This window comes from Dietzia sp. JS16-p6b, assembly GCF_003052165.1.
GTDB lineage: Bacteria > Actinomycetota > Actinomycetes > Mycobacteriales > Mycobacteriaceae > Dietzia.
The window spans coordinates 1,990,115-2,046,971 of sequence record NZ_CP024869.1 but is presented as its reverse complement, the minus strand read 5'-3'; the positions used below and the strand labels follow the sequence as shown (position 1 = coordinate 2,046,971).

Annotated in this window: 53 protein-coding genes, 1 tRNA gene and 1 pseudogene (2 of these 55 cut by a window edge); 40 read left to right on the top strand and 15 right to left on the bottom strand. The window is 71.0% G+C overall.

Annotated features, from left to right (window positions below):
* Together CT688_RS09345 and CT688_RS09340 are read right to left on the bottom strand one after the other, a co-directional pair.
* Window positions 1–1,372: the 5' portion of an MDR family MFS transporter gene (locus CT688_RS09345; protein ID WP_107756679.1), read on the bottom strand. The gene continues 206 nt to the left of window position 1, outside the view; the window shows 1,372 of its 1,578 coding nt (coding positions 1–1,372); its start codon is at window positions 1,370–1,372; its stop codon lies off the left edge, out of view.
* Complete coding sequence (locus CT688_RS09340) at window positions 1,369–2,076, bottom strand: TetR/AcrR family transcriptional regulator (RefSeq protein WP_107756678.1); 708 nt, start codon at window positions 2,074–2,076, stop codon at window positions 1,369–1,371. The genes CT688_RS09345 and CT688_RS09340 overlap by 4 nt, the downstream gene beginning before the upstream one ends.
* A 113-nt stretch (window positions 2,077–2,189) precedes the next feature.
* Between CT688_RS09340 and CT688_RS09335 the strand changes: the two genes are divergently transcribed.
* Both CT688_RS09335 and CT688_RS09330 read left to right on the top strand, forming a co-directional pair.
* Window positions 2,190–2,262 (top strand) — tRNA-Glu (locus CT688_RS09335).
* A 79-nt stretch (window positions 2,263–2,341) separates the two neighbouring features.
* Complete coding sequence (locus CT688_RS09330) at window positions 2,342–3,190, top strand: ABC transporter substrate-binding protein (protein WP_107758114.1); 849 nt, start codon at window positions 2,342–2,344, stop codon at window positions 3,188–3,190.
* Between the two features lie 28 nt (window positions 3,191–3,218).
* Here CT688_RS09330 and CT688_RS09325 read toward each other — a convergent pair whose 3' ends face one another.
* Window positions 3,219–3,920, bottom strand: coding sequence for an IclR family transcriptional regulator (locus CT688_RS09325; RefSeq protein WP_197431399.1), 702 nt, complete (start codon window positions 3,918–3,920; stop codon window positions 3,219–3,221).
* Window positions 3,921–3,990: 70 nt separating this feature from the next.
* Here CT688_RS09325 and leuC point away from each other — a divergent pair, with 70 nt between their 5' ends.
* From leuC to CT688_RS09310, 3 genes are all read left to right on the top strand, one after another.
* Window positions 3,991–5,457, top strand: a complete 1,467-nt coding sequence (gene leuC / locus CT688_RS09320; protein ID WP_107756676.1) for a 3-isopropylmalate dehydratase large subunit — start codon at window positions 3,991–3,993, stop codon at window positions 5,455–5,457.
* A 5-nt stretch (window positions 5,458–5,462) separates the two neighbouring features.
* Window positions 5,463–6,068, top strand: coding sequence for a 3-isopropylmalate dehydratase small subunit (leuD, locus tag CT688_RS09315; protein ID WP_107756675.1), 606 nt, complete (start codon window positions 5,463–5,465; stop codon window positions 6,066–6,068).
* A 119-nt stretch (window positions 6,069–6,187) separates the two neighbouring features.
* Window positions 6,188–6,568, top strand: coding sequence for an HU family DNA-binding protein (locus CT688_RS09310; RefSeq protein ID WP_107756674.1), 381 nt, complete (start codon window positions 6,188–6,190; stop codon window positions 6,566–6,568).
* A 9-nt stretch (window positions 6,569–6,577) separates the two neighbouring features.
* On the opposite strand, the gene CT688_RS09305 is transcribed toward CT688_RS09310, so the two are convergent.
* From CT688_RS09305 to cofC, 3 genes are read right to left on the bottom strand one after another with little or no spacing between them, the layout of a single operon-like run.
* Window positions 6,578–7,495 carry an NUDIX hydrolase gene (locus CT688_RS09305; protein ID WP_107756673.1) on the bottom strand — a complete coding sequence of 306 codons (918 nt, stop codon included), beginning with the start codon at window positions 7,493–7,495 and terminating at the stop codon, window positions 6,578–6,580.
* Window positions 7,492–9,633 carry an RNA degradosome polyphosphate kinase gene (locus tag CT688_RS09300; RefSeq protein ID WP_228548856.1) on the bottom strand — a complete coding sequence of 714 codons (2,142 nt, stop codon included), beginning with the start codon at window positions 9,631–9,633 and terminating at the stop codon, window positions 7,492–7,494. The genes CT688_RS09305 and CT688_RS09300 overlap by 4 nt, the downstream gene beginning before the upstream one ends.
* Window positions 9,585–10,304 (bottom strand): 2-phospho-L-lactate guanylyltransferase, encoded by a 720-nt coding sequence (gene cofC / locus CT688_RS09295; protein ID WP_107756671.1) that lies wholly within the window; start codon window positions 10,302–10,304, stop codon window positions 9,585–9,587. Before cofC ends, CT688_RS09300 begins: the two co-directional genes overlap by 49 nt.
* Before the next feature lie 108 nt (window positions 10,305–10,412).
* Here cofC and CT688_RS09290 point away from each other — a divergent pair, with 108 nt between their 5' ends.
* Together CT688_RS09290 and CT688_RS09285 are read left to right on the top strand one after the other, a co-directional pair.
* Window positions 10,413–11,411, top strand: coding sequence for an NAD(P)H-dependent glycerol-3-phosphate dehydrogenase (locus CT688_RS09290; RefSeq protein WP_107756670.1), 999 nt, complete (start codon window positions 10,413–10,415; stop codon window positions 11,409–11,411).
* Window positions 11,412–11,421: 10 nt separating this feature from the next.
* Entirely contained in the window at window positions 11,422–12,528 is a 1,107-nt protein-coding gene (locus tag CT688_RS09285) for a D-alanine--D-alanine ligase family protein (protein WP_107756669.1), read from the top strand.
* A gap of 9 nt (window positions 12,529–12,537) precedes the next feature.
* Here the strand turns inward: CT688_RS09285 and CT688_RS09280 are convergent, their stop codons facing one another.
* On the bottom strand, window positions 12,538–13,185 hold the full coding sequence (locus CT688_RS09280) for a DUF3515 domain-containing protein (protein ID WP_107756668.1): 648 nt from the start codon (window positions 13,183–13,185) through the stop codon (window positions 12,538–12,540).
* Between the two features lie 111 nt (window positions 13,186–13,296).
* On the opposite strand from CT688_RS09280, the gene thiL reads away from it, so the two are divergent.
* The 3 genes and pseudogenes from thiL to CT688_RS09265 all read left to right on the top strand — a co-directional run bounded on the left by thiL (window position 13,297) and on the right by CT688_RS09265 (window position 15,528).
* A complete protein-coding gene (thiL, locus tag CT688_RS09275; RefSeq protein WP_107756667.1) occupies window positions 13,297–14,283 on the top strand; it encodes a thiamine-phosphate kinase in 987 nt (328 codons plus the stop codon).
* Between the two features lie 9 nt (window positions 14,284–14,292).
* Window positions 14,293–14,814, top strand: a complete 522-nt coding sequence (locus CT688_RS09270) for a gamma carbonic anhydrase family protein (RefSeq protein WP_107756666.1) — start codon at window positions 14,293–14,295, stop codon at window positions 14,812–14,814.
* Window positions 14,815–14,818: 4 nt separating this feature from the next.
* Window positions 14,819–15,528: pseudogene (locus tag CT688_RS09265) on the top strand (uracil-DNA glycosylase).
* A 36-nt stretch (window positions 15,529–15,564) separates the two neighbouring features.
* Here CT688_RS09265 and CT688_RS09260 read toward each other — a convergent pair.
* The gene (locus tag CT688_RS09260; RefSeq protein WP_107756665.1) at window positions 15,565–16,359 is read right to left on the bottom strand and encodes an enoyl-CoA hydratase-related protein; all 795 of its coding nucleotides are present in this window, start codon (window positions 16,357–16,359) and stop codon (window positions 15,565–15,567) included.
* A gap of 129 nt (window positions 16,360–16,488) precedes the next feature.
* On the opposite strand from CT688_RS09260, the gene CT688_RS09255 reads away from it, so the two are divergent.
* The 12 genes from CT688_RS09255 to smc all read left to right on the top strand — a co-directional run bounded on the left by CT688_RS09255 (window position 16,489) and on the right by smc (window position 31,890).
* Complete coding sequence (locus tag CT688_RS09255) at window positions 16,489–18,204, top strand: DAK2 domain-containing protein (RefSeq protein WP_107756664.1); 1,716 nt, start codon at window positions 16,489–16,491, stop codon at window positions 18,202–18,204.
* Window positions 18,201–20,474, top strand: coding sequence for an ATP-dependent DNA helicase RecG (gene recG, locus CT688_RS09250; RefSeq protein ID WP_107756663.1), 2,274 nt, complete (start codon window positions 18,201–18,203; stop codon window positions 20,472–20,474). The genes CT688_RS09255 and recG overlap by 4 nt, the downstream gene beginning before the upstream one ends.
* A gap of 29 nt (window positions 20,475–20,503) precedes the next feature.
* The gene (gene rsmD / locus CT688_RS09245) at window positions 20,504–21,091 is read left to right on the top strand and encodes a 16S rRNA (guanine(966)-N(2))-methyltransferase RsmD (protein WP_107756662.1); all 588 of its coding nucleotides are present in this window, start codon (window positions 20,504–20,506) and stop codon (window positions 21,089–21,091) included.
* A complete protein-coding gene (coaD, locus tag CT688_RS09240; RefSeq protein WP_107756661.1) occupies window positions 21,088–21,561 on the top strand; it encodes a pantetheine-phosphate adenylyltransferase in 474 nt (157 codons plus the stop codon). Before rsmD ends, coaD begins: the two co-directional genes overlap by 4 nt.
* A 145-nt stretch (window positions 21,562–21,706) precedes the next feature.
* The gene (locus CT688_RS09235; RefSeq protein WP_197431398.1) at window positions 21,707–22,498 is read left to right on the top strand and encodes a DivIVA domain-containing protein; all 792 of its coding nucleotides are present in this window, start codon (window positions 21,707–21,709) and stop codon (window positions 22,496–22,498) included.
* A 24-nt stretch (window positions 22,499–22,522) separates the two neighbouring features.
* Window positions 22,523–23,113, top strand: a complete 591-nt coding sequence (locus tag CT688_RS09230; protein WP_107756659.1) for a DUF177 domain-containing protein — start codon at window positions 22,523–22,525, stop codon at window positions 23,111–23,113.
* Entirely contained in the window at window positions 23,110–23,808 is a 699-nt protein-coding gene (gene rnc, locus CT688_RS09225; RefSeq protein WP_182613338.1) for a ribonuclease III, read from the top strand. Before CT688_RS09230 ends, rnc begins: the two co-directional genes overlap by 4 nt.
* 1 nt (window position 23,809) lies before the next feature.
* Window positions 23,810–24,718, top strand: coding sequence for a bifunctional DNA-formamidopyrimidine glycosylase/DNA-(apurinic or apyrimidinic site) lyase (gene mutM / locus CT688_RS09220; protein ID WP_107756657.1), 909 nt, complete (start codon window positions 23,810–23,812; stop codon window positions 24,716–24,718).
* Window positions 24,719–24,723: 5 nt separating this feature from the next.
* On the top strand, window positions 24,724–25,203 hold the full coding sequence (locus CT688_RS09215) for an OsmC family protein (RefSeq protein ID WP_107758113.1): 480 nt from the start codon (window positions 24,724–24,726) through the stop codon (window positions 25,201–25,203).
* Window positions 25,200–25,490, top strand: coding sequence for an acylphosphatase (locus CT688_RS09210; RefSeq protein ID WP_107756656.1), 291 nt, complete (start codon window positions 25,200–25,202; stop codon window positions 25,488–25,490). Before CT688_RS09215 ends, CT688_RS09210 begins: the two co-directional genes overlap by 4 nt.
* 89 nt (window positions 25,491–25,579) lie before the next feature.
* On the top strand, window positions 25,580–28,300 hold the full coding sequence (locus CT688_RS09205) for an HAD-IC family P-type ATPase (protein WP_107756655.1): 2,721 nt from the start codon (window positions 25,580–25,582) through the stop codon (window positions 28,298–28,300).
* A gap of 26 nt (window positions 28,301–28,326) precedes the next feature.
* Window positions 28,327–31,890 (top strand): chromosome segregation protein SMC, encoded by a 3,564-nt coding sequence (gene smc / locus CT688_RS09200; protein ID WP_107756654.1) that lies wholly within the window; start codon window positions 28,327–28,329, stop codon window positions 31,888–31,890.
* Window positions 31,891–31,918: 28 nt separating this feature from the next.
* Here smc and CT688_RS09195 read toward each other — a convergent pair whose 3' ends face one another.
* From CT688_RS09195 to CT688_RS09185, 3 genes are read right to left on the bottom strand one after another with little or no spacing between them, the layout of a single operon-like run.
* Complete coding sequence (locus CT688_RS09195) at window positions 31,919–32,662, bottom strand: succinate dehydrogenase/fumarate reductase iron-sulfur subunit (RefSeq protein ID WP_107756653.1); 744 nt, start codon at window positions 32,660–32,662, stop codon at window positions 31,919–31,921.
* Between the two features lie 34 nt (window positions 32,663–32,696).
* Window positions 32,697–34,712: a fumarate reductase/succinate dehydrogenase flavoprotein subunit gene (locus CT688_RS09190; RefSeq protein ID WP_234414824.1), complete on the bottom strand. Its 2,016-nt coding sequence runs from the start codon at window positions 34,710–34,712 to the stop codon at window positions 32,697–32,699.
* Entirely contained in the window at window positions 34,700–35,329 is a 630-nt protein-coding gene (locus CT688_RS09185) for a succinate dehydrogenase (protein ID WP_231750270.1), read from the bottom strand. Before CT688_RS09185 ends, CT688_RS09190 begins: the two co-directional genes overlap by 13 nt.
* A 200-nt stretch (window positions 35,330–35,529) precedes the next feature.
* Here CT688_RS09185 and ftsY point away from each other — a divergent pair, with 200 nt between their 5' ends.
* The 16 genes from ftsY to dprA all read left to right on the top strand — a co-directional run bounded on the left by ftsY (window position 35,530) and on the right by dprA (window position 51,073).
* Window positions 35,530–36,999 (top strand): signal recognition particle-docking protein FtsY, encoded by a 1,470-nt coding sequence (ftsY, locus tag CT688_RS09180; RefSeq protein WP_107756651.1) that lies wholly within the window; start codon window positions 35,530–35,532, stop codon window positions 36,997–36,999.
* Window positions 37,000–37,245: 246 nt separating this feature from the next.
* A complete protein-coding gene (locus CT688_RS09175; protein ID WP_107758111.1) occupies window positions 37,246–38,541 on the top strand; it encodes an ammonium transporter in 1,296 nt (431 codons plus the stop codon).
* A gap of 28 nt (window positions 38,542–38,569) precedes the next feature.
* A complete protein-coding gene (locus CT688_RS09170; protein WP_017836986.1) occupies window positions 38,570–38,908 on the top strand; it encodes a P-II family nitrogen regulator in 339 nt (112 codons plus the stop codon).
* 189 nt (window positions 38,909–39,097) lie between these two features.
* Window positions 39,098–41,473, top strand: coding sequence for a [protein-PII] uridylyltransferase (locus tag CT688_RS09165; protein WP_107756650.1), 2,376 nt, complete (start codon window positions 39,098–39,100; stop codon window positions 41,471–41,473).
* Between the two features lie 64 nt (window positions 41,474–41,537).
* A complete protein-coding gene (ffh, locus tag CT688_RS09160) occupies window positions 41,538–43,112 on the top strand; it encodes a signal recognition particle protein (protein ID WP_107756649.1) in 1,575 nt (524 codons plus the stop codon).
* Between the two features lie 246 nt (window positions 43,113–43,358).
* On the top strand, window positions 43,359–43,856 hold the full coding sequence (rpsP, locus tag CT688_RS09155; RefSeq protein WP_107756648.1) for a 30S ribosomal protein S16: 498 nt from the start codon (window positions 43,359–43,361) through the stop codon (window positions 43,854–43,856).
* Window positions 43,857–43,861: 5 nt separating this feature from the next.
* On the top strand, window positions 43,862–44,104 hold the full coding sequence (locus CT688_RS09150) for an RNA-binding protein (RefSeq protein ID WP_017836982.1): 243 nt from the start codon (window positions 43,862–43,864) through the stop codon (window positions 44,102–44,104).
* Window positions 44,105–44,138: 34 nt separating this feature from the next.
* Window positions 44,139–44,672 carry a ribosome maturation factor RimM gene (gene rimM, locus CT688_RS09145; protein WP_107756647.1) on the top strand — a complete coding sequence of 178 codons (534 nt, stop codon included), beginning with the start codon at window positions 44,139–44,141 and terminating at the stop codon, window positions 44,670–44,672.
* A gap of 32 nt (window positions 44,673–44,704) precedes the next feature.
* On the top strand, window positions 44,705–45,469 hold the full coding sequence (gene trmD, locus CT688_RS09140; RefSeq protein WP_107758110.1) for a tRNA (guanosine(37)-N1)-methyltransferase TrmD: 765 nt from the start codon (window positions 44,705–44,707) through the stop codon (window positions 45,467–45,469).
* Window positions 45,470–45,632: 163 nt separating this feature from the next.
* The gene (gene rplS / locus CT688_RS09135) at window positions 45,633–45,974 is read left to right on the top strand and encodes a 50S ribosomal protein L19 (RefSeq protein WP_017836979.1); all 342 of its coding nucleotides are present in this window, start codon (window positions 45,633–45,635) and stop codon (window positions 45,972–45,974) included.
* A gap of 62 nt (window positions 45,975–46,036) precedes the next feature.
* Window positions 46,037–46,831: a signal peptidase I gene (gene lepB, locus CT688_RS09130; RefSeq protein ID WP_370446297.1), complete on the top strand. Its 795-nt coding sequence runs from the start codon at window positions 46,037–46,039 to the stop codon at window positions 46,829–46,831.
* Window positions 46,828–47,505 carry a ribonuclease HII gene (locus CT688_RS09125; protein WP_107756645.1) on the top strand — a complete coding sequence of 226 codons (678 nt, stop codon included), beginning with the start codon at window positions 46,828–46,830 and terminating at the stop codon, window positions 47,503–47,505. Before lepB ends, CT688_RS09125 begins: the two co-directional genes overlap by 4 nt.
* Window positions 47,502–47,807: a DUF2469 domain-containing protein gene (locus CT688_RS09120; protein ID WP_007632861.1), complete on the top strand. Its 306-nt coding sequence runs from the start codon at window positions 47,502–47,504 to the stop codon at window positions 47,805–47,807. Before CT688_RS09125 ends, CT688_RS09120 begins: the two co-directional genes overlap by 4 nt.
* 146 nt (window positions 47,808–47,953) lie before the next feature.
* On the top strand, window positions 47,954–48,355 hold the full coding sequence (locus CT688_RS09115) for a YraN family protein (RefSeq protein ID WP_107756644.1): 402 nt from the start codon (window positions 47,954–47,956) through the stop codon (window positions 48,353–48,355).
* Window position 48,356: 1 nt separating this feature from the next.
* Window positions 48,357–49,874: a YifB family Mg chelatase-like AAA ATPase gene (locus CT688_RS09110; RefSeq protein WP_107756643.1), complete on the top strand. Its 1,518-nt coding sequence runs from the start codon at window positions 48,357–48,359 to the stop codon at window positions 49,872–49,874.
* Complete coding sequence (dprA, locus tag CT688_RS09105) at window positions 49,874–51,073, top strand: DNA-processing protein DprA (protein ID WP_107756642.1); 1,200 nt, start codon at window positions 49,874–49,876, stop codon at window positions 51,071–51,073. Before CT688_RS09110 ends, dprA begins: the two co-directional genes overlap by 1 nt.
* Before the next feature lie 20 nt (window positions 51,074–51,093).
* Here the strand turns inward: dprA and madM are convergent, their stop codons facing one another.
* The 4 genes from madM to CT688_RS09085 are packed head-to-tail and all read right to left on the bottom strand — an operon-like array spanning window position 51,094 to window position 55,102.
* Window positions 51,094–51,852, bottom strand: a complete 759-nt coding sequence (gene madM / locus CT688_RS09100; RefSeq protein WP_107756641.1) for a malonate transporter subunit MadM — start codon at window positions 51,850–51,852, stop codon at window positions 51,094–51,096.
* A gap of 1 nt (window position 51,853) precedes the next feature.
* Complete coding sequence (madL, locus tag CT688_RS09095) at window positions 51,854–52,261, bottom strand: malonate transporter subunit MadL (RefSeq protein WP_107756640.1); 408 nt, start codon at window positions 52,259–52,261, stop codon at window positions 51,854–51,856.
* A gap of 22 nt (window positions 52,262–52,283) precedes the next feature.
* Entirely contained in the window at window positions 52,284–53,804 is a 1,521-nt protein-coding gene (locus CT688_RS09090) for an AMP-binding protein (protein WP_107756639.1), read from the bottom strand.
* Window positions 53,801–55,102, bottom strand: coding sequence for a malonyl-CoA decarboxylase domain-containing protein (locus CT688_RS09085; protein ID WP_107756638.1), 1,302 nt, complete (start codon window positions 55,100–55,102; stop codon window positions 53,801–53,803). Before CT688_RS09085 ends, CT688_RS09090 begins: the two co-directional genes overlap by 4 nt.
* Window positions 55,103–55,244: 142 nt before the next feature.
* Here CT688_RS09085 and CT688_RS09080 point away from each other — a divergent pair, with 142 nt between their 5' ends.
* Together CT688_RS09080 and CT688_RS09075 are read left to right on the top strand one after the other, a co-directional pair.
* Entirely contained in the window at window positions 55,245–55,907 is a 663-nt protein-coding gene (locus CT688_RS09080) for a GntR family transcriptional regulator (protein WP_107756637.1), read from the top strand.
* Window positions 55,908–55,967: 60 nt separating this feature from the next.
* Window positions 55,968–56,857, top strand: partial view of a tyrosine recombinase XerC gene (locus CT688_RS09075; RefSeq protein ID WP_107756636.1) — the 5' portion only. The gene runs 79 nt beyond the window's last position; the window shows 890 of its 969 coding nt (coding positions 1–890); it begins with the start codon at window positions 55,968–55,970; its stop codon lies beyond the right edge, outside the window.

The window sequence follows — 56,857 nt, the reverse complement described above, 5'->3', positions numbered from 1 at the left end:
TGGCCATCTCGGCCCCTTCCGGTCCCATCGCCGCCGCCGCGGCCGGGATGCGAACTCCCATGAGATCGGAAAGACGACTGACGAAGAGCGACCCCACGATGGCCGATCCCAGGGTTCCGCCGATCTGGCGGAAGAAGTTGTTGGACGCCGTGGCGGTGCCGACCATCGACACGGGGAACGAGTTCTGGACGATCAGCACGAGCAGCTGCATGCACAGGCCGAGACCGAAACCGAAGACGAAGAGCACGACCCCGAGGTGGAGCAGGGTGTCCGTCTCCTCGAGCGAGCTGATGAGAAACAGTCCCACGGCCATGATGATGCTGCCCACGACGGGATACCACTTGTACCGGCCGGTGCGGCTCACGATGTTGCCCACGATGATGGAGGTGCCCATCATCCCCGCCATCATCGGGGTCATCATGAGGCCGGCGTGGGTGGGTCCGAGTCCGTGGACCATCTGGATGTAGGTGGGAAGGTAGGTGATGGTCCCGAACATGGCGATACCGATGATGAGCCCGGCGGCGGTGGAGAGCGCGAAGTTGCGCTCGGCGAACAGGGTCATGGGGATCAGGGGGTGTGGTGACCGCAGTTCGACCCGGACGAACGCGGCTGCGCAGACCAGGAAGAGGGCGGCGAGGCCGAGGATGACCGGGTCGGTCCAGGAGTAGCGGTTGCCGGCCCACGAGCAGACGAGGATGAGCGCCGTGGTGCCCGTGACCATGAGCACGGTCCCCGGCCAGTCGGTCCTCCGACCGGTGCCGCGAGCGGGCAGTCTCAGGTAGAGAACCGCGACCGCGAGTGTGAGCAGGCAGATCGGCAGGTTGAACCACAGTGCCCAGCGCCAGCCCGGGCCCTCTGTGAAGAACCCGCCCAGGAGCGGACCGAGGATCGACGAGAGCCCGAACACGGCCCCCATCACTCCCATGTACCGGCCTCTCTGACGGGCGGGGACGACGTCGGCGACGATGGCCTGGGACAGCACCATCAGACCTCCGCCCCCCAGGCCCTGGATGGCGCGGGAGACGATGAGGACGTCGATGCTCCACGACAGGGCTCCGAGTACGGACCCGCCGAGGAACAGCAGGATCGCCGCGACGAAGAGCGGTTTGCGTCCGATCTGGTCGCCGAGCTTGCCGTACACGGGCAGGCCGATGGTCATGGTGAGGAGATAGACGGTGATGACCCAGCTCATCTTGTCGACCCCGCCGAGGTCCGCGACGATCGTGGGGAGCGCGGTCGCGAAGATCATCTGCCCCAGGGACACGATGAGCATCCCGAGCAGGAGCGAGGTGAACACCAGCGGCACGTTGTGGGACGGCGCGCGCTCGGCGGTCTCGTGACCGGCCGTCGCGAGGGTGCTGGTATCGCTCATGACGTGGATCCCGTCTTCTCGGAAGAGGTCGTCTGCGCCGACGCCGTGTCGGTGGGGGAACTGACGAGGAGGGCGAGCTGTCGCAGGGCGAGGGCGCACTCGGAGTCGAGATCGTCGAAGGTCGAGGCCCGCCGCGTCAGCCAGCTCGACAGGCCCAGGTTGGCCGAGGCGGCCACGAGGGCGACGCAGGCGCGCGCTTCGGCCTCCGCTGCGACCCCCTCGAGGCGGCGGAGACCCGGCTGACGCTCGAAGTGCTCGGTCACCAGGTCCACCAGGCGGAGTTGGAAGCGTGAGGACGCGGTCACGCGGGCCACGCCGAGGTCCGGTTCCGCCCGGAAGATCGCGCCTCGACGGTGGGCGAGTCTCGCCGTCTGGGCGTCGTCCCCGATTCGCGCGTCGGCGAAAGCCGCGAGGAACAGTCGGAGGAGTGCCCCGGGCACGTCCGGGTCGGCGGCGTCGAGGAACTCTCGGCGCCGTGCCGGGGGGACGTCACGGGGAGGTGAACCGATGACGGCGGCCTCCTTCGACGGGACGTAGTTGAAGAACGTGCGCTTGGAGACGTGGGCCGCGGCGCAGATCTGGTCCACCGTCACGCAGTCGTACCCGTGCTCCAGGACGAGGGAGGTCGCGGCGTCCTCTATGGCCAGCAGCGTGGCGCGACGTTTCCTCTCGCGGAGGGAGTCCTGGTCTGGGGGGGAGGTCACCGGAGCAGTCTATATTGAAAGTGCACCGAGTGCATATTTGCACCTGGTGCACGGGTGTCGGTGGCGTGATTTTGTGGTGGACCGGTGGTGTCGCTACAGTTGACGCGTACTCGGCCCCCGTCGTCTAGCGGCCTAGGACGCCGCCCTCTCACGGCGGTAGCGTGGGTTCGAATCCCATCGGGGGTACATGATCGACACGTCCCGGTTCCTCGCGAGAGCGAGGAGCCGGGACGTCGCGTTTGTGGGGGCGTGCGACGATTCCCTCGTGAACTCACGTCGCGACGTCCTCCGGCTGGCCCTCGGCGCCGGGCTCGGGCTCGCGGGCCTGACCGCCTGCGGGGCGGGGGGCGGGACGACGAGCCCGACCACCCCGTCGAGGGACCCGTTGGACCCACCGAGTCCCGTCCGCACCCCGACCGACGACCCGCCCGTCCGGCGTGTCGTCGCCCTCTCGTCCGCGGACCTGGACGTCCTGGTGGCACTGGAAATGGAGCCGGAGGCGGCCTGGGCCGTCGACGGCACGGGCCCCCGGCCCTGGCGGGACCGTCCCTCCCCGCCGACGCCGGACTGGGACGGTCCGGGGTTGCCGAGTCTGCGCTCCCTCCTGCCGTTCGGGGCCGACGCCTTCGCTCTCGCCGCGGCCGACGTCTCCGAGGCGCAGCTGAGAGGGTACGAGCAGCTCGCCACGGTCATCGCGGACCCCGACGGGCGGCCGGGCTGGCGACGGCACCTCGAGTTGGTGGCCGAGGCCGTCGACCGCGACCCGGCCCGGGCCGCCGCCTCCGCCGAGGAGGCGCTGGAAGGCTGGGCCGGAGGTCAGCGGCGGCTCGGAGTGCAGGCGCTCGCCGTCGTCGTCGGGACCGGCGCCCGCCCCGACACCCCGGTCGCCACCCTCGACGGACGGTCGCCGCTCGGAGCCGAGATTCGCGAACTGGGATTCGACGTCGTGTCCGACCTGGTGCCGGTCCCGTATCGACAGCTCAGGCAAACGGGTGTCCAGGTGGTCCGGGTGGATCCGCGCGACGGCGACCTCGTGGCGGCGGTCCGGCAGCCGAGTGTGAGCAGCCTGCCGTGGGCGCTCGGACGTCTGGTCGAGGGTAGGCGGCCGGCCTAGCTGGTCGGGTCAATCAGGGTGCCCGGGCCTACAACCGCTTGTGGATCGCCTCCGCGGCGGCCAGGAGGTCGGCCGCCCAGCGCACCCCGGGGCGTCGACCGATGCGATCCACCGGGCCCGAGACGGAAATCGCGGCCACGACGCTGCCCGCCGAGTCCCTGATCGGGGCCGAGATGGAGGCGACACCGGCCTCCCGCTTGGCGATCGACTGAGCCCACCCGCGTCGCCGGACCTCGGCCAGCTGCCGCTCGGTGTAGGTGGCGTCCGCCAGGAGGGCGCGCTGGGTGGCGGGGTCGGCCCACGCGGCCAGGACCTTCGCTCCCGACCCCCTGCTCATGGGCAGCACGGCCCCCACGGGGACGGTGTCCCGCAGGCCGGTGGGGGGCTCGGCCGAGGCGACGCAGATCCTCCGGTCGCCGTCGCGGCGATACACCTGGACGCTCTCCTCCGTCGCCTCGCGCAGGCGCGGCAGGACGCTGGACGCCGCTTCCGCCAGGGAGTCCGCGGCGTGGGAGGCGAGTTTCGCCAGCCCGGGACCGAGGCTCCACACCCCGGCGTCGTTCCGGGACAGGAGCTGGTGGATCTCGAGGCCCACCGCGAGCCGGTGGGCGGTGGCCCGGGGGAGCCCGGTGCGCTCGCAGAGGTCGGCGAGGACACACGGTTGCTCGGCCACCGCGTGGAGCACCGTCATGGCTTTGTCGAGGACTCCGATCCCGCTATACTGTCTCACAGTTCGACTATAGCGTCCTACATGGTGAGAATCCATCGGTTCGTCACCCGGGGCGGGTACTGGAGGCGTGATGAGTGTGACACCGTCCGGAGGCGCCCGGGGCCGAACCCTGGCGGAGAAGGTGTGGGACGACCACGTGGTGGTCCGGGGCGAGGGGGAGGGTGAAGCCCGACAACCGGACCTCATCTACATCGATCTCCACCTGATCCACGAGGTCACCAGCCCCCAGGCCTTCGACGGACTGCGGCTGGCGGGCCGCGGTCTGCGTCGTCCGGATCTCACCCTCGCGACCGAGGACCACAACGTCCCGACCGACATCATCGGTGGCGCCGTCGACCTCATCGCCGACCGCGTCTCGCGCACCCAGATCGAGACGCTGCGCACCAACTGTGAGGAGTTCGGCGTCCGGGCGTACCCGATGGGTGATCCGGGTCAGGGCATCGTCCACATCATCGGACCCCAGCTCGGGCTGACCCAACCCGGCATGACGGTCGTGTGCGGCGACTCCCACACCTCCACGCACGGTGCCTTCGGCTCCATCGCGATGGGTATCGGTACGTCCGAGGTCGAGCACGTCATGGCCACCCAGACGCTGTCGCTGCGGCCGTTCCGGACCATGGCCGTCACCGTCACCGGCGAGCTGCAGCCGGGGGTCTCGGCCAAGGACCTCATCCTCGCGGTGATCGCCCAGATCGGGACCGGCGGGGGACAGGGGCACATCATCGAGTACCGCGGAGAGGCCATCGAGAAGCTCTCGATGGAGGCGCGGATGACCATCTGCAACATGAGCATCGAAGCCGGCGCCAGGGCCGGGATGATCGCCCCGGACCAGACCACCTACGACTATCTGAAGGGGCGTCCACACGCTCCGGTGGGCGAGGAGTGGGACGCCGCGGTCGAGTACTGGAACGGTCTGAGGACCGACGACGACGCGGTGTTCGACACCGAGGTGGTGATCGACGGCTCGGCCCTCACCCCGTTCGTCACCTGGGGGACCAACCCCGGTCAGGGAGCGCCCCTCGGGTCCTCCGTCCCGCATCCGGAGTCCTTCGGGGACGAGAGCGACCGCATCGCCGCCGAGGGCGCGCTCGAGTACATGGATCTACAGGCCGGGACCCCTCTGCGTGAGATCCCCGTGGACGTGGTCTTCGTGGGGTCCTGCACCAACGGACGCATCGAGGACCTGAGGGCGGTGGCGGAGATCATCGAGGGCCGCGAGGTCGCCGACGGCGTGCGGATGCTGGTCGTCCCGGGATCGATGCAGGTGCGTCAGTTGGCCGAGCGGGAGGGCCTGGACGAGGTGTTCACCGCGTTCGGCGCCGAATGGCGTCAACCGGGCTGCTCGATGTGTCTCGGGATGAACCCGGACTCGCTGGAGCCGGGTCAGCGCTGCGCCTCGACCTCCAACCGCAACTTCGAGGGTCGCCAGGGCAAGGGCGCCCGGACCCATCTCGTCAGCCCGGCGGTCGCCGCGGCCACCGCCGTCGTCGGGCGGCTGGCCTCGCCCGCAGATCTCGAGCCCGCGAAGGGGGCCTGATCCACATGGAGCCGATCATCACCCACACCGGCATCGGGGCCCCGCTGCACCGGTCCAACGTGGACACCGACCAGATCATCCCCGCCGAGTACCTCAAGCGCGTCACACGCACCGGGTTCGAGGACGGACTCTTCTCGTCCTGGCGGGCGAACGAACCCGACTTCGTTCTCAACCGCGCCCCGTACGACCGGGCCTCCGTGCTCGTCGCGGGCCCGGACTTCGGCACCGGTTCATCCCGCGAGCACGCGGTGTGGGCACTGAAGGACTTCGGTTTCCGCGTGGTCATCTCCTCGCGGTTCGCCGACATATTCCGGGGAAACTCGGGCAAGTCCGGTCTGGTGGCAGCGCAGGTCGAGCAGCAGAACGTCGATCTGTTGTGGAAGATAATGGACGAGCGTCCTGGCATCGAGCTGACCGTCGACCTCGGGTCCAGGACCGTGACCGCGGGTGAGGTCACCGTCCCGTTCGAGATTGACGACTACACCCGGTGGCGTCTCATGGAGGGGCTGGACGACATCGGTCTCACGCTACGGAAAGCGGAGGCGATCGCCGAGTTCGAGACGCGTCGACCGTCGTTCAAGCCGGTCACCACCGTGCCCGGCCGGGGGTGACCGGCGGATCACGGAGGCTCGTCCGGAACGACCCCCGAGACGGCAACGTGTGAGTATGCTTATCTTCATGTGGCGCGGTTCTCTGCCGCGTCGGCGTACTCATCTCTAGGGGGACACCCGTGAACAAGGCCGATCTGATCGCCGAGCTGGCGGAACGGATGGACGGAGACCACCAGCTCGCCACAGAGGCGTTGGAGAACACTCTCGACATCATCGTGCGGGCGGTGGCGGCGGGTGAGTCGATCACCATCATGGGATTCGGCATCTTCGAGAAGCGCGCACGTGCGGCCAGGGTCGCGCGCAACCCGCACACCGGGGAGTCCATCCCGGTGCCGCCCACCTACTCGCCGGCGTTCCGTCCCGGCCAGTACTTCAAGTCCGTCGTGCAGGGCTCCGAGACGCTCCCCGAGGGCCGCCTCGCGGCTAAGCGCACGAGCTCGCACCAGTCCTTCGGCGGAGTCGGTAAGAACGGCGTGAACCACCGCGACAAGGTCGGCTGAGCGGCCGCCTCACCTCGCGGGGAGCGGGCTCGGGTAGTAGTCGGCGAACGTCAGCCTCCCGTCCGCGAACCCCAGCCCCCATGTCCCGGACTTCTTGGTGGAGGTGTCGGGCACGTCGAGCCCGGCCAGCCGGGACAGGTCCCCGATCAGCCCGGGTATGGCCGTCCCCTGCGAGCTCACCGCCGCGACACCGTCGCCGTCGGCGATCTCGATCAGTCTGGTGCGGGCGGCGACGGGGTCGTCGAGGTAGGCCTCGTCGCTCAGAGCCGGCTCGAGGCGTACCCCGACCCGCAGCTCGTCGGCGAGGGGGCCCACCGTCTGCTCGCAGCGCACCCGCGGAGCGCTGTACAGCCTACGGACACCGAACGCTCTGAGCATCGGTGCCAGGAGCTCGGCCTGGGTCCGTCCGGTCTTGTCGAGTGGACGCGCGGAGTCGTCCCCACTCCACTCGGAGCGGCTCCCCGCCTTGGCGTGTCGGACCAGCAGGAGCACCGAGTCCACCGGCCGGGCCGCGGAGAAGCGGCCGAGGATCTTCCGGTCCAGGCCGTACGAGACCACATCCCTGGCCTCCTCCACCGGAAGCCACCTGATCTCGTCGACCTCGGAATTCGGCTCGAAGTCACCCCCGGTCGCCCGAGCGGACCAGTAGGTGACCTCCTTTCTGGTGTTCTCCTTGAGGGGGTACGCGGTGGTCCCGATCCTCGATTCGAGGACGGCGGTGTGGCCCGTCTCCTCCTCGATCTCCCGCACCGCCGTCACCGGCAGCGATTCGCCGGGATCGACCTTCCCCTTGGGCAGCGACCAGTCGTCGTACCGGGGACGGTGGACCACGGCGCAGCGGGCCTCCCCGTTCTCCATGCGGTAGAGGACCGCTCCCGCAGCGGGGACGACCCTGACGCGGTCGCCACTGGTCGACTTCCTGCTCATCGGTCCCGGAATCCCGCGTGCACGGAGGCCATGCGCTCCTGGTGGTCGACCGAGTCGGACCGGTCCCCGGGGTCGGGCATCCGTGCCCAGGTGGCGTCGGGCCGCAGGTGGAAGCTGCGGGTGGCCGGGTCCAGCGCGGAATCGAGGATGCGGTGGATCTGCACCTTGAGCCGGGGGTCGGTGACGGTGGTCATCACCTCGACGCGGCGGTCGAGGTTCCGGTGCATCATGTCGGCGCTGCCGATGAGCACCTCGTCGGCCCCTCGGAAGTTCAGGATCCGCGAGTGCTCGAGGAAGCGGCCGAGGATCGATCGGACGTGGATGTTCTCGCTGAGCCCGGGAACGCCGGCGCGCAGAGCGCAGATCCCGCGGACCACGATGTCCACCTGCACGCCCGCCTGTGAGGCACGGTAGAGGGCGTCGATGATCTGTTCGTCGACCAGTGCGTTGGCCTTGAGCCGGATGCCCGCCTCTCGTCCTTCGGCGGCGAAGCCGATCTCCCGGTCGATCCTCTCGATGATCCCCGAACGGATGCCCTCGGGCGCGACGAGCAGCCGCCGGTACTTGGACACGTTGGAGAACCCGGTGAGGTGGTTGAACAGGTCCGTCAGGTCCGACACGACGTCCTCGTCCGCGGTGAACAGCCCGACGTCCTCGTACAACCGCGCCGTCTTGGGGTTGTAGTTCCCGGTACCGATGTGGGCGTAACGCTGGAGCCGGTCGCCCTCTTTGCGCACCACGAGGCAGGTCTTGCAGTGCGTCTTGAGTCCCAGAAGCCCGTAGACCACGTGGACCCCGGCCTGTTCGAGCTCGCGTGCCCAGCGGATGTTGTTCTGCTCGTCGAACCGGGCCTTGATCTCGACCAGCGCCACCACCTGCTTGCCGGCCGCCGCCGCGTCCACGAGCGCGTTGACGATGGGGGAGTCACCGGAGGTCCGGTAGAGGGTCTGCTTGATCGCCAGCACGTTGTCGTCCGCCGCGGCCTGCTCGATGAACCGCTGGACCGTGGTGGCGAACGAGTCGTAGGGGTGCTCGACCAGGACATCTCCCTCCTGGAGGGAGGCGAAGATGTTCCGGGCGGTCTCACGCTCGCCGAACGCCGGGGGAGTCGCGGGGACCATCGCCGGGTCCTTGAGATCGGGCAGATCGAGGCCGTGGAGCTGCCACAGCCCCGTCAGGTCGAGCAGGCCCGAGAACCGGATCACGTCCTCCGAGTCCACATCGAGTTCGTGCTGCAGGATCCGGAGCATCCGGGAGGTCATGTCCTCCGCGATCTCCAGACGCACGGCGGATCCGAAGCGTCGGCGGGCGAGCTCGCGCTCGAGCGCCTGCAGCAGGTCCTCGTCACGATCCTCCTCGACCTCCATGTCCGCGTTGCGGGTCACACGGAAGACGTGGTGTTCCACCACCTCCATCCCCTGGAACAGATCGCCGAGGTGCGCGGCGATGATCTCCTCCGCCGGGACGAACGAGTACTCGTCCTCGACACCCCGGTCGACCCTGACGAACCGGGGCACGTTGTGGGGGATCTTGACCCGGGCGAAGTGCTCCTGACCCGAACCGATGTCGCGGATGATCACCGCCAGGTTGAGGCTGAGCCCGGAGATGTAGGGGAAGGGGTGCGCGGGGTCCACGGCGAGGGGGGTGAGCACAGGGAAGATCGAGTTCCGGAACAGCTCCGCGAGCGAGAACTGCTCGTCGGAGGTCAACTCGCCCCAGGCCAGGATGCGGATTCCGTGGTCCTCGAGCTCCGGCCGGATCTCGTCGTGGAACAACCGGGTCTGCTCGTCGCAGAGTTCCCGCGTGCGGACGCTGATGCGGCCGAGCTGCTCGGCCGGGGTCTGTCCGTCGGCGGACCTGACCGACAGCCCCGTCTTGTCGCGGCGCTTGAGGCCGGCCACCCGCACCATGTAGAACTCGTCCAGATTCGACGCGAAGATCGCGAGGAACTTGGCCCTCTCGAGTAGCGGCAGATCCTTCTCGCCCGCCAGGGCCAACACCCGGGCATTGAAATCGAGCCAGCTGAGTTCTCGGTTGAGGTAGCGGTCACGGGGTCGGGGGAGTTGCTCGAGCACGGGATCGTCTGCGGTCACCGGACCATTGTTGCCGATACACCCGCGGCGTGAGGACGTTGACATTCGGAGGGGGTCCCGATCACGGCGGCGGTGGCCTCGCCCACCGACCGCCCGGCCAACGCCAGGACGTCCTCGGGGGTGTCGACGTCGCGACCGGACGCGCCCGACGGGTCGGCGCCCTCGAGCGCCACCGCGCCACCCTCGGAGACGTGTCGAGCGGCCGACGCCGACCCGAAACGGGGCCGGCGCTCCTCGACCGGGCCCGTCCAGAAGGCCATGGTCGTCCCGTCACCGTGGTGGTCGGGGACGATCGAATGCGGGTGCCCGGAGGCCGCCGAGAGGACGCGGGCCAGTTGGGGGGTGCCGAGCTCGGGCAGGTCGGCGGTCACCACGCCGACCGGCCCGGGCACACCGCGGATCGCGTCGGTCAGCGCCGCGTTGAGCGGGTCGTCGTCCGACGCCCCGGTGCCGGGCGGCTCGGCGACGATCTCGAGCGGGAGCAGGCGCGCGAGTGCCGCCACGTCAGGATCGGAGGTCACCACCCGCACCCGTGAGACACCGGGGGTCGCGACACACGTTCTCAGTACGTCCGAGGCCATGGCCAGCGCGAGCTCGCGGCGGTCGGACGCGGGCATTGCGCGGGCGAGTCGGCTCTTGGCGCGGTCGAGCGCCTTGACGGGGACGACGATCGTCCACCCGCCGTCCGCCGCCCCGTGCCCCGACACCGTAGTCATCGCCCGCCATCCTGCCAGCAGAGCCTCGCGCGCGCGCCGGGCCGGGTAGCGTTTGCTCACGATCCACCGGCGAGGGCCCCGGTGGTGAACGACGAGCCGGGAGGCGAAATGGCGCGGGTCGCGGTGATGGGTGCGGGGTCGTGGGGGACCGCCGTCGGGAAGGTCCTCGCGGACGCGGGGTCGGAGGTCGTGATGTGGGCCCGCCGTGACGAGGTGGCACTCGGGATCAACGAGCGTCACTGCAACGAGAAGTACCTGCCGGAGACCGTGTTGCCGGCGACGGTCACCGCCTCGACGGACCCCGCCGAGGTCCTCGCGGGCTCCCACGAGGTCGTCCTGGCCGTCCCGTCCCAGAGCCTGAGGGGAAACCTCGAGACGTGGGTCGACCTCCTCGAGCCCGACGCCGGGGTCATCTCGCTGGCGAAGGGTATCGAGACCGGGACGCTGATGCGTATCAGTGAGGTCGTCGCAGAGGTGACGGGGTTGACGCCGGACAGGATCGCCGCGCTGTCCGGCCCCAACCTCGCGCGGGAGGTCGCCGAGGGTCAGCCCGCGGCGACCGTCATCGCCTGCACGGACGCCGACCGTGCCGCCCGCCTGCAGGACGCCTTCGCCACCCCCTACTTCCGGCCGTACACGAACTCCGATGTGGTGGGCTGCGAGATCGGCGGTTCCACCAAGAACGTCATCGCGCTCGTGTGTGGGATCGCCTCCGGCATGGGCCTGGGCGACAACACCATGGCCTCGTTGGTCACGCGCGGATTGGCGGAGTCGACGAGGCTGGGAGTGGCGCTCGGAGCCAACCAGATGACCTTCGCGGGGCTCGCGGGTCTCGGCGACATGGTCGCCACCTGCACCTCGCCGCTGTCCCGCAACCGCACCTTCGGAGAGCGACTGGGCAGGGGCGAGACCCTGGAGCAGGCACAGGAGGCCACCAACGGCCAGGTCGCGGAGGGGGTCAAGTCCTGTACGTCGATCCGTGCGCTCTCCCGGCAGGTAGGGGTCGAGATGCCCCTGACCGAGGCCGTCCACGAGATCTGCCACGAGGGGGGCGACGCCGTCGAGGTGGCGGTGCGCCTCATGAGACGCAGCACCAAGCCCGAGTAGCCTCGGCCCGGTGAATCGCATCACCGTTGCCGTCCTGTACGGCGGGCGTAGCTCGGAGCACTCCGTCAGCTGCGTGTCCGCCGGTGCCGTCATGGCACACCTCGACCCAGCCGTCTACGAGGTGGTCCCGGTCGGGATCACCGGATCGGGGACGTGGACCCTGGGTCCCGACGACGTCTCGGGCCTGCGGATCATCGACCGTGTGCTGCCGGAGGTCGACCCGGGTCGACCCCGGGTGGCACTCGGCCTGTCCGCCGACGACCGCGGGGTCCTGCGGTTCCTGGACGGTGAGCGCGCCGGCGACGAGGTGGCCCGGGTGGACGTGGTGTTCCCCGTCATGCACGGCACCCATGCGGAGGACGGCACCGTCCAGGGGCTGTTGGAGCTCTCGGGCGTCCCATACGTGGGCCCGGGGGTGTTCGCCAGCGCGGCCGGAATGGACAAGGAGTTCACCAAGGTGGTGTTGGGTGCGGCCGGACTGCCGATCGGCGAGCAGGTCGTGTTGCGTCCCGGGTCGGGGCCGGTGCCGGAGTCGGAGGTGGACCGGCTCGGGTTGCCGTTGTTCGTCAAGCCCGCCCGCGGTGGGTCGTCCATCGGGATCACCAAGGTCAGCGACCGGGGAGAACTCGACGCGGCCATCGCCGAGGCCCGCCGGTTCGACCCCAAGGTCATCATCGAGGCGGCCATCGTGGGTCGCGAGGTCGAATGCGGCGTTCTGCAGTATCCGGACGGCCGGGTGGAGGCGAGCCTGCCCGCCGAGTTGCACATCCCCGGGGAGCCGACCGGTCTGGACGGCGAGACGGAGGGCGACTCCTTCTACGACTTCGACACGAAGTATCTCGACGACGTCTGCACGTTCGACCTGCCCGCGCGGCTCCCCGCCGCGGAGACCGATCGCCTTCGGGCCCTGGCCGTCGAGGCGTTCCACGCCCTGGACGCGCGTGGGCTGAGCCGCGTCGACTTCTTCGTCACCGACCACGGGCCGGTGATCAACGAGGTCAACACCATGCCGGGATTCACCCCGATATCGATGTACCCACAGATGTGGGCGGCCTCCGGAGTCGACTACCGGACCCTGCTCGACACCCTCGTGCGGACCGCGCTGGCCGGGTGTTGACCGCGCGGGTCAGCTGATCGGCGCGGGCCGCGGTTCCACGGCCTCGAGGACGGCGGAGAGCGCGTCCGACAGGTCCTGGATCGGGCCCGTGCCGCCGGTCGCGGGGAGCGTGACCGCGATGTACTCCGGCCGGTCCACGGCCACCCAGGTGGACGACGTCACGGCCGGATCCGGGTCCGGATCGTTGAACCACTGCACACCGTTGACCTCCTGGAGCGTCGACCCGACCGTGAAGGTCGGCGGTGCGGGCAGACCGCAGCGGACGACGACGGTCTCGGCGTCGGGCAACCGGTACGCCGCCGCGCCCGGGGGCGCGGGTTCGACGAACGGGACGCGGTCGGCCTCGCCCAGGGACTCCGGGAGAGACTCCAGAAGCGACAGGCACTCCTCGGATCCGGCGCCGGGGGCCGGGATGCTCACCGCGGTGACGGGCTCGCTCGCGGCGGTCTCGGCGGCCTCGTCGCTCATACTGCGCACCAGAACCAGGACCACGGCGAGCAACACCAGCGGGATCAGGACCGCCGCGATCACGACGACGGTCGAGACCGGTGGTCGGTGTCCACCGTCGGGCGTCAGGTCCTGCGATGCCGCGGGCCCGGATGAACCGGATGACCTCGCGTCGTGCCGGTCCCCCGAGTTCGTCTCCGTGGTGCGCACCTCGAGTCGTCCTCTCTCCTGCGATCGGCCGCCCGGGTCGCGGCCGCTAGCCTGTCGGCAACGCTACAGACACCCGCCGGAGCTCCCGGCGCCTGACCACCGAGGACACCGATGAGCGCTGCGAGCGACCGGCCACCGACCGTCGCCGAAGTCGGGGAAGCCGCGGTCCTGGAGGTGTTGAGCGGGCCGGGGCGGGTCGGCTCGGGCGATCCCGTGGGCAACGGGGACGACGCGGCGGTTCTCGGGCCCGCCGCGGCGACCGTGGTGACGACGGACATGCTGGTCGAGGGCACCCACTTCCGTCTGGACCTGACCACGTGGCGGGACATCGGTCGCCGCGCCGTCGCACAGAACGTCTCCGACGTCCTGGCCATGGGCGCCGACTGCTCCCGGGTCCTCGTGGCCCTGGCGGTGCCCGGCAGGACGACCATGGAACAGATCGGTGAGCTGGCCGCCGGAATCCACGGAGAGGCCGCGCGATCCGGTGCGGAGGTGGTGGGCGGTGATCTCACCAGCGCGACCCTCGTCGTCGTCGGGGTCACCGCGATGGGCACCCTGCCGGACGGCGCGCGCCCCCTGCGGATCGACGGCGCCGCCCCCGGAGACCGAATCGCGCTCACCGGTGAACCCGGTCGGTCCGCCGCGGGGTTGGCACTACTGCTGGCGGGGCACCACGACGGCGCCCTGCAACAGGCCCACAGGGTCCCCGAACCCCCGATCGGTTCCGGCAGGGCGGCCAGGCTCGCCGGCGCCAGCGCGCTCACCGACGTCAGCGACGGCCTCCTCCGCGACCTGTCCGGGATGGCGCGCGCGTCCGGGGTGGCCGCGGACCTCGTCGTCGGGGCGCTGCCCGTCGATCCCCGGCTGGGCGAGGCCGCTGCGGCACTGGGGCTCGGCGACCCCGACGCGCAGATCGTGGACTGGATCCTCGACGGCGGGGAGGATCACGGGCTGCTCGGAACCTTCCCTCCCGGGACGACCGTGCCCCCGGGCTTCACCGTCATCGGGACGATCCGCGAGGGGGACCCCGGGGCCGTCTATCTGGACGGCCGCCCGCGCACCCCGGGGGGCTGGGACTCCGCACGGGGCGCGAACTAGGCTGAGCGCATGGCCGTCTACGCCCTCGGAGACCTCGAACCCGACATCGCCCCCGACGCCTGGGTGCACCCCGACGCCGTGGTGATCGGCCGCGTCCGGCTGGGGCCGGGCGTGTCGGTGTGGCCGACCGCCGTCCTCCGCGGAGACTACGGGCGCATCGAGGTCGGTGCGATGACCAACATCCAGGACGGCACGATCGTCCACTGCACCGAGACCGAACCGACGGTGTTCGGAGAGCACTGCATCGTGGGCCACAACGCGCACATCGAGGGGGCGACGATCGGGGACGGTGCTCTCGTCTCCTCCGGTTCGATCGTGCTCAACGGCGCCGCGATCGGTGCCGGGGCGGTCGTCGCCGCCGGGTGCCTGATCCCGCCCCGGTTCGAGCTCCCCCCCGCGCGCATGGCGATGGGGGCGCCCGCGAGGATTCGCGAGGGGTACGAGGTGGACCCGGCGATGCTCGAGGGGAACACGCAGAAATACCACGAGAACGCGATGCGGTACCGCTCCGAGCTGCGACGGATCGACTGACCGGGTGCTCGGGGGCGACGCGGGCCGACGCCCGCTGGACGAGCTCGTCGAACCGGGGTGGGCGCGCGCGTTGGCGCCGGTCGAGGTCCGCATCCGGCGAATGGGCGACTTCCTGCGCCAGGAGAATTCGGCGGGGCGCGGCCACCTCCCCACCGGTGACCGGATCCTGCGCGCGTTCACCCAGCCGTTCGACGACGTCCGCGTGCTGATCGTGGGTCAGGACCCCTATCCGACCCCGGGCCACGCCGTCGGTCTGAGCTTCGCCGTGGACGGACACGTCCGCCCCCTGCCGCGGAGTCTGGTCAACATCTACCGCGAGTACACCGACGACCTCGGGCTGCCGGCCCCGCACACGGTGACCTGAGTGCCTGGACCCGCAGCGGCGTGCTCCTCCTCAACCGGGTGCTCACCGTGGCTCCGGGGCAGCCCGCCTCCCACCAGCGCAAAGGGTGGGAGGAGGTCACCGGGCGGGCGATCGAGGCGCTGATCGAGCGCAACCGACCGATGGTCGCGATCCTCTGGGGGCGCCAGGCACAGTCCCTCGGGCCGATGCTCGGGGGCACACCGGTCATCGCCTCCGCGCATCCCTCGCCGCTGTCGGCCTCGCGTGGGTTCTTCGGGTCCCGCCCGTTCAGCCGCGCGAACGACGAGCTGTGCCGGCTCGGCGTGGACCCCGTCGACTGGCGGCTGCCCGAGCTGCCGGATCAGACGTAGGGGTGCGCTCGGACCCCGCCGGAACGCGGGGTGCGCTCAGACCCCGCCGAAGCGCGGGGTGCGCTTGGCGACGAACGCGTCCACGCCCTCGATCCCGTCAGGAGACACCGCCAGCGCCGCGATGGAGTCCCGTTCCGCGTCGAGCTGCTCCGCGAGTGTTCTCTCGCCGGACCGACGCAACAGTTCCTTGGTGGCGGCGTACGAGGCCCGCGGGCCGTTCGCGAGGCGGACGGCCAGGTCGCGAGCAGTGGTCGAGACGTCCTCCTCCGTGAAGGTGGTGAGCAGTCCGATGGCGTGGGCCCGCGCCCCGTGGACGGGCTCGTTGCCGAGGATGAACGCCCGGGCCGCCGCCGCCCCGATCGCCCGGGGCAGACGCCACGACATGCCACCGTCCGGGGACAGGCCGATGCCCGGGTAGGCCGCGAGCAGGCGGGTGTCCGGGCCCCCGACGGAGAAGTCGGCGGCCAGGGCGAGAGACAGTCCCGCGCCCGCCGCCCACCCGGCCACCGCGGCCACCACCGGCACGGGCGCCTCCTCGAGTTGTCGGACCACCCCGTGCAGCCGGTCGGCCAGCTCCCGGACGTGCTCCGAACGGTCCTCGGCCGCGGCGAATCCGGGCACGTTGCCGCCCGCACAGAAGTTCTTTCCCAACCCCACCAGGAGGATGGCGCCGGCCTCGATCTCGCCCGACAGGAGGGCGGTCAGCGCGGTGCCCGCCTGGGTGACGGCGTCGGAGTCCAGCGAGTTCCCCTTGCCCTCGAGGGAGACGGGGATGGTGAGGACGCCGTCAGCGAGTGTGACGAGGGGAGCGGCGGTCAGGTCAGGGGTCATCTGGTCTCCAGGGAGTGGTACGGGCCGTCTCGGCCTGTTCGACAGGGTGTCGCACGGTGAGGGTACTAGGCTTGGCCGGGCCGACCGACGGAGTCGGACAGCTGGGGTCAGCGGCGCCGAGGAGGGGTGATGGCACACGAGTCGACGAGTGTCGAGGAACGCCCGTCATCGCTGGACGCCCACGGGCTCCTGGAGTGGGCCCGCCGGTGCGTGGAGCACCTCGCGACCCATCGCGAGGAGATCAACGCCCTCAACGTCTTCCCGGTCCCGGACTCGGACACGGGGACCAACCTGCTCTACACGATGAGAGCCGCCGTCGACCGCGCCGAGGGTGAGGAGGCATGGATCTCCGAGGGCGGGGGGAGCGCCGGTGCCCGTGAGATCGCCGTGGCGCTCGGGCACGGCGCCGTCCACGGCGCGCGGGGCAACTCCGGCGTCATCCTGTCGCAGGTCCTCCGGGCGGTCGGCGAGGCGGCGACGTTCACGGTCGTCGACGCCTCCACCTACCGCCGAGCTCTCCGCACGGCGGTCACCCTCGTCGACCACGCGCTCAGCGATCCGGTCGAGGGCACCATCGTGACCGTGCTCCGCGAGGCGGCCGCGGGCGCCGGCCGGTCGTCGGCCAACTCGCTCGTCGAGGTCGCGCGGTCCGCGGCGGACGCGGGGGCGGAGGCCCTCGACCGCACGACCTCCCAACTGCCCGCGCTCACCCGGGCCGGCGTCGTGGACGCGGGCGGCAGGGGCCTGTTGGTGCTGCTCGACACCATGGTGGAGGTGCTGGGGGGCCAGGCGCCCGAGCGGCCGGACTACGTCGTCCCGGAGGACCCGTTCACCGAGCCGACCGGCGAGGGCGACGGCGCCGACGGGGGAGCGACGGAGGCCTCCGCGGACACCCGGTACGAGGTCATGTACTCCCTGACCCATTCCGACGACGCGCGGGCCGACGAACTCAGGTCGGCGCTCCGGACCCTGGGCGACAGCGTGGTCGTCGTCGGTGACGGCGGGACCGGCGACAACGCCCGCTGGGCGGTTCACGTCCACACCGACGACATCGGGTCGGCGATCGAGGTCGCCCTGTCCCTCGGCCGCGTCACCGAGATCCGTGTGACCGACATGTTGGACCCGGTGGGCGGGAGCACGGAGGCCGGGCACCGTCGACGGGGCGCGTCCGGCGCCGCGGAGGGCCGGGTCGCGGGTGAACCCGAGCGGGTCGTGGTGGCGATCGTCCCGGACGGGCCGCTGGCCGAGTTGTTCTCGGAGGCGGGGGCGCAGACGGTCGATGCGGACGAGGGCGGAGTGATCGACGCGGTCCTCGCGTTGTCCGCCGATGAGCTGCTCGTGTTGCCCAACGGTGAGCTACCCAGGGCCCAGATCGAAGCCCTCGACGCCGCGCTGCGCGACATCGACGGCAACGCCCTCATCCTCCCGACGGGTTCCGTCGTACAGGGGCTGTCCGCCCTCGCCGTTCACGACCCCTCGACCACCCTGTCCCTGGACGGATTCGGGATGGCGGACGCGGCGGCGGCCACCCGACACGCCCATCTGGTGCGGGCCCGACACGACGCGCTCACGTTGGTGGGCCGCTGTGCGGCCGGTGATCTCCTCGGCATGGTGGGCCACGATGTCGCCCTCATCGAGACGGACCCGGTGGACGCCGTCTGCGCGCTCGCGGACCGCTTGCTCTCCTCCGGCGGCGAGCTGGTGACGCTGCTGCTCGGAGCCGAGTACGACGACGCCGCGACCGAGACCGCTCTGTCCAGGATCCGCGAAGGACATCCCGACGTGGAGGTCGTCGGGTATGCGGCCGGACCGGGTCGGGTGCTCGCGCACGTCGGGGTCGAATGACCGCGTTCGTCACCACGGACTCGGCGCTGGGGGAGGTCCTCGACGCCGGACTGGCCGAGCGGATCACCGCGGCCTTCGGCCACCGGACCGTCGGCGACCTGCTCCACACCCTGCCCCGCCGCTACCGCCAGCACGGTCAGCGCTACGACAAGGGCGAACTCGTCGAGGGCGAGCGGGTGACGATCATCGGGACGGTCACCACTGCCACGACCCGCAACTACACCACCAAGCAGGGGCAGTCGCGGGAGATGCTCACGCTCACGGTGAAGGACGAGGACACCACGTTCAAGGTGGTCTACTTCGCCGGCCGCAGGATCAAGTTCATGCTCCCAGTGGGCACGGTGGCGATGTTCGACGGGACCGTGTCGCGGTTCCGCCGGTCCCTGGACCTCACCCACCCGGAGTTCCTGGTCCTGCGCCCGGTCTCGGGCCAGGGTCGTGAGCTCAGGGGCTCGGGTGATCTCGCCGCCCTGGCCCGGCTGGCGTCCGAGATCGACGCCGAGGGCGGCCCGAGTCTGTTCGACCGTCCCCTCCTGCCCATCTACTCGGCCAGCAAGAGCGTGACCTCGTGGGACCTGCTCGGCGCGATCGTGACCGCGATCCGGGCCCTCGTGCCCGTCGTGGACCCCCTCGACGACACGGTCCTGGCGGCCGCCGGTCTGATGGGCCTCGACGAGGCGCTGCGCAAGGCTCATCTGCCGGAGACCGTCAAGGACGCCGACAGGGCCGGGTACCGACTCCGGTTCGACGAGGCCATCGCGCTGCAGCTGCTCCTGGGGGCCCGGCGCCGCGCGGTCGCCCGCGACCCCGCGCCGGCCAGTCCGGTGCGCCCGGACGGCGTCCGCGCCGCCATGGAGGCGCGGATGCCGTTCGAGCTCACCGCCGGTCAGACCGCCGTGCTGGAGGAGATCTCCGCCGACCTCGCCCTGGATGAACCGATGAACCGCCTCCTGCAGGGGGAGGTCGGCTCCGGCAAGACGATCGTCGGACTGCTCGCGATGCTCCAGGTGGTCGATGCGGGTCGTCAGTGCGTGATGCTCGCCCCTACCGAGGTCCTGGCCACCCAGCACCACCGTTCGTTGACGGCCATGCTCGGCGATCTGGGGGAGCGGGGCCGACTGGGTGCCGCCGAGGAGGCCACCCGGGTCGTGCTGTTGACGGGGTCGATGTCCACCGCGGAACGGCGGGCGGCGCTCCTGGATATCGTCACCGGTGAGGCCGGGATCGTCGTGGGCACGCACGCGCTCATCCAGGACTCGGTGGACTTCTTCGACCTGGGCCTGGTCGTGGTCGACGAGCAACACCGGTTCGGGGTGCGTCAGCGCGATCGGCTCCGCGCCAAGGGGCGGGACGGGACGGTCCCGCACCTGCTGGTGATGACGGCGACACCGATCCCCCGCACCATCGCGATGACCGTCTTCGGGGACCTGGAGGTCTCGGAGCTGGACGAGCTCCCCGGTGGTCGCAGACCCATCTCCACCTCGGTCGTGCCGGCCCGGGACAAGCCGAGATGGGTGCAGCGCGTCTGGGAGCGGGTCCGGGAGGAGGTCGAGTCGGGACACCGGGCGTACATCGTGTGTGCGCGGATCGACGCCGACACCGGCGACGCCGCGAACGGTACGTCCGCAGGGGACGACGGCCGGGGGAGCGACAGGCCCCCTCTGGTCGCCGCCGTGGACCTCTACGAGTACCTGTCCACCGGGCCACTGGCGGGCCTCCGTCTCGGTCTCATGCATGGTCGGCTCCCTCCCGAGGAGAAGGAGTCGACCATGGGTGCGTTCGCCTCCGGTGATCTCGACGTCCTGGTGTCGACGACCGTGATCGAGGTCGGGGTGGACGTCCCGGAGGCCACCGTGATGGTGGTGATGGACGCCGACCGGTTCGGGGTGAGCCAACTCCACCAGCTCCGGGGCCGGGTGGGTCGGGGTGGCCTGCCCGGGCTCTGCCTCCTGGTGACCAATTCTCCTGAGGGCGGGAAGTCGATGGAACGACTGGGTGCGGTCGCCGCCACCACGGACGGGTTCCTGCTGGCGCAGCTCGACCTGGTCCAACGCCGGGAGGGAGATGTCCTGGGAGACGCCCAGTCGGGTGCGTTGGCCTCGCTCCGACTGCTGTCCGTCGTCGACGACGGCGAGGTCATCGAGATCGCACGCCGTCACGCCGAGGAGATCCTCGACTCCGATCCCGGACTGGACCACCACCCGGCGTTGGCCGAGCGCGTCCGTCGACTGTCCGGCTCGGACGAGTCGGACTACCTGTTCAAGTACTGACCATCAGCATCTCGACCATCGGGGGATCCATGACCCGCATCATCTCGGGCCGCCTGCGCGGGCGCTCGATCACAGTGCCACCGGCAGGGACCAGACCCACCACCGACCGCGTCCGCGAGGCCCTGTTCAGCGCGATCGTCAGCAGGATGGACCTGGACGGCGCCGCGGTGCTGGACCTGTTCGCCGGGTCCGGCGCACTCGGGCTGGAGGCGGTCTCCCGGGGCGCGGATGTCGCGTGGTTCGTCGAGGACGACCCCCGGGCCGTCGCGACCATCCGCGCGAACACGTCGGGCCTGTCGTCGTCGTTCCCGTCGGTCCGGCCGACCGTCAGGCGGGCGGCGCTGCCCGCCGCCGTCTCCGGACCGTGTCCCGTCGCCGGAGGCTTCCACCTGGTCCTGGCCGACCCGCCGTACGAGCGCTCAGCGGACCTCGACGCCCCCGTCCTCGAGGCGCTGGCGGACGGGGCCTGGCTCGCCGGGGACGCCCTCGTGGTGTGGGAGAGGTCCAGGCGTGACCCGGCGGTGCGGTGGCCCGCGGGCTACGAGGTGGAGTTCGAGCGGACCTACGGGGAGACCGCCGTCGAGATCGCCCGCCCGGTTGATACGGTCGCCCGATGACCACCGTCGTGTGCCCAGGCTCGTTCGACCCGGTGACCCTCGGGCACCTCGACGTCATCCGGAGGGCGGCCGACCTCTTCGACGACGTGATCGTGTGCGTGGTGGCCAATCCCAACAAGCAGGGCACGTTCTCCATCGACGAACGCAAGGCACTCATCGAGGAGGTCTGCGCCGACCTGCCCGGCGTCCGCGTGGACAGCTTCTACGGGCTCCTCGTCGACTACTGCCGCCAGACGGGCGCCACCGCGGTGATCAAGGGTCTGCGTGACTCGACCGACTACGACTACGAACTGCCCATGGCCCACATGAACAGGTCGATCGCGGGCGTGGACACCGTGTTCCTGCCGACCCGGGCGGACCTGGCGTTCGTGTCCTCCTCACTGTGCCGCGAGGTCACACGTCTGGGCGGGGACGTCTCACATCTCCTGCCGGGTCCGGTCGCGCGGGCCCTGAAAGATCGGCTCGGCTGACCTGTGGTGCCCGGCGCCCGGGCCCGGCCCGCTGCGGGGCGTCGGCATCGCGGACCACCGGACACACCGCCGCCGCACCGGCCCCGGGGCGCGGGTTGCGGGCACACTGGTGTGGCAAGAGTGACGATCCGGTGAAGGGACGAGTGTGTACCGAGTGTTCCAGGCCCTCGATGAGCTGAACGCGATGATCGAGGACGCCCGCAGTCTGCCCATGACCGCGAACTGCGTGGTACCCCGGCACGAGTCCCTGCTGTTGCTCGATGACATCCGGGACTCCTTCCCCGGCGAACTCGACGACGCGCAGGACGTGCTGGACCAGCGCGACAGCGTGCTCGCCGACGCCGATGCGACCGCCCGCGACACCGTCTCGGCCGCCGATGCCGAGGCGGAGCGCACCCTGCGCGAGGCGCGTGCGGACGCGGACGCCATGCTCGCCGACGCCAAGTCGCGGGCCGACCGCATGGTCGCCGAGGCCACGGCGCACGCCGACGGACTGGTGGGCGACGCCCGCGCGGAGTCCGCCGAACTGCTCGACCGGTCCCGCCGCGAAGCCGAATCGACCACCTCCCGTGCCCGAGCCGAGTCCGACCGGCTGGTGGAACAGGCCAACGTCATCTACGACCGCACCATCACCGAGGCCCGCCAGGAGCAGCAGCGGATGCTGTCGGAGTCCGAGGTCGTCCGGATCGCCGACGAGGAGGCCAGCCGGATCCGGGACGCCGCGCACGCGGAGAGCGATCGTCGGCGCGAGGAATGCGACGCCTACATCGACGACAAGATGGCGCGGTTCGAGGAGTTCCTCGGCTCGACCCTCCGCACCGTGTCCCGCGGGCGCGAGGAACTCCACGGGGTCGCCCCGATCGGCCGGCGTGAGGCCCACGGCCGGCGCGGGGCGCGCGAGGGCGATCACTACGGCGACGGGTACGGGGACTACTGACCGACGACGGGTAGTCTGCTGGGCGTGTCCACCACCTCCCGCCCCCGACATCAAGGCCGCCCGGCCGCCGATTCCCTCGTCCTCGACACCCGCAGCATCACCCGGTCGCCGGGTGCGATGACGCAGGTCCGGCGCGCCGCGGTCCTGCCGTCGTCGATCGGGGTCGAGTTGATCCGCATCCCCGAGGGTGACGAGGTCGACCTGGACCTGGACCTGACTTTCGTCGAGGAAGGAGTCCTGGTGACCGGCTCCGTCGCCGGACGCGCCTCGGTGGAGTGCGCACGGTGTCTCGGCGAGTTCACCACCGAGGTCTCCGTGGATCTCACGGAGATGTACGCCGCCGAGGGCACGGCCGCCGCCGACGGGGTGGAGCAGGACGAGGTGCGTCTGCTCGACGGCGATCTGCTGGACCTGGAACCGGCTCTGGTCGACGCATTCGGCCTGGAGTTCCCGATGTCGCCCACGTGCACGGATTACGGCCACAGTGTCTGCGTCAACCCCGACACCCCCGCGCCGGACGGTGTCTCCGGCGACACCGAGGGACGCATCGATCCGCGATGGGCCGGACTGGCCGAGAAGTTCGCGGACCCCGGGACCGACGAGGGGGCCGGGTGACGGACCCCGCCCCCGAGCTCGATGCGGTCCTGGGGGTGCGGCTCCCCGCGGACCTGGCCGCACAGGCTCTGACCCACAGGTCGTACGCCTACGAGCACGGCGGGCTACCCCATAACGAGCGGCTCGAGTTCCTCGGAGACGCCGTTCTGGAACTCATCGTGACCGAGCATCTCTACGCCGCCTACCCGGACCGCCCGGAGGGTGACCTCGCGAAGATCCGGGCCAGTCTGGTCAACACCTACGTTCTGGCCGACATCGCCCGCGAGCTGGGCCCGACGGGGTTGGGAGCGCTACTACGGCTCGGCAGGGGGGAGGAGTTGACCGGCGGACGGGACAAGCACTCGATCCTGGCAGACACCCTGGAGGCCGTCTTCGGCGCCGTGTACCTGACCCACGGTCTGGACGTGGCGAGGGGGATCGTCGAGGGGATCATCGGTGAGCGGCTCCGCGTGGTCCCCACCCTGGGAGCGGCGCTCGACTGGAAGACCAGTCTTCAGGAGAAGTGCTCGGCGCTCGGCCGACCCAAGGCACGGTACGAGATCACCTCCACCGGACCGGACCACGACAAGACCTTCACCGCGGTGGCCCTGGTCGGCGACGACCCGCTGGGTCAGGGCGTCGGCCGGACCAAGAAGGAAGCCGAGCAGAAGGCCGCCGAGCAGGCCTGGGCGGCCCTGGACCGGGCCACGGGCTGACATGCCGGAGCTCCCCGAGGTCGAGGTGGTGCGTCGCGGCCTCGAGACCCACGTGGTGGGCCGTCGGATCCTCGACGTCGACGTGACCGGGGTCCGCACGGCCCGCCGGCAGCCCGGCGGCCCGGCGGAGATCGTCGCCCGGCTGACGGACCGGGTCGTGAGCGGAGCGTGCCGACGCGGCAAGTACCTGTGGCTGACCCTGGACGGGGACCACACCGTCGGGGCCGACTGCCTGCTGGTCCACCTCGGCATGAGCGGTCAGATGCTGGTGACGGACCCCGGTGCTCCGCAGGTACGACACCTGCACGCCCGCGCCCGACTCGACGACGGCAGGGAACTGCGGTTCGTGGACCAGCGGACGTTCGGCGGATGGACCGTCGTGCCACTGGCCGAGGCCACCGACGGCACCCGTGTGCTCCTGCCCGCGCCGGCCGCCCACGTGGCCGCCGACCCCTTCGAGCCCGGCTTCGACGAGCCGGCCACCGCGCGGGCGATCCGCCGCCGGGACACCGAGATCAAGAGGCTCCTGCTGGACCAGACCGTGGTGTCGGGGATCGGCAACATCTACGCCGACGAGGCGCTGTGGCGGTCCGGTGTCCACGGCCGCCGGCGCGCGGGAGCGCTGACGCTGGGCACCGTCCGCCGGCTCCTCGGCCACGCCCGCGAGGTGATGGCGGAGGCGTTGGGCGCCGGGGGCACCTCCTTCGACGCCCTGTACGTCAACGTCAACGGCGCGTCGGGGTACTTCGACAGGTCGCTCGACGTCTACGGGCAGGCGGGGCGACCGTGCGCGCGCTGCGGCACACCGGTGGTCCGGGAAGAGTTCATGAACCGTGGCTCACACTTCTGCCCGGGCTGCCAGAGGCCGCCCCGGCGTGCTGTGGTGCGTCGGCCCCGCTCCGTACGATGACCGACATGACGATGACCGACCCGGACGACACTTCCCAGTCCCCGCCGCCCGCCACCGATCTCCGGGTCGAGCGGTCCGGGACCCGGCGGTACGTGGGGCATTCGTCGCGAGGTGCGAGGGTCGAGATCGGCTCGGCGGACGTCGAGGGAGTGTTCACCCCGGGGGAACTGCTCAAGATCGCGCTCGGCGCGTGCACGGCGATGGCCTCCGATTTCACGATCTCGCGCCGATTGGGTGATGACTACGCCGCGACCGTCCGCGTCTCCGGGGACGCCGACCGCGAGGCCGAGCGGTACCCGCGACTGGAGGAGATCTACGAACTCGACCTGACCGGGCTCGACCCGGCCATGGCCGACCGGGTGCTCGGCATGATCCGTCGCTCGGTCGACGCGACCTGCACGGTCGGCCGGACGCTCACCGCGGGCACAGAGATCGGGCTGCGGTTCGACACCGGGATCGACCGGACCGGCGGAGACGCTCCGTGAGCGCACCGGCGCCCGATACGGTCCGGCTGGTGGCCTGGGTCCACGGGCAGGTGCAGGGCGTGGGTTTCCGGTGGTGGACGCGTTCCAGGGCACTCGAGCTCGGGCTCGTGGGCTACGCCGCGAACAAGCCGGACGGACGGGTCCACGTCGTGGCGGAGGGGCCCCGCCGGGCATGCCTTCAGCTCGTCGACCTGCTGCGGGGCGGAGACGGGCCGGGCAGGGTGGAGCTCGTGGTGGAGTCCTGGGACCGGGCGCGGGGGGACCTGTCCGGATTCCGCGAGCGCTGAACGCGTTCTCGGCCGCGGGCCCGGGCCGGGCAGGGGCATTCTGGAGGTGGACCGATCGCGACCTGAGAGACAGATCGGAGGACCGGACCATGACCTCAGGCACCGGAGACGGTGGCGTGGCCGACGTCGCCTGGCACGCACTGGAGGTGCCGGACGTACTCGACCGGGTGGGCGCCGGCACCACGGGACTGACCTCCGATGAGGCGACGCACCGTCTGGAGCGCCACGGTCCCAACCGGTTGGAGGCGACCGACGCGACCGCCGCCTGGCGGGTGCTGCTCCGGCAGTTCCGAAGCCCCCTGGTCCTGTTCCTGATGTTCTGCGCCGCGATCACCCTGGCGCAGGGTCACCTGGTGGACACCGCCGCGATCACGGCGGCGGTCGTGCTCAACGCGGCGATCGGGTTCTGGCAGGAGCGCAAGGCGGAGACAGAGGTCCGGGCCCTGCAATCCCTCGCCTCACCCACCGCCCGCGTGCGCCGGGACGGTCAGGTGCAGACCATCGACTCGGCCGCGCTGGTGCCCGGTGATCTCGTGCACCTCGAGAGCGGCGACCGCGTCCCCGCCGACCTGCGGCTGATCGAGGCGGTGTCCCTGAGGGTCGACGAGTCGATGCTCACAGGTGAGTCCCTGGCCACGGACAAGGACACGCATCCGGTCGCCCCCGATGCGCCGACCGGGGATCGGACCGGTATGGCGTTCAGCGGCTCGCTCATCTCGTCGGGCCGTGCGACGGGGGTCGTGGTCGGAACCGGTGCGGGTACCGAGCTCGGGGCCATCAACGAGCTGATCCAGGACACCGCGGCGGCGGCACCGCTCACCGCCCTCATCCACTCCATGGAGCGGTGGATCGGCCTGATCGTGGGGATCTCCGCGCTGGGCGTCTTCGCCGCCGGCCTCGCGCTCGGGCACGATGTCTCGCTGATGTTCCGGACCGCGGTGGCTCTCGTGGTATCCGCGATCCCCGAGGCGCTGCCCGTGGTGCTCACCGTGGCGATGAGCGTGGGCGTGGCCCGGATGGCGCGGCGCAATGCGATCGTGCGGCACCTGCCGTCGGTGGAGACCCTCGGGTCCACGACGGTGATCGGGTCGGACAAGACCGGGACCCTGACACAGAACCTGCTCACCGTGGAACGGCTGTGGACCACGGAGGGGGAGATCACCGTCGACGCCGCGACCGGGGTCGGCGCCGACACCGGGTGGATGAGTGCCGTCGCGGAGGCCGCCCTGCGCGCGGGCGCGCTGACCAACGAGGCCGTCCCGACGCGGGACGACCCCCTTCGGTTCACCGGCGACGCGGTGGATGCGGCGATGGCAGCGGTGGCGGTGCGACTGGGCGTGGTCACGCCTATGGAACGGGCCGCCGCCCCGGTGGCGCACATGCCGTACGAGCCCGAGCTCGGGTTCTCGCAGACGATCCGGAGCGAGGGCGGTCGGCCGGTGCTGTACGTCAAGGGTGCGCCCGATGCGGTCTCCGCGATGTGCTCGAGCATGCTCACCGCAGGGGGTACCACGAACATCGATCGGGCCGCCGTCCTGGCCGCCAACGAGGCACTGGGCTCGAAGGGGCTGCGGGTGATCGCCACGGCCCGCCGGGAGCTCGGGGACGGGGATCCGCGGCTGGCCGGCGGGACCCTCGAGGGAGCACCAGGGGACCTGACCTTCCTCGGCCTGGAGGGGATGACCGATCCACCACGTCCGGGCGTGCAGGAGGCGATCGCCGGCTGCCGGTCGGCGGGGATCCGGGTGATGATGATCACCGGAGATCATCCGGTCACGGCCGCCGCGATCGCCGGGAGGCTCGGGCTGGACACCGGCACGCCCCCCTTGACAGGTGCCGAGATCGCGGCCCTGGACGACACGATGCTCCGGGCCCGGCTGGCGGATGCCACGGTCGCAGCCCGGGTGTCGCCACAGGACAAGATGCGGATCGTCGACCAGCTCATGGCGATGGGCAACGTTGTCGCGGTGACCGGGGACGGCGTCAACGACGCGCCCGCACTCCGCGTCGCCTCCATCGGGGTCGCGATGGGCGGCTCGGGCACGGACGTCGCCCGCCAGGCCTCCGACATCGTGCTCACGGACGACGACTTCAGCACGATCGTCCACGCCGTGGAGGAGGGGCGGGTCACCTTCGCGACCATCCGCAAGGCCACCTTCTTCCTCCTGTCGACGGCGATCGCGGCGCTGCTGGCGGTCGCGGTCAACGTCTTCACCAACTCCCCCCTGATCCTCCTGCCGGTCCAGATGCTGTGGGCGAACCTGGTGACGTCCGGGATACAGGTGATCGCCCTCGCCTTCGAGCCCGGCGAGGGCGACGAACTGGAGGTGCCTCCCCGGAATCCCGGTGAGGGTGTCCTCGACGCCCCTATGTGGTGGCGGACCGCGCTGAGCGGGGTGTGGATAGCCGTCGTGACGCTGGTGGTCTACGAGCGCGCGATCTGGGACGGGATCGAGACCGACCACGCCCGCTCACTTGCGCTGACGGTGCTGGTGGCGGCGAGCTTCTTCCAGGTGATGAACGCCCGGGCGTTGCGTCGCTCGGTGTTCACCCTCAACCCCCTGGCGAACCCGCTGCTGCTGGTCGCCACGGCGGTCGCCGCCTGCCTGCAGGTGATGGTGGTGAGTTGGCCGGTCCTGGCCGGCCCGATGGGCCTGAGCGCGCTGAGCCCCGGTGAGTGGGTGCTGTGTGTGGCCGTCGGCGCCACGGTCATCGCGGTGTCCGAGATCCACAAACTGGCGGTGACACCGGCGGCCCGCCGACGCGCGGCCGCGATCCCCGCCGCAGGAGTCGCGGCTCCGGGGCGGTAGCCGGCCGTGCCATAGGATGGACATCCGTGTACCTCAAGTCGCTGACGCTCAAGGGCTTCAAGTCCTTCGCGGCGCCCACGACCCTGAGGTTCGAGCCCGGCATCTGTTGCGTCGTCGGCCCCAACGGCTCCGGCAAATCCAACGTCGTGGACGCCCTGACCTGGGTGATGGGGGAGCACAGCGCCAAGTCACTGCGCGGCGGCAAGATGCAGGACGTGATCTTCGCCGGGACCGCCGGCAAGTCGCCGCTCGGCCGCGCGGAGGTCACGCTCACCCTCGACAACTCCGACGGCACCCTGCCGATCGACTACGCCGAGGTGTCCTTGACCCGCCGGATGTTCCGCGACGGCGCGGCAGAGTACGAGATCAACGGGGACCGTGCCCGGCTGATGGACGTCCAGGAGCTGCTCTCGGACTCGGGCATCGGGCGCGAGATGCACGTGATCGTGGGCCAGGGCAAGCTCGCCGAGATCCTCGAGTCCAAACCGGAAGAGCGCAGGGCCTTCATCGAAGAGGCGGCCGGGATACTCAAGCACCGCCGCCGCAAGGAGAAGGCCCAGCGCAAGCTCGCCGGGATGCAGGGCAACCTCGATCGGTTGACCGACCTGACGGGCGAACTGCGCCGCCAACTCAAACCGCTCGGACGCCAGGCCGAGGTGGCGCGGCGGGCCCAGTCCGTCCAGGCCGACCTCCGCGACGCGACGTTCCGGCTGGCCGCAGATGACCTGGTGACGCGGCGCGCCGAGCTGGCGGATGCGGAGAGCGTCCGGGAGAGGCTCTCCGAGCAGGTGGCCGCGGCGGTCGACCGGCGGGACGACCTCGCGTCGTCGGTCGCGCGGACCCAGGCCCTGCTCGACCGGCTCTCCCCGGAGGCCGACGCGGCCCAGCAGCGATGGTTCGCCCTGTCGACGCTGGCCGAACGGGCCCGCGCCACCGCCCGCATCGCCGCCGATCGCGCGCGGTCCCTGGCGGCGGAGTCGGCGGTCCACCACGGCACCGATCCCGACGAGCTGGATCGGCAGGCCGACCGCGCCGAAGCGCACGAGCGGGAGTTGGCGGCCGAGGTCGCCCGCGCCGCGGACCGGGCACGCCGGGCGACGGAGACCCTGAGGTCGGCCGAGGCCACCCTGGCCGCGCTGGAGGCCGAACACCTCAAGGCCGTGCGCGCGATCGCCGACCGCCGCGAGGGAGCGGCGCGGCTCGCGGGCAAGGTGGAGACGCTCGCCGCCCGGGTCGAGTCGACCGAGGCGGAGATCGCGCGTCTCGACGCGGAATCGGAGAGCGCGCGCGCCGCCGTGGCGGACGCCGAGGCCGAGTTCGACGCCGCCCACGCCCGTGTCGACGTCCACGCCGAGGGGGAACGAACCCTCGACGAGCACCTGGGGCGAGCCGAACGCGCGCACCTCGCGGCCCGGGCGCGCCTGGCCGAACTGCGGGCGAGTGAGCGGGAGGCGGACCAGCGGATCGCCAGACTGGCCGCCAGGATAGAGACGCTCGAGCAGAACAAGGGGGCCGGTGACGGTGCGGACTGGCTTCTGCGCCATCTGGGCCCGGAGGCGGTCGCCGGCACCGTCGGGGAGCTGCTCGGTGTGGAACCGGGGTGGGAGCGGGCGGTGGGCGTGGCGCTCGGACCGGCCGTCGACGCCGTCGTCGTCGACAGCGGGGTCGACCGCGGTTCGGTCCTCGTCGCGCTGCGGGAGGCCGACGCGGGTCGGGCCGGCCTCGTGGGCGGCGGCACCACTGGTGACGACTACCGCCTGGAGGCGGAGCTGGTCGCCGGTGCGCGGTGGGCTCTCGACGTGGTCGACGTCCCCGCGGACCTCGTCGCCGCGGTCACGGCACTCCTGGTGGACGTCGTGGTGGTCGACGACCTGGCCGGTGCCCACGCCCAGGTGGTGGCCGATCGACGGGTCCGCGCGGTGACCAGGGACGGCGAGATCGCGGGCGTGGGGTGGACCATCGGGGGGTCGGCCGCCGGGCGGACGGGCCTCGAGCTCCAGTCCGCCATCGACGCGGCCGTCGACGCGAGAGACGCCGTGCGGGCCGAGATCGAGACCACCCGCGCGGAGCTCGCCGGCGCCGAGGCGGAGGACCTCGAACGGGCGGACCGGTTCTCCGAGTCCCTCGCCGCGATCAGCGAGTCCGACGCGGCGATCGAGGAGATCTACGCCGAGCTCGCGAGGATCGGCACGAGTCGGCGACGCGCCGAGGCGGAGGTCCGGCGCCTCGAACAGGCCCGGAGGATGGCCGTCGACAAGCTCGATGCGTCCCGCGCCGAACACGCCGAGCTCACCGACCGACTCGCCCGCGCCGGGGACGACGACGAGGTCGAGCTCCCCGCGGACGACGGGCGGGTCGCCGCCCAGGCGGAGGTCGCCGCCGCCCGGGCGGCCGAGCTCGAGGCCCGGTTGGCGCACCGGTCGGCGGAGGAGCGCGCGTCCGGGGTCCGCGGCAAATCGGCCTCGCTGCGCAGAGCCGCCCAGTCCGAGCGGGAATCCAGGGCCCGGGCCGCGCGGGCCGCCGCGGCCCGTCGGCGCGGCGCCGAGGTCGCCGGCGTGGTGGACGAGCTGAGCGTGCGGCTGCTGGCCCGGCTCGACGAGCTGATCGCCTCGGCCGGAGCCGACCGTGACCGGCTGGCGTCCGCGCGGACGGAGGCATCCGACCGGGTTGCCGCGCTCCGGACCGAGCTCGCAGCCGCGGAGTCCGAGGTCACCAGGCTCGGGGACGCCGCGCACCGCGACGAGGTCGTCCGGGCCCAGCTCGAGGTCAAGGTGTCCGAACTCGAGTCCGCGGTGCTGGAACGCCATGGCATCGAGCCCGAGGCACTGGTCGCGGAATACGGACCGGAGGTGCCGCTTCCACCGTCCTCGCTCGAGATCGAGGAGTACGAGGCGGCCCGCGAGCGCGGTGAGGACGTCACCCCGCCCCCGCCGATGCCCTACCACCGCGCCGAACAGGAGCGTCGGCTGAAGCAGGCCCAGAAGGATCTCGCGACCCTGGGCAAGGTCAATCCGCTGGCGCTCGAGGAGTTCGCCGCTCTCGAGGAGCGGTACGCGTTCCTGTCCACCCAGCTCGACGACGTCAGGAAGGCCCGGGCCGACCTCGAGGGGGTGATCGACGACGTCGACGAGAGGATCGAGCAGATCTTCACCGAGGCGTGGGTGGACGTCGAACGCGAGTTCCGGGACGTGTTCTCCGTGCTGTTCCCCGGCGGAGAGGGCCGGTTGATCCTCACCGATCCCACGGACATGCTGGCCACGGGCATCGAGGTCGAGGCCCGGCCGCCGGGGAAGAAGGTCAAGCGGCTGTCCCTGCTGTCCGGGGGGGAGAAGTCGCTGACGGCCGTGGCGATGTTGGTGGCGATCTTCAAGGCCCGGCCCAGCCCGTTCTACGTGATGGACGAGGTCGAAGCCGCGCTCGACGACACCAACCTGCGCCGACTCATCGGATTGTTCGAGCAGCTGCGGGAGATAAGCCAGCTCATCGTGATCACCCACCAGAAGCCCACGATGGACGTGGCCGATGTGCTCTACGGGGTGTCCATGCAGGGTGACGGCATCTCCAAGGTGATCTCCCAGCGCATGCGCTGACGCTCGGCGGGCCTCGCGGTGCCGGGCGTCAGGAACGCCTGAACAGCGCGCGGAGACGCTCCCGGTTGACCACCGCGATCGCCCGTAGCGGGATCCCCGCCGGGCACACCGTCGAACACTCGCCGTAGAGGGAGCAGGACCCGAACTCCTGATCCGCCGCGCGGACCATCTCGCGCGCCCTCGAACCGCGTTCGCGGCTCGCCACCGGCATGAGGGCCAGATGCCCCAGCTTGGCACCCACGAAGAGATTCGCCGATCCGTTGGGGCAGGCGGCCACACACGCGCCGCAGCCGATGCAGGCCGCCAGATCCAGTGCGGTCTCCGCCTCCCGGTGGCCCTGGGACGTCACATCGGCGTCGGGGGCCGCCCCCGCGGGCAGCGACACGTGGGCCCCGGCCTCGGCGATCCGGTCGAGCGCGGAACGGTCCACCACGAGGTCCCGGATCACGGGGAACACTGCCGAGCGCATCGGTTCGATGCGCAGGGTGTCGCCGTCGGAGTAGGCGTCCAGGCGCTGGTGGCACGAGGGGGTGTTCTCCGCAGGGCCGTGCGGACGGCCGTCGACGCTCACCCCGCACGCGCCACAGATCCCCTCCCGACAGTCGGAGTCGAACGCCACCGGCTCCTGCCCGTCATCAATCAATCGGCCGTTGAGCACGTCGAGCAACTCGAGCAGGCTCATCTCCGGTTCGGCGTCCGGGACGGCGTACTCCTCGTACGCGCCGGTCTCCTCGGGACCGGACTGCCTCCACACGCGCAGGGTCAGTCTCACGATGCCGTCCTCATGGCCGTCCCGGGTGCGGTTCTCATCGGTAGTCCCTCGTCGTGAGCTCGACCGCGGTGAACTCGAGCGGTTCGGCGTGGCGGGTGAACGTGCGCGGGCCGCCCCGGTCGTCGCCCTCGGACCCCCAGACGGAGACGAATCGCCACTGGTCGTCCCGGCGCAGTGCCTCACCGCCCGGGGTACGGTGTTCGTCGCGGAAGTGGGCACCGCACGACTCGTCGCGGTCCAGGGCGTCGACGCACATCAGCTCGGCCAGCTCCAGGTAGTCGGCCGTCCGGCCGGCCAGTTCGAGCACCTGGTTGAGGTGCCCCCCGGTCCCCGTCACCCGCAGGTCGGACCAGAACCGGGTCCGCAGGTCGCGGATCCGATCGATCGCGGTGGAAAGACCTTCGGCGGTGCGGGTGACCCCACACCCGGCGTAGAGGATCTCGCCCAGTTCGCGGTGGAAGTGGCCGGGTCCGGTCGAGCCGCCCACCGCGAGCAGCGCATCCACGCGGCCCCGGGCACGGGCCACGGCGGCGGTGACCACCTCGTCGTCGTCGTCCGGGGGGTGGTCACCGAGGCGGGCGGCCAGGTGAGCCGGCACCGAGTACGGGAGGGTGAACCAGCCGTCCACGCTGGCGCTGAGCAGGGAGTTGGCGCCGAGCCGGTTGGCGCCGTGGTAGGCCCAGCCACACTCGCCGCCCACGAACAACCCGGGGATCGAGGTCTGGAGGTCGTAGTCGCTCCAGAGCCCTCCCATGGTGAAGTGGCAGGTGGGCGCGATGCGCATCGGAACGGAGTACGGGTCCTCGCCGGTGGCGTGGGAGTACATGTCGAAGAGGTTGCCGTAGCGTTCGGCGATCCGTCGCCGCCCGCCGCCCGCGAGAGCCTCCCGGAAGTCCAGGTAGACCGAGTTGTGCCGGGGGCCCACCCCACGCCCGTCGCGGAGCTGCGCCGTGATCGCCCGTGAGGCCACGTCGCGGGGGACCAGGTTGCCGTAGGCGGGGTAGCGGCGTTCGAGGAAGTAGTCGCGATCGGAGTCCGGGATCTCGCCGGGCGGCCTGTCGTCGCCGGCGCGCAGCGGCACCCAGATCCGGCCGTCGTTGCGCAGTGACTCGCTCATGAGAATGGTCTTGGACTGCCACGCCGAGTCCTTGGGCAGGGCGGTGGGGTGGAACTGCACGAACGACGGTGAGGCGAACAGCGCCCCCCGCTGGTGAGCCCGCCACACGGCCGAGGCGTTGGAGTTCACCGCGAGCGTGGAGTCGTGGAAGACGTTGCCGTAGCCACCCGTCGCCAGCACGACGGCGTGGGCGGTCTCGGCGCGGATGCGTCCGGTGACGAGATCGCGGACCACGACCCCGTGACATCCGGCCTCGTCGACGATCAGATCCAGCATCTCGTGACGGGTGTGCAACCGCACCGAGCCGGCCCGGATCTGCCGCTGGAGGGCCTGGGTGCCGGCGATCTGGAGCTGCTGCCCGGTCTGTCCGCGGGAGTAGTAAGTCCGTGAGACCTGGACCCCGCCAAACGATCGCGTGGACAACACGCCCCCGTACTCCCGCGCGAACGGGGTGCCGATCGCCGAGAAGTGGTCGATGACGCGCGCCGACTCCTCGCCCAGCCTGAACGCCTCGGCCTCCCTGCCCCGGAAGTCACCACCCCTGACCGTGTCGACGACGAAGCGGTGCAGACTGTCGCCGTCGACCCGCCGCGCGCGGGCGGCATTGATCCCGCCCTGGGCGGCCACGGAGTGCGCGCGCCGCGCAGCGTCGTGGTAGGTCAGCGCGGTGACCCGATACCCCAGCTCGCCGAGCGCGGCCGCCGCTCCCGCGCCCGCCAGTCCCGTGCCCACCACGACCACGTGGAAGCGATTCCGGTTGCCGGGGGAGACCAGGGGATAGGACTCCCGCCGGCGCGCCCAGGCCGTGGCGGGGTCGCCCCCGGGGGCGCCCGAGGCCAGGGTGTCGCCGGCCCGCGCGCCGGGGGCGGTGACGGGCGGTGCCGTGAAGGCGCTCGACACACCCGGGGTGCGTGGGCCGGTCACGACAACCATCCGGCCTGGACGGCGATCGGGATCATGGCGTTGCCCACCAGGACGGCGACAGCGGCGACCCCACCGACGACCGTCACCGCCGCGCGACTCCGGACCCCCGTCACGCCGAGGTCCCCCGCCGCCGTCCGCACGCCGTGCGCCACGTGCACCGCGAGCAGAGCCATGGTGATCCCGTAGAACGCCGCCACCCAGGGCCTGGCGAAGCTGGCCACGAGGTTGGCGTACGGCGACCCGGGGACGAACGAGTCACTGGCCGCAGGAGGCGTGCCGGTGGTCATGTCCAGGACATGGAAGACCACGAACAGCAGCAGCACCACACCGGTCAGCATCATGGTCCGGGCGCCGAAGGAGGTCGGGGTCAGGCCGGCGCGACGACGACGGGGGCCCGCCGCCGCCCGCGAGCGACGCACGAGCAACACGGAACACCCGATGTGCGCCACCAGGCTCAGCACCAGCACCACTCTCAGGCCCCACAACACGCCCTCGTGGGGGACCAGCGGGTAGAGCAGGGTCCGCAACCACTCGGCGTACCCGTCGAATCCGGCCGCGCCGCCGAAGACCTTGAGGTTGCCGATCATGTGCACGACGACGAACGAGGTGAAGATCAGACCCGTCACGGCTAGGACAGTCTTCGCCGCCCAGGTGGGGACGGCGTGGGCGCGCCGGAGGTGTGGTCTCCGGGCCCCGGCCGGCTCGTGCGGAGCAGCGACCTCGGTCACGCGCGGACACCTCCTTACGGGAACGCGCGCCAGTCTAGGGCCGCCCTCGACACCCGGGGCCGGGATGAGGACGGGGGGCGTCGTCCATACTGGGCACCGTGAACACCACCTGGATCGTCATCGCCGTCGTCGCCGTCCTGTTGCTCGCCCTCCTGGCACTGGTCGTGGGCCTGCAGCTGCGCAAGAGGCGACAGATCTCCCTGAGCAGGCCCGAGGAGCGCAGGGAACTCACCCGCGAGGAGCGCTCGGGCAACTACCAGGCGGGGACCGGCTTCTCGTTCACGGAGGCGGGTGGGACCGCCACCGCGGCACCCCCGAGGGAACCCCTGCCACGTCAGACGCCCCCTCCGGTCCACACGACTCCGCCCGTCGGCGCGACCCCGCCCGTCGGCGCGACCCCGCCCGTCGAGACGCCCCCACCGGTCGACACTCCGCGGTCGACCGACGCCCCCGGGCCCGCCGAGACCCCGGTCGCGCCCGAGCCGGACACACTGTCCGGTCCGAGCGAGGACACCGTCGTCGTCGAACCGGCGCCCGTCGAACCGGTCGTCGTCCCGCCGGAGGTCCCGGACGAGGAGGTCCCGGTCCCGACGACCGAGCTGATCACCGGTGCCCCCTCCCCGGTGGCCCCGGTCGAGCGCATCGACCCGTCCGAGGGGCGTCTCGACCGCCTCCGTGGTCGGCTGGCGCGCTCCCAGGGCGCCGTGGGACAGGGCCTGCTCGGCCTCCTGGGCGCCGGTGATCTCGACGAGGACGCGTGGGAGGAGATCGAGGACACCCTGATCATGGCGGACCTGGGCACCGCGGTCACCCAGCGCGTCATCGACCGCCTGCGCGGGGACATCGCGACCAGACAGGTCCGCACGGAGGCCGAGGTCCGGGACCTGCTGCGGCAGACCCTTATCGACAACCTGCATCCCGAATACGACCGTTCACTGCGTGCGCTGCCGAACGACGGCACACCCGCCGTGATCCTGGTGGTCGGGGTCAACGGCACCGGCAAGACCACCACCACCGGCAAGCTCGCCCGCGTCCTGGTCGCCGACGGACGCGACATCCTGCTCGGGGCCGCCGACACGTTCCGCGCCGCGGCCGCCGACCAGCTCCAGACGTGGGCCGAACGGGTGGGAGCGGAGGTCGTCCGCGGCAAGGAGGGCGCGGATCCCGCGTCCGTGGCGTTCGACGCCGTCGCCCGGGGAGTCGATACCGGGGTGGACGCGGTCCTGGTGGACACCGCCGGCCGCCTCCACACCAAGACCGGTCTCATGGACGAGCTCGGCAAGGTCAAGCGGGTCGTGGAGAAGAAGACCCCCGTCGACGAGGTGCTCCTGGTGATCGACGCGACGACCGGGCAGAACGGTCTCATGCAGGCGCGCGTGTTCAAGGACGTCGTCGACATCACCGGGGTGGTGCTGACCAAACTCGACGGCACCGCCAAGGGCGGCATCGTGTTCCAGGTCCAACACGAACTCGGCGTCCCGGTCAAGCTCGTCGGGCTGGGCGAGGGGGCCGACGACCTCGCGCCGTTCGCGCCCGAGGCGTTCGTCGACGCCCTTCTCGGCACCTGATCCGCGCGGGGCCCGGGGCGCGGCCGGGCCCGGGACACATGATCGGAACCACAGGGCGCGCCACGTTACAGCCCGGAAACATGACCGCGCACTCATCGAAACAGCGGAAAGGAATTCTTCTGACCCGAGGAGTGAGTGACCAACGCTCACCATGGAGACGAGGAGGACCTCACCGTGAGAGGTGACAGTGTCTTGTTGCTCGCCCAGGAGGCGACGACGGAGATCGATACGGGAGACACGGCCTGGATGCTCATGGCGGCATCCCTGGTCCTGCTCATGACGCCCGCACTGGCGATGTTCTACGGCGGGATGTCCCGCCAGAAGTCGGTGCTCAACATGATGATGATGTCGTTCAGCGCGATCGGGGTCGTCGGCATCGTCTACGTGCTGTGGGGCTGGTCGATGTCCTACGGCGAGCAGGACATCCTCGGGCTCTTCGCCAACCCCTTCGAGATGTTCGGTCTCGCCGGGGTGATCGGGGACGCCGAGAACTGGGTCATGTCCGCCTCGGGGGCCTACCCGCAGGTCGTCGACGTGGGATTCCAGGTCACCTTCGCCATCATCACCGTCGCCCTCATCTCGGGAGCCATCGCCGAGCGCGTGAAGTTCGGGACCTGGCTGGTCTTCGCCGCGGTGTGGGTGACGCTCGCCTACTTCCCCATGGCCCACATGGTCTGGGGTGGCGGCCTGCTCTCGCACTCGGAGAACAGCCTCGCCGCGATGATCTTCGGCACCGTCGACGACGGTGAGGGCGGCCTCGTCGCCGCCGTCGCCCCGGTCGACTTCGCCGGTGGCACCGTGGTCCACATCAACGCCGGTATGGCGGCGCTGGTCCTCGTCCTGCTCATCGGCAAGCGCTACGACTTCGGACGCACCGCCTTCCGTCCCCACAACCTCCCGCTGGTCATGCTCGGTGCCGGTCTCCTGTGGTTCGGTTGGTTCGGGTTCAACGCCGGTTCGGCGTTCGGTGCCAACGGGGCCGCCGGCCTCGCCTGGATCAACACCACCGTCGCGACGGCCGCCGCGATGCTCGGGTGGCTCCTCACCGAGCGGATCAGGGACGGCCACGCCACCAGCCTCGGTGCCGCCTCGGGCGTCGTCGCGGGCCTGGTCGCCATCACCCCGGCCGCAGGGTCGGTCCACCCCCTCGGCGCGATCGCCCTCGGTGCCGTGTCCGGTGCCCTGTGTGCCCTCGCCGTGGGGCTCAAGCACCGTTTCGGCTACGACGACTCGCTCGATGTCGTGGGTGTGCACCTGGTGGCGGGTCTCTGGGGCACCGTCGCCATCGGCCTCCTGGCCACCGGCACCTACGACACGGATGCCGGCGTGTTCTACTCGGCGGACGGGTGGAGGCTGCTCGTCGTCCAGATCGTGATCGCCGTGGCGGCACTCGTCTTCACGGCCATCATGACCGCGATCGCCTACGGGATCTGCCGCCCACTCGGGTGGCGTATCAGCGAGACGGACGAGCAGTCCGGCATCGACGGCGCCGAGCACGCGGAGTCCGCGTACGAGGCCTCCACCAACGCGCTCATCCGTTGAGCCGACCACTGCGAAAGGAACCCCTGACATGAAGCTCGTCACCGCGATCGTCAAGCCGTTCACGCTCGATGACGTCAAGGCAGCACTCGAACAGGCGGGAATCCACGGACTGACCATCAGTGAGGTCCAGGGTTACGGCCGACAGAAGGGCCACACCGAGGTCTACCGCGGTGCGGAGTACGCCGTGGACTTCGTGCCCAAGATCCGGGTCGAGGTGGTCGTCGACGACGAGACCGCCGACACCGTGGTCCAGCTGATCGTGGACGCCGCGCGCACCGGCAAGATCGGCGACGGGAAGGTCTGGGTGACCCCCGTCGAGACGATCGTCCGGGTCCGGACCGGCGAGGCGGGCGACGCCGCGATCTGACCGAGGACACCACGAGGCGCGGTCGACCCCTGAGCCGGGGTCGACCGCGTTTCTCGATGACTCCGCCTGCCTCACCGGGCTTCTCGGGGTGCGTGCGGGGGCGTTCACGGAAGCGAAACACCGTAGCCGCCGCCAGGTGACACGGGCCCTACAGTCTGGAGACACACTAATGAAGGAAAGAGGGACGTCGTGAGCGTGACCGGGGACGGTGAGCGGGCAATGGCGCTGCGCGACGGGCGCGACCAGATCCTCTCCGCCACGTCGGCCGAACTCCCCGCCGCGGACCTGCGGGACGCCCTGTGCGAGCTGTACGAGATGGAGCTGGGGCGGCTCGCGGACGACGCGGGGATCGGCCCGGGATCCGGATTCGCCCTGGTCGCTTTCGGGGGACTGGGCCGACGCGAGGTGCTCCCGTACTCCGACCTCGACCTGGTGTTGGTGCACGAGAGGCGTCCCGACCGGGACGTCGGCGAACTCGCCGACGCCATGTGGTACCCGCTGTGGGACTCGGGCGTCGGCCTGGACCACAGCGTGCGGACCGTGGACCAGTGCCTCGCGGTGGCGGCCGCGGACGTGGCGGTGGGGCTGAGCCTGCTGGACGCCCGGGTCATCGCGGGCGACGCGGACCTCGGTGCCCTCGTGGTGGACGGCGCCCGGCGCCAGTGGCGCGACCAGATCGCCTCGCGGTTCGACGACCTCGTGGCCGCCGCGGTGGCCCGGCGTCAGCGTTCCGGCGTGATCGCCCACCGCAGCGAACCGGATCTCAAGAACGGCGTGGGGGGCCTGCGGGACTCGCAGCTGGTCACCGCCCTCGCGGTGGCTCACCTCAGCGACGGCCGGCCCGTGGTCCCCGGCGGGTTGACGGCCGCTCACCGGCTCGTCCTCGACGCACGGACCGAACTCCACCGGGTGAGCGGACGACCCAGGGAAGTGCTTCATGCGGAGTACGGCGACGAGGTGGGGCAGGCTCTCGGGCTGGGTGACCGGTTCGACCTCGCCCGCGCGCTGAGCAACGCCTCGCGGACCATCGCGTTCACCGCGGACCAGGCCATCCGTGGGTCGTGCGCGTCGCTGTCCTCGCGTGGGCTGACCGGTCTGCTGCGCAGGTCGCCGGTCCGCAGACCGCTCGACGACGGGGTGGTGGAGCACGCGGGGGAGGTGGCGCTCGCGAGGAACGCCCGCGTGGCCGAGGACCCGTGGCTCCCGTTACGTGTGGCCGCGGCGGCCGCGCGGTTCTCCCTGCCCGTGGCCGGCTCGACTCTCGGGGTACTGGTGGAACGCTCACCGGTCCCCGAGGGGCGGTGGCCCGCCGAGGCGCTGTCGGACCTGCTCGTCCTGCTGGGGTCCGGAGAGGGGCAGGTGCCGGTGATAGAGGCACTCGACCGCAGTGGCCTGTGGGAGCGGATGCTCCCGGAATGGTCGGGCGTGCGCGACCTGCCGGCGAGGGACCGGGCCCACGTCTACACGGTCGACAGACACCTGGTGCAGACCGCGGTGGAGGCGTCCCGGTTGACCACCTCGGTGGCGCGCGCGGATCTGCTCCTGTTGTCGGCGCTCCTGCACGACCTGGGTAAGAGCCGCGAGGGCGACCACAGTGAGACGGGTGCCGAGATGGTCGGGCCGATCGTGCGACGCATGGGACTCGACCCTGCGGATGTCGACACCCTGGTCAGGATCGTCCGACATCACCTGCTGCTGGCGGTGACCGCGACCAGGCGTGATCCTTCGGACCCTGCGACGGCCGACTCGGTGCTGACCGCGCTCGAGCAGGACGCGACCGCCTTCGACGTTCTCGCCACCCTCACCGAGGCCGACTCGCTGGCCACCGGGCCCACGGTGTGGACCCCGGGAAGGGCCCGGGCACATTCGATGCTGGTCGACGCGTGTCGGGAGAGGGTGGGGTCGCAGCCCGGCGCCGTGGAGGCCCCGACCGTCGACGCCACCCGCCCGCACGGCCCCCCCGATGTGGTGGTGGAGATGCGCCCCGCGGGGTCGGGGACCACTCACGAGCTCACCCTCGTCGTGCCCGGCGCGGGGAAGTCTCTCGCCGTGACGGCAGAGGTGCTCGCCGCACACCGTCTGGAGATCGTCGACGGGGAGATCGACCTGCGGCCGCCCGGTGGGGTGCGGGCCAAGATGACGGTGTCCACCCGTTTCGGGGACCCCGTGGACCCGAAGGTGTTGCGCCAGGACCTGCGTCGGGCGGTCGATTCCGGGGTGGCGGCGTCCCTGCGGGCCGCGCTGGCACGCAACGCCTCCCGGATGATCGGCCCGCCACAGGCCAGGTCCTCGGTCCTGGTGAACCGGCGGACGGATGCCGAGGGGATCCTGCTCGAGGTCCGGGCGGAGGACAGGCCGGGGTTGTTCGCGAAGGTCATCGCGGCGATCCTGGGCAAGGGGGCGAGGATCGACTGGGTCGTGGTGCGGACGCGCGGTGCCGCGGTCGAGGACGTCTTCGCCCTGTCCGGCCCCGGAGCGGTCCTCAGTACGGCGACGGAGGTGGAGTCCCTGCTTCCCCGGCGTGATCCCGCGACGCCCGGCGTCGGGCGTGCCGATACCCTGTGATCAGTCGTCGTCGACGACGCCGGGGACACCACGCCCCCGGCCCGCGACCCAGGGAGCTGTAGCCGTGTTCGATTCCTTGTCCGATCGCCTGGCAGGTGCGCTCAAGGACCTGCGCGGAAAGGGGCGGCTCAGCGATGCCGACATCGACGCGACCGCGCGGGAGATCCGCCTCGCGCTGCTCGAGGCGGACGTCGCGCTACCCGTGGTGCGGACGTTCATCTCCCGCGTCAAGGAACGGGCCAAGGGCTCGGAGGTCTCCGAGGCCCTGAACCCCGCGCAGCAGGTCGTCAAGATCGTCGACGCGGAGCTCACCGCGATCCTCGGCGGTGAGGCCCGTCGGATCGAGTTCGCCAAGCAGCCGCCCACGGTGATCATGCTCGCCGGTCTGCAGGGAGCGGGAAAGACCACGCTCGCGGGCAAACTCGCGTACTGGCTCAAGGGCCAGGGTCACACGCCGCTCCTCGTGGCATGCGACCTCCAGCGGCCGGGTGCGGTCGATCAGCTCCGCATCGTCGGCGAGCGCGCCGGCGTGCAGGTGTTCGCCCCCCACCCCGGGACCTCGGTCGGGGGTGACGGGGAGGACGTCGGGGTCCAGGAGCCGGTGTCGGTGGCCCAGCGGGGCCTCGCCCACGCCCGCGCCAAGATGCACGACGTCGTGATCGTCGACACCGCGGGCCGGTTGGGCATCGACGAGGAGCTCATGGCCCAGGCCAGGGGGATCCGCGATGCGGTCCAGCCGGACGAGACCTTCTTCGTCCTCGACGCGATGATCGGCCAGGACGCCGTCGTCACGGCGGAGGCCTTCCGCGAGGGGGTCGGATTCACCGGCGTCGTCCTGACCAAGCTCGACGGTGACGCCCGTGGTGGCGCCGCGCTGAGCGTCCGCGAACTCACCGGCATGCCGATCATGTTCGCCTCGAACGGGGAGAAGCTGGAGGACTTCGATGTCTTCCACCCCGACCGCATGTCGAGCCGGATCCTCGGCATGGGCGATGTGCTCTCGCTCATCGAGCAGGCCGAGACGGTCTTCGACGCCAAGGACGCGGAGAAGACCGCGGCCAAGATCGGTTCGGGGGAGCTCACCCTCGAGGACTTCCTCGACCAGATGCTGATGATCCGCAAGATGGGCCCCATCGGCAATCTCCTGGGGATGCTGCCCGGGGGCAAGGACATGAAAGCGGCCGTCGGGGACATCGACGAGAAGTACCTGGACCGCATCCAGGCGATCATCCGGGGGATGACACCGGCGGAGCGGGCCGACCCCAAGATCATCAACGGATCCCGCCGCCAGCGCATCGCCAAGGGCTCCGGGGTCACGGTCACCGACGTCAACCAGTTGGTGGACCGGTTCTTTGAGGCCCGCAAGATGATGAGCCGCATGGCCGGCCAGATGGGCATGCCGGGAGCCGGGCGGAAGAACCAGCGCAAGGGCAAGAAGGGTAAGGGCAAGGGCCGCGGACCGACGCAGCCCAAGAACCGGGGGATGATGCCCGGTGGGATGCCGGGGATGCCGCCCGGGATGCCGGGGATGCCCCCCGGGGGCATGCCGGACCTCTCGAAGATGCCGCCCGGACTGGACACGCTGCCGCCGGGCCTCGAGGGGATCGACCTCAACGACCTCAAGTTCCCCAAGCGCTGAGGTCGGCGGGCGTCGACCGTATCCGGCGAGCGCCGACCGGGCTGCCGGTCGCACGCCGATTGGTACCCGCGGTACCGGGGCGTTTAGACTGGTGCGCTGGACGCCGTCACCGGTGGGTCCCTCCGTGTTCATCGCGGACGGTGCCCGCGCCGAGCGGCGGTCACCCGGAAGGCGAAACCGGGCCCCGCAACACGTGCGGGAGTCGCTGAATCGCCACGTGACCCGCAAGAGAAAGCGAGACGCCACATGGCCGTCAAGATCAAGCTCACCCGCCTCGGCAAGATCCGTAACCCGCAGTACCGGGTGGTCGTGGCCGACGCCCGCACCCGTCGCGACGGGCGCGCCATCGAGACGATCGGGCTCTACCGCCCCAAGGAGGAGCCGAGCTTCATCCAGATCGACTCCGAGCGTGCGCAGTACTGGCTGGGTGTCGGCGCGCAGCCGACCGAGGCCGTCGAGTCGCTGCTCAAGATCACCGGTGACTGGCAGAAGTTCAAGGGCATCGAGGGCGCCGAGGGCACCCTCCGCGTGGCCGAGGCGAAGCCCAGCAAGCTGGACCTGTTCAACAAGGCGCTCGAGGAGGCCCAGGGCGAGCCGTCCGCCGAGGCCATCACCACCAAGCGTAAGGCCGAGAAGGCGAAGAAGGCCGACGAGGCGAAGAAGGCCGAGGAGGCCGCGGCCCAGGCCACCGACGGTGAGTCCGCCGAGGCCGGGTCGGCCGACGCCGAGAACGCCGAGGCCTGAGTCCGATGGGTGACATGGTCGTCGACGCCGTCGACCATCTCGTCCGCGGTATCGTGTCGGATCCCGATGCGGTCTCGGTCAGGGCGAGCGGTGGTCGTCGCGGCACCGTGATCCGCGTGACCGTGTCGCCCGACGATCTCGGGCGCGTGATCGGCCGCGGCGGCCGTACCGCGTCCGCGATCCGGACGATCGTCTCCGCCGTCGGCGGGCCGGACGTCCGGGTCGACGTGGTCGACACCGATCGCTAGCCCCCTCGGACCCCACCCGCACCGGAAGGACGTCATGGAACTCGTCGTGGGTCGCGTCGTGAAGTCCCACGGGGTCCGCGGTGAGGTGGTGGTGGAGGTACGGACCGACTCGCCCCGCGAACGATTCGCGGTGGGAGCTCGACTGCTGGGCCGCACCGGCAAGGGGAGGACCGCCACCGATCGGGACGTCACCGTAGAAGCCGCCCGGGATCATTCCGGGCGGCTTCTCGTGCGTCTGGCCGGCGTCTCGGACCGGGATTCCGCCGACGCCTTGCGGGGAATGCTCCTGATCGTCGACTCCGAGTCCCTACCGGACACCGGGGACCCGGACGAATTCCACGACCACCAGCTGGTGGGCCTGACCGTGCTGGACACCGGCGGGACGCAGCTCGGCGAGGTCACCGAGGTCGTGCACACCCCGGGTGGGGAACTCCTCTCCGTGCGTCTGTCGAGCGGATCGGAGGCCCTGGTGCCCTTCGTGGACCGGATCGTCCCCAGGGTGGACGTCGTCGCCGGTACCTGCGTGATCGACCCACCGGAGGGGCTACTCGACCTGGGGACCCCGTGACCGGACCCGACCATACGGTCACCGCCCCACGGATGCGGCTCGACGTCGTCACGGCGTTCCCGGACTATCTCTCGCCCCTCCGTCTGGCACTGCCCGGGCGGGCCATCGACCGCGGCATCCTGGACCTCCGGGTCCACGACCTGCGCAACTGGGCTCACGACGTGCACCGCTCGGTGGACGACACGCCGTTCGGTGGCGGACCCGGCATGGTCATGCGGCCGACTGTCTGGGGCGAGGCCCTCGACGAGGTGGTACCACCGTCCGCGGGCTCCGCCGCGACGCGGCCCCTGCTCATTGTGCCCACCCCGGCGGGACGACCGTTCACCCAGGCCGATGCCCACAGCTACGCACGACGCGATCACCTGATCTTCGCCTGCGGTCGATACGAGGGAATCGATCAGCGTGTGATCGATGAGGCCTCCACACGCATGGACGTGGAGGAGGTGAGCATCGGCGACTACGTCCTGATCGGGGGAGAGGTGGCCGTCCTGGTGGTGGCGGAGGCCGTCGTCCGACTCCTCCCCGGGGTGCTGGGCAACCAGCGCAGTCACGAGGAGGACTCCTTCTCCGACGGCCTCCTCGAGGGGCCGAGCTACACCCGGCCCGAGGTGTGGCGGGACCGGCCCGTCCCCGCGGTACTGAAGAGCGGTGACCACGCGCGGATCGCGCGGTGGCGGCGTGACGAGTCGCTCCGGCGCACGGCGCAACGTCGCCCCGACCTGCTCGACGGGGCTGCTCTGGGTCCCGCGGACCTGGAGACCCTGAGGTCCGTCGGCTGGCCCGAGCGCGCCGACTGATTTGGGGTCGGCCGACGGATAGTGGCACACTAGCGAGGTTGATCATCCGGGCGCACCCGTGCGTCCGCGGACGGTCGCGCTGCTCCGGGCACGAACCGGTTGACCCGCCTGACGGCGGGCGCCAGGGTCCTCTGTCCTCAATTCCTGACATCCGAGGAACACAATGAACACTCTCGACTTCATCGACAACAAGTCGCTCCGCGACGACATCCCGGCGTTCCGCCCCGGCGACACGCTCGACGTGCACGTCAAGGTCATCGAGGGCTCGAAGGAGCGCGTCCAGGTCTTCAAGGGCGTCGTGATCCGCCGTCAGGGTGGTGGCGTCCGCGAGACCTTCACCGTCCGCAAGGTCTCCTTCGGCGTCGGCGTCGAGCGCACCTTCCCGGTCCACTCGCCCACCATCGACCACATCGATGTCCTGACCCGCGGCGACGTCCGTCGGGCCAAGCTGTACTACCTCCGCAACCTCCGCGGCAAGGCCGCGAAGATCAAGGAGAAGCGCTGAGCATGTAGAGCGAGTCGGACTCGGCCGTCGTGTGTGGTGGCCGATCGACTACGCTCGTCCGGGTGAGCAGCACCGAATCACCTGGACAGCACCCCTCCGAGCCGGGCCCCCGAGAAGACGGGGACCCGGCTCGAGGCGTGGGTGGAGGCCGTCGCCAGGCGCGCGCCGCCGAGAAGAAGGGCCAGCCCTGGTACATCGAGATCCCCATGCTGGTGGTGATCGCGCTGGTACTGGTGTTCGTCTTCCAGACCTTCGTCGGGCGGGTCTACCAGATCCCCTCGGAGTCGATGGAGCCCACGCTGCACGGGTGTGCCGGCTGCACGGGTGACCGGATCTTCGTGGACAAGATCTCGTACCGGTTCGGCGATCCGCAGCCCGGGGACGTCGTGGTGTTCGAGGGTCCGGATTCCTGGAACCAGGGGTACCAGTCCATCCGGTCGGACAACCCGGTCATCCGGACACTGCAGGACATCGGCGGCGTCATCGGCGTCGTCCCGCCCGATCAGAACGACATGGTCAAGCGTGTCATCGCGGTGGGTGGTCAGACCGTGGGCGGGTGCTCGCCGGACGGGGGCCTCCTGGTGGACGGTGAGCCGCTGGACGAGCCGTACCTCAACGCGGACCCCTCGATCGACCGCAACCCGCTCAACTGCGCGTTCGGGCCGGTCACCGTTCCGGAGGGCAACTACTGGGTGATGGGTGACAACCGGAGCAACTCGGCGGACTCCCGGTACCACATGGGCGACGAGTTCCAGGGCTCCGTTCCCGAGGAGAACATCATCGGCAAGGTGCAGGCCATCATCCTCCCGTTCAACCGGATCGGGTCCGTCCCCTCACCGGACATCACCGCGGGGTGAGCCCGGTCCGACCGGGCCGGGTGAGGGTGACCCGGCGTGACGGACGGCTGGCTCTGGAGGCGGCCCTGGCGCGGCGGGGTCTCGGGCCGGTCGCCGGTGTGGACGAGGCCGGGCGCGGGTCGTGCGCGGGTCCACTGGTGGTGGCGGCGTGCGTGTTGGGTAGCCGTCTCACGGCGGATCTCGCTGATCTGGACGACTCCAAGAAGCTGTCTCCTGCGACCCGGGAGCGCCTCCACGACGCCGTGTTGCGCAGAGCCGTCGCGGCGTCCGTGGTCGTGATCGAACCCGACCGCATCGACGAGCGCGGGGTCCACCGGTGCAACCTCGAGGGAATGCGACGCGCGGTGGCCGCTCTCGATCCGCCGCCGGGCTTCGTCCTGACCGACGGGTTCGCCGTGGACGGGCTCGGGTGCCAGTCCACCGCGGTGATCGGGGGTGACGAGGTCGTCGCATCGATCGCCGCCGCGAGTGTCCTCGCAAAGGTGACCCGTGATCGGATTATGGTGGACCTCGACCCGAGGTACCCGGGCTACGGTTTCGCCGCCCACAAGGGGTACAGCACCCCGGGTCACGCCAGGGCGATCGAGCAGCTCGGTCCCAGCGACATCCACCGGATGTCGTACGCCAACGTCCGTCGCGCCGCCCAGGCGCATTCGAGGAGCAGCACTAGATGAGCGCCGAGGATCTGGAGAACTACGAGACCGAGATGGAGCTCTCGCTGTACCGCGAGTACCGCGACATCGTCGGTCAGTTCACCTACGTCGTCGAGACGGAGCGGCGCTTCTATCTCGCCAACGCGGTCGAGCTGATCCCGAGGTCCGCAGACGGCGAGGTCTACTTCGACGTCCGGATGTCCGACGCCTGGGTGTGGGACATGTACCGGCCTGCCCGTTTCGTCAAGTACGTCCGGGTGTTGACCTTCAAGGACGTCAACATCGAGGAGCTCGACAAGCCCGAACTCCGCCTCCCGGAGTAGTTCGCGACTCGCTCGTCCTCCACAGCCTCCCGCGCCTCCACAGGGCGCGCCCGGCCCGATCCGCGTCCAGCGGATCGGGCCGGTGTCGTGGTGCAGGCTGAGCCGCGGCGACCCGGACGGGCCGGGCCGCCGGGGAGGGGCTCGCGATGGCGGGGGGCAGGGTGGGATCGGTCGCCGGAACGCACGGGGGTGACGGTCGCCGACGGACCGGAGCGATCGGGGAGGCGCACGCCGCGGGGTTGATCGAGGCGCGTGGGGGCGCGGTGATCAGCCGGAACTGGCGGAGCCGGACGGGGGAACTCGACCTGGTCGTCCTGGATGCCGGGGGTCGGTTGCGCTTCGTGGAGGTCCGCACGCGGAGCGGCACCGGGTTCGGGACACCGGCCGAATCGGTGACGGCCGCCAAGCAGCGCCGCCTGCGACAGTTGGCGGGGGAGTGGCTGGCAGCCCACCCCGGTCCCTGGCGTCAGGTCTGCTTCGACGTGATCGGTGTGGACCTGGCCGACTCCTCCCGTCCGCTCCTCGAACTCTTCGAGGACGTGTTCTGAGATGGCGCTCGGACGGACGTGGGCAGTGACGCTGACGGGGATCGGTGGCCAGCTCGTCGAGGTCGAGGCCGACGTCGGGCGCGGACTCCCCGGGGTGAGCATCGTGGGGATGGGTGACGGTGCGGTCATGCAGTCCAGGGAGCGGATGCGGGCGGCGGTGGGCAATTCGGGCCTGTCCTGGCCGAGGGGAAAGGTGGTGCTCTCGCTGTCGCCGGCGGCGCTGCCCAAACGCGGATCGGGGTTCGACGTGGCACTCGCGGTCGGGGCGCTCACCGCGTCCGGGGAGCTCCCGGCCGGCGGGTTCGAGGGCACACTCCTGGTCGGCGAGCTGGCACTCGACGGTCGCATCCGGCCGGTACGCGGGGTACTCCCGGCGGTGCTCGCCGCGCGTGAGGCGGGTCTGCGACGGGCGATCGTCCCGGCGTGCAACCTGGCCGAGGCGAGGCTGGTGGGCGGCATCGACACGGCGGGGGTGGAGTCCCTGGCCATGCTGGCGACGTGGAGCCGGGGCGCGGGTGACCTGGTCACCGTGGCCCCGGAGCCGCCGGCCGCGGCAGCAGATGACGGAATGGACCTGGCCGAGGTCCACGGCCAGGACGACTGCCGTCGCGCCGTCGAGGTCGCGGCGGCCGGTGGACACGCGATGCTGCTCCGGGGAGCGCCCGGGACGGGCAAGACCATGTTGGCCAAACGCCTGCCCGGTCTGCTCCCGGATCTGGGGGAGCGGGACGCGCTCGAGGCCACGGCGATCCACTCGGTGATGGGCCGTCTGTCGGACCATGATCCGCTCCTCCGGCGCCCGCCGTTCGTCGCGCCGCATCACACCGCCTCGGCGGCGTCGCTCGTCGGCGGCGGTACCAACACCGCTACGCCGGGAGCCGTGACCCTCGCGCACCGGGGGGTGCTCTTCCTGGACGAGTGCGCCGAGTTCTCCGGAAGGGTCCTCGACAGCCTGCGGACCCCACTCGAGGACGGGGAGGTCCGGATCGCGCGTCGGGACGGGGTGTCGGTGTTCCCCGCCCGGTTCCAGCTGGTGATGGCGGCGAACGACTGCCCGTGTGGCTCGCCGCGCCCCTCGGACTGTTCGTGCACTCCAGACGCACGGCGTCGCTACGGCAGGGCCCTGACCGGCCCGCTGCGCGACCGGGTGGACATCCTGGCCCGGACGATGCCGGTGGGTTCGGGGCTGTTCGCGGTCGGCGAGGAGGAGGACAGTGCCGCGGTGCGGGCCCGGGTGGCGTCGGCGAGAAGGGCCGCCGCCGAGAGGTGGGCGGCGTGTCCGGGCGCCGCGGGTGCCCGGACCAACGCCGGTGTCCCCGGGAGGGTGCTGCGGGCCGGGCGTGGATTGGATCCGCGCGCACTGCGCCCCCTGAACCGCTCACTCGCACTCGGGGTGTTGTCCCCCCGCGGTGTGGACCGCTGCCTGCGGTTGGCGTGGACGGTCGCCGATCTCGACGGTGCCGGGGTGCCCGGGGAGGCGCACGTGTCCGAAGCGCTGGTCTTGAGGGGGGAGGACTAATGGTCGGTGGGGACGACACGGTGGTGACACCGGAGGTTCGGAGGGCGTACGCGTACCTGGGGGCGGTCACCGAACGCCCGACGGCGGAACTGTGGGATCTGGTGGACCGGGTCGGGCCGGTGGAGGCCGGCGACCGCATCCGGTCCGGCCGGGTGCCGGCCAGGCTGGCGGAGCAGTCGGAGTCGCGCCGTGACCGGGTGGACGGCGCGGCGCTTATCGAGGCCGCCGACGAGGTCGGCGCGCGCCTGGTGGTCCCCGGGGACCCGGGGTGGCCCGCGCAGGCCCTCGAACCGTTGGACCGGCCGAGGTGGCTGCGGGCCGGGGGCCGGGGCGGGGTGGCCACCGCGCTGCGCCCCCTGGGCCTGTGGTGGCGGGGTGCCGCGGATCCCGCGCGGACGCTCGGGAGATCCGTCGCCGTGGTGGGTACCCGCGCCCCCACCTCGTACGGAAGGGCGGTGACCGCCGACCTCGCGTCCGGCGTCTGCGCGGAGGGGTTCACGGTGGTCTCCGGCGGCGCGTTCGGGATCGACGCGGCGGCCCATCGTGCGGTCCTCGGTGCGGGCGGGAGCACGATCGCGGTCCTCGCCGGGGGAGTGGACCGTCTCTATCCCCGCGGCAACGACGGGATGCTGCGGGCGGTCGCGGAGTCCGGGGCGGTGGTCTCGGCGCAGGCTCCGGGAACCGGGTTGACCCGGTACCGGTTCCTCGACCGGAACAGGCTCATCGCGGCCCTGGGCAGGGCGACGGTGGTGGTCGAGGCGGCCGCCCGCAGCGGTGCGCTGAGCACCGCCGCGTGGGCCGCTGCCCTGGACCGACCTGTGGGCGTGGTTCCGGGCCCGGTCACCTCGGTCGCGTCGGTGGGATGCCATCTGCTCGCGCGGGACAGGGGAGCGGTGCTGGTCACCAGGACCGCAGACGTGGTCGAGCTGGCCGGCGACATGGGGGAGACCGCCGAACCGCCCTCCGGGCATGCGAGCACCTGGGACGGGTTGGATGACGTGACCAGGCGGGTCCTGGAGGCGCTGCCGATCACGGGTGGGGCGGCACCGGCCGAGATCGCCGCGTCGGCCGGGACTCCGCTGATCGTCACCAGGACGGTTCTCGGCCGGTTGTTGTCCGCGGGCGCCGTGTCCCGTGGCCCCGAAGGGTGGCGCAGATCCGGGGACGGCGGCGTCCAGCTGACGATCCCGGTGGCGTGACAGCGCCCCGCGTCCGACGGTTACAGGATCGCCTGCAGTGCGAGGTAGAACAGCGACGGTCCCATGAGGCAGCCGAGTCCGGTGTAGAACGTGGCGGTCATGGCGCCGTAGGGCACCAGCCGCTCGTCGGTGGCCGCGAGACCTCCCGCCACGCCTGAGGTGGTCCCCATCATCCCGCCGTACACCATCGCCGATTTGGCGTTGTTGAGCCGGATCAGCGGCGCGATAAGCGGGGTGGCGACCATCACCAGGACCGCCTTGATGAGTCCTGCGGCGACCGAGAGTGCGATGACCTCGGAGGAGGCACCCACCGCCGTTCCGGTGACCGGCCCCACGATGTACGTCGCGGCGCCGGCTCCGATGGTCGCGAGTGACTCAGGGTCGGTGTAGCCGAAGCCCCAGGCCAGCGCGGCGCCCACGAAGAACGACACCCACACGCCGGCGACGAGCGCGATCACTCCCGCGAGCCCCGCTTTCCGGATCTCCCGCAGGTCCACCCCGAACGCGGTGGAGACGATGGCGAAATCGCGGATCATCGCGCCACCCATGAGTCCGAGCCCGGCGAAGAGGGCGATGTCCGCCACCCCTTTCTCACCACCCGTGTGTTGCCCGGCCCAGTAGGCCAGAGCGAGACCGACGATGATCGCGATCGCCGAACCGTGCAGCATGCCCCGGGTGAGTTTTCTCGAGAGCCAGCCGGATATCAGGATCGTCACACCGACCAGGGTGAACGCGAACAACAAGCCGTTGGACTCCAGAACGTCGATGACGGTGTCCATGTCAGATCTCCTGAGCTGCCGAGTCGGGATCGGCCAGTGGTGGCAGGGGTGCGGAAGGCGGTCCGATTCTGGAGATCACCGGCACGAGGGCCGCGCCAACGAGCATCGCGGCGAGCCCGGCCGCGACCGCCGCGGCGCCTCCGGAGACCGCCGCGGAGACGTTCTGCACCGAGGCCATCGCGACGACCACGGGGATGTACATCGCGCTCCAGAACAGGACGCCCCGTTCGGATGGCTGTGGGAGCCGCCCCTTTCGCCGCATCACGTCGGTGATGACGATGAGCAGCAGCATGCCGAAGCCGACTCCGCCGACGTTCGCGTCCACGCCGAGAAGCTCGCCGAGTAACTGTCCGATCGCGGCGCCCGCGAGGGTGCACCCCGCGAGAATCGCCACTCCGTAGATGACCATGATCTCTCTCCAGGTCCGGCGCTCAGGCGCCGTCGTCGGTGAACAGGCCGGCGTACCGCGTGCGCAGTTCGGCCTTCTGGACCTTGCCCATCACGTTTCGAGGCAATGCCTCGACGACGCGGACGGCCTTGGGCTGCTTGAATCGCGCCAGGCGATCCGCGACGGCCCCGATCAGGGCGGATTCGTCGGGCGTCTGCCCCGGCGCGGCGACCACCACCGCGACGACGGTCTCGCCCAGATCGGGGTGGGGGACCCCGATCACCGCGGACTCTGCGACGGCGGGCTGCGCGTCGAGAAGTTCCTCGATCTCGACCGGGTACACGTTGAACCCGCCCGAGATGACCATGTCCTTGTCGCGGCCGACGATGCTGAGATAGCCGTCGTCGTCGAACCTGCCCACGTCACCGGTACGGAAGAAGCCGTCCTCGCAGAACTCGGCCGCCGTCTTCTCCGGCATGTTCCAGTACCCGGCGAACACGTTGGGCCCACGCACCTCGATCCCACCGATCTCACCTCTGGCGAGCGAGGCCCCGGTCTCCCTGTCGGTGATCCGGACCTCGACCCCGGGCAGGGGCAGGCCCACGGTGCCCGGCCGTCGCTCGCCCTCGTACGGGTTGGAGGTGTTCATGCCCGTCTCGGTCATGCCGTAGCGCTCCAGGATCCGGTGGCCGGAGCGTTGCCCGAACGCCGCGTGGTCAGAGGCGAGGAGGGGAGCGGATCCGGAGACGAAGAGTCGCATCCCCGCGCAGAGCTCGGGGGTGACCCGGGAGTCCGCGGCGAGTCTCGTATAGAACGTGGGCACCCCCATCAGCACCGTCGACCGCGGGATCAGGTCGACGATGGCGTCCGCGTCGAACTTGGGCAGGTAGTGCATGCTCGCGCCGGTGGTGAGGGTCAGATTCGCGGCGACGAAGAGTCCGTGGATGTGGAAGATCGGGAGCGCGTGGATCAACCGGTCCTCGGCCGTGTACCGCCAGTACTCGCGGAGAGCGTCGCAGTTCGACGCCAGGTTGCCGTGGGTGAGCACCGCACCCTTGGACCGGCCGGTGGTACCCGAGGTGTACAGGATCGCGGCCGGGGAGCCGGGGTCCGCCGGATGGACGTCGTGGTGGTTCTCCCGAGACCGGAGAAGACTGCCGTCGCCCTCGGTGCCGAGCGTCTCGATCATCGTGGAGGCCGGCACCCGGTCGCGGAACTCCGCCTCGCGAGCGGGCGTGCAGACGAGCACGCGCGGCGTCGCGTCACCGAGGAAGTAGTCCACCTCCGGCCCGGTGTACGCGGTGTTGAGGGGCAGAAAGACCCCGCCCACCTGCAGGGTCGCCAGGTACAGCGCGATCGCCTCGGGCGACTTGTCCACCTGCATCGCGACCCGATCGCCGGGCTCGACGCCGTCCGCGCGCAACCGGGCTGCGATGCGGTGCACGATATCCGCGGTGGCGCCGTAGTCGAGCGTGGTGCCGTCGGGGAGGTCGAACAGGACGGCGTCGGGCCGCCGCCGGGCATGGCCGAGGAACGAGTCCAGAACCGATTCGAACGTGCTCACTGGTGGGACTTCCTTTCATTGGACGGGGGTGCCGGCCGGCAACTCCCGCTGTGGGTCGTGAGGAGGTCGGTGACCGCGTCACTCGAGGCGACGGTGCCGTGCCGCACGAACCTCTCGTGCCGGGGTTCGAGCTCGGCCGGTTCGTAGCGGTAGTTGACCATCGCTCCGTACGACTGGGTGATCCCGTTCGCGGAGCAGTCCGCCGGCCAGTTGAGCCGCCAGGCCTCGGCACCGTTGCTGAGATGGAACCGGGCAACCCGGTCATGTGGCCGGCCACTGTCGTCTTTGACCAGGCAGATGTACCGCGCCGCGGCGGCCACCACGTGCGGGCGCAGCTCGTCGACCTCCGCCGTGTCATCCCGGTCCGGTTCCTGCGTCAGGTCGAGGGCGGCGAGGCGATGCCGTAGACCGCGGAGGTGGGGATCGTCCTGGGCGTCGAGCCAGCGCCGGAATCCGGGAATCGGCGACAGGGTCACGAAGGTGCTCAGGTGGGGGAGAGCGTCGCCGACCTCATCGATGACGTGTTTGATGAGCAGGCTGCCGAGGGACACGCCGGCCAGCCCGTCGAGGCAGTTGCTGATCGAGTAGAGCACCGCGGTGTCGGCCTCCGTCACGGAGAGGGCGGGTCCGGGGCGGAGGATGGGCGCGATGTCGGCGGGGACGCCCCGGGTGAGGGCGACCTCGACGAAGATCAGCGGCCGAATGCCGGTGGCCGGATGGAAGAACGCGTACATCCGCCGGTCGGCCGGCTGCAAGCGGCGGCGCAGCTCGTCGAGTCCGGCCATCGGGTGCACCTGTTCGTATCGGATCAGATGATCGAGCAACTCGCCCGGGGAGTCCCACGTGACCTCCTCCATGCGGAGGAATCCGCGGTTGAACCACGAACCGAGCAGGTGGTGCAGGTCGTGGTCGAGCGAGCGGAGGTGCGGATGGTCGGCGAGCAGCGCCCGCAGATCCGATCGCAGCTCGGTGAGCGCGTGTGTCGCCCCGGGGGCGTGATTGATCCTGCGGAAGAGCTTCTGCCGACGCGGTTCGACGGCGTCGACGAGCTCGATCTCCGCGGCCGCGGCCCGCGCCGTGTCGCGCCCGGTCGCAGCCCAGGCCGCATACGCCCGCTCGACACGCTGCGGGTCGACGCCGTAGCTCTCGACCAGATGAGTGAAGAACTCGACGCGACGATCCGCCGGGAGCTCTCGGTAGGCCCGCAGCAGGCCGTCCCCGACGTTCCGCATCGACGCCTCTCCGATGTCGCTCATGAGCTCGGTGCAGGCGTCCATGAGTCGCGTCAGTGGGGTCATGGCGTCCTCCTGGAGTGCATACGGGCTGTTCGGGGGCTATATGTGTTTCATATCCGTTGTTATATACATCACAACTACTATCAGACTGTGAGCGCGGTCACAAGGAGGTGCCGGGATATTCTGGCCCTCGAGGAGGTGGGCGATGGTGCGGGTGACCGAGTCCCAGCGGGTACGGGACGCATTGGAGAACGCTGTGATCGACGGCCGATACCGGCCGGGCGACCGCCTCGATCCGGTGCGGTTGGCGGAGGAGTTCGGCTGCTCGCGCACTCCCATCCGAGAGGCGCTGCAGGCGCTCGAGCGGTCGGGTCTGGTGCAGATCAGGCCCAAACAGGGCACGTTCGTCACGCACTTCGGCGTCACCGATCTGGCGGAGCGGTTCGAGGTGATGGCGGAGCTGGAGGGCATGGCGGCCCGCCTCGCGGCCCGGCGGATCCGGCCGGAGTCCGTGCGATCCATGGAGGACGCTCTCGCTGAATGTGAGGAGCGCGCGATCGCGGCGGACGCGGACGGCTACTACTACGCGAACGCGCGTTTTCACGGGGTGATCTACGAATCCTGCGGCAACGAGTACCTCACCCGGCAGTCATTCGATCTGAAGAAGGTGCTGCAGCCCTACAGGCGACTCCAGCTGCGGGTCCCGGACCGGATGCGGCGCTCGCTCGCCGAGCACCGGGCGATCGCCGACGCGATCGTGGGGGGCGAGCAGGACAAGGCGGAGGATGCCGCCCGCGACCACGTCTTGGTCCAGGTCCGGGAGTTCAGCGAGCTCGTGCGCATCTGGCGCACCATCGCCTCGAACTAGACCGTGCGCGGCTCAGGCACGCCTTGCGCGCCGAGGTGACACAAGTGACAATTGTTACTCATGGGGAACAACGCGGGCGCGAAAGACGGTCGCGGCTCTCTTCCGCCCGCCCTCGAGGTCGTCGTCGACGGCTACGTCACCGATCTCAGGACCGGACGGTCGCGCTCCGAGGCCACCGCGCGGTCGTACCGCTCCGATGTGCGGGCGTTGCTCGCTCACCTCGGATCGGACGGCGACGGACCGGACACCGCGGCCGACCTCGCCGGATCACTCACCCTGCCCGCGCTCAGGGGGTGGCTGGCCGCTCAGGTCGGCGCCGGTGCCGCCCGGTCGACCATCGCCCGGCGCGTGGCCGCGGCCCGGTCCTTCAGCACGTGGGCGTTCCGCAGAGGTGTGCTCCCCACGGACGTGGCGGCCCGGCTGGAGGCGCCGCGGGCGCGGCGTCACCTGCCTCAGATCCTCGATCGAGTCCAGGCCGCCGAGACGATCCGGACCGCCGACCTCGGGGCCGCGGAGGGCGACCCGATCGCCCTGCGGGATCGACTGGTCGTGGAGTTGCTGTACTCGTGTGGCATCCGCGTGGCCGAACTGTGCGGAACGGACGTCGACGATGTGGACACCGAGCGGCGCCTTTTGAGAGTGGTCGGCAAGGGCGACCGGGAGCGCGCGGTCCCCTACGGTCCGCCCGCCGACCGCGCACTGCGCGCCTGGCTCGACGGAGGAAGACCCGCGCTGGCCACCCCCGCCTCCGGTCCAGCGCTGCTCCTGGGAGCACGCGGGGGCCGCCTCGACCCCCGGGCGGCGCGGAGGGCGGTCAACGAGGTCACGGCCGCCACCCCCGGATCCCCGCAGGTCTCACCCCACGCGCTGAGGCACAGCAGCGCGACCCATCTGCTCGAGGGCGGCGCGGACCTCCGCCACGTCCAGGAACTCCTGGGCCACTCGACCCC

What these genes read in the sequence shown, in the direction of transcription:
- leuC (WP_107756676.1), top strand. Translation starts at nt 3,991, where the DNA reads ATGAGTGTGACACCGTCCGGAGGCGCCCGGGGCCGAACCCTGGCGGAG.
- leuD (WP_107756675.1), top strand. Translation starts at nt 5,463, where the DNA reads ATGGAGCCGATCATCACCCACACCGGCATCGGGGCCCCGCTGCACCGG.
- CT688_RS09305 (WP_107756673.1), bottom strand. Translation starts at nt 7,495, where the DNA reads ATGAGCAGGAAGTCGACCAGTGGCGACCGCGTCAGGGTCGTCCCCGCT.
- CT688_RS09300 (WP_228548856.1), bottom strand. Translation starts at nt 9,633, where the DNA reads ATGTCAACGTCCTCACGCCGCGGGTGTATCGGCAACAATGGTCCGGTG.
- cofC (WP_107756671.1), bottom strand. Translation starts at nt 10,304, where the DNA reads ATGACTACGGTGTCGGGGCACGGGGCGGCGGACGGCGGGTGGACGATC.
- CT688_RS09290 (WP_107756670.1), top strand. Translation starts at nt 10,413, where the DNA reads ATGGCGCGGGTCGCGGTGATGGGTGCGGGGTCGTGGGGGACCGCCGTC.
- thiL (WP_107756667.1), top strand. Translation starts at nt 13,297, where the DNA reads ATGAGCGCTGCGAGCGACCGGCCACCGACCGTCGCCGAAGTCGGGGAA.
- CT688_RS09270 (WP_107756666.1), top strand. Translation starts at nt 14,293, where the DNA reads ATGGCCGTCTACGCCCTCGGAGACCTCGAACCCGACATCGCCCCCGAC.
- CT688_RS09260 (WP_107756665.1), bottom strand. Translation starts at nt 16,359, where the DNA reads ATGACCCCTGACCTGACCGCCGCTCCCCTCGTCACACTCGCTGACGGC.
- CT688_RS09255 (WP_107756664.1), top strand. Translation starts at nt 16,489, where the DNA reads ATGGCACACGAGTCGACGAGTGTCGAGGAACGCCCGTCATCGCTGGAC.
- recG (WP_107756663.1), top strand. Translation starts at nt 18,201, where the DNA reads ATGACCGCGTTCGTCACCACGGACTCGGCGCTGGGGGAGGTCCTCGAC.
- rsmD (WP_107756662.1), top strand. Translation starts at nt 20,504, where the DNA reads ATGACCCGCATCATCTCGGGCCGCCTGCGCGGGCGCTCGATCACAGTG.
- coaD (WP_107756661.1), top strand. Translation starts at nt 21,088, where the DNA reads ATGACCACCGTCGTGTGCCCAGGCTCGTTCGACCCGGTGACCCTCGGG.
- mutM (WP_107756657.1), top strand. Translation starts at nt 23,810, where the DNA reads ATGCCGGAGCTCCCCGAGGTCGAGGTGGTGCGTCGCGGCCTCGAGACC.
- CT688_RS09215 (WP_107758113.1), top strand. Translation starts at nt 24,724, where the DNA reads ATGACGATGACCGACCCGGACGACACTTCCCAGTCCCCGCCGCCCGCC.
- CT688_RS09205 (WP_107756655.1), top strand. Translation starts at nt 25,580, where the DNA reads ATGACCTCAGGCACCGGAGACGGTGGCGTGGCCGACGTCGCCTGGCAC.
- CT688_RS09190 (WP_234414824.1), bottom strand. Translation starts at nt 34,712, where the DNA reads ATGGTTGTCGTGACCGGCCCACGCACCCCGGGTGTGTCGAGCGCCTTC.
- CT688_RS09175 (WP_107758111.1), top strand. Translation starts at nt 37,246, where the DNA reads ATGCTCATGGCGGCATCCCTGGTCCTGCTCATGACGCCCGCACTGGCG.
- CT688_RS09170 (WP_017836986.1), top strand. Translation starts at nt 38,570, where the DNA reads ATGAAGCTCGTCACCGCGATCGTCAAGCCGTTCACGCTCGATGACGTC.
- rpsP (WP_107756648.1), top strand. Translation starts at nt 43,359, where the DNA reads ATGGCCGTCAAGATCAAGCTCACCCGCCTCGGCAAGATCCGTAACCCG.
- CT688_RS09150 (WP_017836982.1), top strand. Translation starts at nt 43,862, where the DNA reads ATGGGTGACATGGTCGTCGACGCCGTCGACCATCTCGTCCGCGGTATC.
- rimM (WP_107756647.1), top strand. Translation starts at nt 44,139, where the DNA reads ATGGAACTCGTCGTGGGTCGCGTCGTGAAGTCCCACGGGGTCCGCGGT.
- trmD (WP_107758110.1), top strand. Translation starts at nt 44,705, where the DNA reads ATGCGGCTCGACGTCGTCACGGCGTTCCCGGACTATCTCTCGCCCCTC.
- rplS (WP_017836979.1), top strand. Translation starts at nt 45,633, where the DNA reads ATGAACACTCTCGACTTCATCGACAACAAGTCGCTCCGCGACGACATC.
- CT688_RS09120 (WP_007632861.1), top strand. Translation starts at nt 47,502, where the DNA reads ATGAGCGCCGAGGATCTGGAGAACTACGAGACCGAGATGGAGCTCTCG.
- CT688_RS09115 (WP_107756644.1), top strand. Translation starts at nt 47,954, where the DNA reads ATGGCGGGGGGCAGGGTGGGATCGGTCGCCGGAACGCACGGGGGTGAC.
- CT688_RS09110 (WP_107756643.1), top strand. Translation starts at nt 48,357, where the DNA reads ATGGCGCTCGGACGGACGTGGGCAGTGACGCTGACGGGGATCGGTGGC.
- dprA (WP_107756642.1), top strand. Translation starts at nt 49,874, where the DNA reads ATGGTCGGTGGGGACGACACGGTGGTGACACCGGAGGTTCGGAGGGCG.
- madM (WP_107756641.1), bottom strand. Translation starts at nt 51,852, where the DNA reads ATGGACACCGTCATCGACGTTCTGGAGTCCAACGGCTTGTTGTTCGCG.
- madL (WP_107756640.1), bottom strand. Translation starts at nt 52,261, where the DNA reads ATGGTCATCTACGGAGTGGCGATTCTCGCGGGGTGCACCCTCGCGGGC.
- CT688_RS09085 (WP_107756638.1), bottom strand. Translation starts at nt 55,102, where the DNA reads ATGACCCCACTGACGCGACTCATGGACGCCTGCACCGAGCTCATGAGC.
- CT688_RS09080 (WP_107756637.1), top strand. Translation starts at nt 55,245, where the DNA reads ATGGTGCGGGTGACCGAGTCCCAGCGGGTACGGGACGCATTGGAGAAC.